Below are 57,671 nucleotides of genomic sequence, written 5' to 3' on the forward strand. Positions count from 1 at the left end.
AGTCCACGCTGAACGGGAAGGGGAAGTGATGGCGGCCACCAGCGACCGGTACTTCCGCCGGGTCGGCGCCGTGCGGCCCAGCCACCTGATGTTCACCAGCGGGGTCGGGGCGCTCGTCGACCTGCCCAACTTCGCGGTGCTGGTGCGCGGCCTGGACGACTGGGACACCGGACCGATGGCCGGGTACGTCCCACTGACCGAGCCGCGGCTGCTCAAGGCCGTGCAGGGCACCCTGGGCGACACGGTCAAGCAGCTGCGGCCGGCCCCGTGGATGCCGGGGATCGACTCCAACCCGGCCGGCCCGGCGTCCAAGGTCGGAGTGCCCGTCATGCCGTTCCCGAGCTGGATGCGTTGCACCGTCTGCGACCAGCTCGCACCCCTCGACTCGCAGATCTTCGGCTTCGAGAACGACAAGGCGCGCAAACCCCATGACGCCCACTTCTTCCACGCCGACTGCCCCCGCAAGCGCAGCGGCAGAAAGCCCCTCGCCGTGCCCGCCCGGTTCGTGCTGGCCTGCAACGACGGGCATCTCGACGACTTCCCGTACGTGAACTTCGTGCACAAGGGGACCGGCTGCCCCAAGGCCAGCCATCCGACCCTCAAGATGGACGACCGCGGCGGGAACCTGGGCGCCAACGTCGCACTCATGTGCGTCAGCTGCGGGGAGAAGCGCAACATCCGTGACGCGCTGGGCCGCCGCGGCGAGGAGAACCTGCCGCGCTGCCGGGGACGGCACCCGCACCTGGGGACGTTCGAGGAGGGCTGCGAGCGCGACCCCAAGGTGCTGGTGATCGGTGCGTCCAACCAGTGGTTCCCCGAGACGCTGTCGGCGCTGTACGTGCCGCCCACCGACGCCGGTGAGCTGGCCGACAAGGTCGTGCAGTACTGGGACCAGGGCGTCGGCTCGATGCCCGGCAGGGAGTACCTCCGCTACAGCCGCGAGAACGTCCCGGCGTTCCGCGAGTTCACCAAGTGGAGCGACGAGGAGATCTGGGCCGCCATCGAGCAGCGCCGCAAGATCCTGGAGGAGGGGCGGCCCGAGGAGAAGCGCAGAACCGACCTGCGCACCGCCGAATGGGAGATCTTCACCTCGCCCAAGGAGCCCGAGCCGAGCGACGACTTCGCGCTGCGCCGCGACCCGGACGGCGTGCCCGCCGAACTGAAAGAGATCTTCTCCGACGTCGTCCAGGTGGAGCGGCTGCGCGAGGTCCGCGCCCTCATCGGCTTCACCCGTCTCGACGCGCCCGACCCCGACGAGCCGGACCTGGTGAAGCGGGCGCCGCTGGCGAAGGACAGGCCCACCTGGGTGCCGGCGAGCGAGGTCCGCGGCGAAGGCATCTTCCTGCGCGTGCCCGAGCGGCTGCTGCAGGAATGGGAGGAACGCGTCGAGGAGTCCGACGCGCTCGACAAGCACCGGGAGGCGTACAAGCGGTTCCGGGAGAACCGGCAGTCCGACCGGCTGCCCGCCCCGACCGACCCGATGCGGGGATGGCCCGGGGCGCGGTACATCGCCCTGCACACGCTGTCGCACCTGCTGATCCGCACCATCGCGCTGGAATGCGGGTACAGCTCGGCCAGCCTGTCGGAGCTGATCTACTCGGGCACCGAGGACGACCCGAACCGCAGCGGCATCCTCATCTACACCGCCGTGCCCGACGCCGAAGGGACGCTGGGCGGCCTGGTGTCGCTGGCCGAACCGGACGCGCTGGTGCGGCTCACCCGGCGGGCCCTCGCCGACGCCCGCCGCTGCTCGTCCGACCCGCTGTGCGCCGACCGGCTGCCGGAGGCGCCCGAGGACTTCCTGCACGGCGCGGCGTGCCACGTGTGCCTGTTCGTGTCCGAGACCACCTGCGAACGCGGCAACCGGTTCCTGGACCGGCGGTTCGTCGTGCCGATCGACGACCCGTCGCTCGCCCTGTTCCCCGCGGTGCCCTGACGCCATGCCGGTCGAGGAGTTCGAGGCGGCGGTGGCCTCGGCCGTGATGCGGCTGGGGCCCGCGCAACTGCGCGTGCTGGCCGACCGGATCGCCGAGGGCGCACCCCGCGGGCTCGTGGTGGCGGCGCTGCCCGCCTTCCCCGACGAGGCCGCGGCCATCCACGACGCGGCACGCCGCGCCGACGGCCTCACCGCCCACGCGGCCGCGTCCTACCTGCGCGGGGCCGCCGCGGCCCTGGCCCACCGGGACGCCGCCGTGCACGTGGAGACGGTGTGGAGCGGGCCGGGCAGCCACGCGGTGCCGGTGCGCGCGACCGCCCGCGTGCTCGTCGAACTGGTGGCGGAGGCCGCGAGCGAACTGGTGCTCATGACCTACTCGGCCAGGCCGTACGAGCCGTTGCTGGAAGCCCTCGGCGCCGCGATCGCGCGCGGCGTGGCCGTGACCGTGGTCGTGGAGACCCTGCAAGGCGCCGGGAGCGCCCTGGCGGGCGCAGAACCGGCGGCGGCGTTCGCGCGGCTGCCCGGCGTGCAGCTGTGGCACTGGCCGGTGGCGCGGCGCCCCGACACCGGCGCCAGGATGCACGCCAAGCTGGCCGTCGCCGACCGGCGCGTGCTGCTGGTGTCCAGCGCGAACCTGACCTTGTCGGGCGCGGAGAACAACATCGAGGCGGGAGTGCTCGTCCGCGGCGGGACGCCGCCCCGGCGCGCCGCCGAGCACGTCGCCGAACTCAAGACCCGCGGGATCCTGACGCGGCTGCCGGTCGGCCACGGAGGAGGGGCATGAGCGACGACGCCACCGTGAAGGCCGCCGACATCGCCCGCCTCACCGGCGTCGGCCGGGCGGCGGTGAGCAACTGGCGCCGCCGCTACGACGACTTCCCGCAGCCCGTGGGAGGCACCGCCGAAAGCCCGCTGTTCTCCCTGCGGGAGGTCGAGCAATGGCTGACCGCGCACGGCAAGGTCAAGGCGGTCGCCGCGGAGGACCTGGTGTGGCAGCGGCTGCGCAACTCGCTCGGCGACCTGCGGCTCGGCGACGTCCTCGGCTACACCGGCGCGTTCCTGCTGTTCCTGCGGCGCTGCCCGCAAAAGTGGCGGCGGCTCGACGCGCTGCCGGACGAGGAGATGGCGCGGCGGCTGCCCGGGGCGGTCGCCGAGGAGCTGGGCGATCTGCCCGGCGGCCGGCCGCCGCCCAGGCTGGGCGCGCGGAACGCGCCGCTGGTGCGGGAGGTCGCCCGGCTCGCCCGGCACCACGGCGAGACGCAGACCTTCGAACTGCTGTACGAGCGGTACGCCGCCCAGATGCGGCGCGCCCCGTCCGCCTCCCCGGAGGCCGCCGCGGTGATGGCGGCACTGGCGGACGTCGCGGGCGGCGACACCGTCCTCGACCCCGCCTGCGGAACCGGCACGCTGCTGCTGCAGGCCGCCGCCTGCGGCGCGGCCCGCACCGTCGGGCAGGAACGCGACGATGCCGGGGCGCGCATCGCCGCGCTGCGGCTGCTGCTGCGCGGCCACCCGGCCGAGGTGGCCGCCGGTGACGCGCTGCGCGCCGACGCCCATGCCGGGCTGTGCGCCGACGCGGTGCTGTGCGTCCCGCCGTACGGCGACCGGCACTGGGGGCGCGACGACCTCGTCGGCGACCCGCGCTGGGAGTACGGGCTGCCCGCCAGGAGCGAACCGGAACTGGCCTGGGTGCAGCACGCGCTGGCGCGGCTGCGGCCCGGCGGCCGGGCCCTCGTGCTGATGCCGTCCGCCGCCGCGGCGCGGCCCTCGGGCCGCCGGGTCCGCGGCCAACTGCTGCGCGCCGGTGCGCTGCGGGCGGTCATCGCGCTGCCCGCCGGGGCGGCACCGCAGTCGCCGCTGGCGCCGCACCTGTGGGTGCTGCGCAGACCCGACCCGGCCGACGCGCCGCCCGGCCATGCCCTCATGCTCGACCTGTCCGGGGTGGGCGACTGGCGGGAGGTGACCGCGCAGGCGTGCCGCCGGTGGCGCGAGTTCACCGGCCGACCCGGCCTGCGGGCCGGCGAACCCGCCGGTGAGCACGGCCGCGCGGTCTCCCTGGTGGAACTGCTCGACGAGGAGATCGACCTCACCCCCGCGCGGTGGGCACGGCGGCAGGCGGCGGTCACCGAGACCGCCTTCGCGGGGCTGCGCGACCGGCTCGACAAGGCGGTCGCCGCGCTGGCCGGGACCGTCCCCGAGCCGGGACTGCTGCGCCCCGCCTCCGGGAGGCGGCAGGCCGCCGCCCGCGCCGCGACGCCGCTGCCGGCCGGCGTCGTCACCCTGGCCGAACTGGTGAAAGCCGGGGCCGCCACGATCCAGCACGCCGCGATCAGCATGCGGACCGAGCGGGGAAGCGTGCCGGTGCTCACCGTGCGGGACGTCCTGGCGGGCCGCGCCGCCACCGGCCGCACACCGCCCGGCGCCGGGCTCCTCCGCCTGCGGGCGGGTGACATCGTGCTGCCGACCACGACGCGCTACCACGCCGTCCGGGTGATCGGGCAGGGCGAGGACGGCACGGTGCTCGGCCCCAACCTGCATCTCGTCCGCGTCGACCCGGCGCATTTCGACCCCCACTACCTGGCGGGGTTCCTGCGGATCGCCGGGCGGGACAACGCCCCGCGCCTCTCGACGGGGTCCTCGCGCCTGGACGTGCGCCGGGTGAAGATCCCGCGCCTGCCGCTGGACGAGCAGCGCTCCTACGCCGAGGTGTTCCGCCGCCTCGACGCGCTGGAGCAGGCGATGCGGGAGGCGGGCGAACTCGTCGAACAGGTCGTCCGCGCGGGGCTGGAAGGACTTGCCGGGGGAAGCCTGCGCCCGAGAGCATGACATGTACTTTTCAAACATTCGCGGCAGGGGTCAGGACGGCTAAACGGAGGCGCCGTGGCGGGGGAGACGGTCATCGCCGACCGCTACCGGCTCGACAGGGCACCCCTCGGGGTCGGGGGCATGGGGACCGTGTGGGGGGCTCTGGACCAGACCTTGGCACGGCGGGTGGCGGTCAAACTCGTCAAGTCCCCCGACGAGGAGCTCACCCGCCGCTTCCTGCGGGAATGCAGGATCACCGCGGAGATGCACCATCCGGGCGTCCCCGCCGTCTACGACATCGGCACCCACGACGGCTCCCCGTACCTGGTGATGGAGTTCGTCGACGGGCGCACCGTGGCCGACCTGATCGCCGAGGAGGAGGGGCTGCCCGTCGGCTGGGCGGCGGCGGTCGCCGCGCAGGCCTGCGCGGTGCTGGCCCTGGCGCACCGGCGGCGCCGCGTGCACCGCGACCTCAAACCGAGCAACCTGATGATCCGCCCCGACGGCTCGGTCAAGGTGCTCGACTTCGGCCTGGCCGGTGCGCTGGAACCCGCGGACCTGACGCGCATCACCTCCACCGGGCAGCAGCTCGGCACCCCCGCCTACATGGCGCCCGAGCAGTTCAAGGGCGAACCGGTCAGCCCGCAGACCGACCTGTACGCGCTCGGCTGCGTGCTGTTCGAGATGCTCGCCGGACGGCCGCCGTACACCGGCTCCCAGTGGCAGATCATGCAGGGGCACACGGGCCGCCGGCCGCCCCGGCTGCACTCCCCGCGCGGGGACGTCCCCGCGGAACTGCGGGACCTGGTCTACGCGCTGCTGGCCAAAAAGCCGCAGGACCGCCCCTCCGGGGCGGGCGAGGTCTACACCCGGCTCGTGCCGTTCCTGCGCGACCTCGGCCCGCTGGCCGACGCCGTCCGGCCCGCGCAGGGCGACCCGCTCCGGCTGTACGCGTCGATCGTCGCGCGGGTCGGCGTCGCGGCGGCCGTTCCCGACACCACCGCCGTCGAAGTCCCGCAGGCGGAGGGGAACGGTGCGCCGGAGCCGTCGAACCAGGGCGCCGGCGGCGAGGCGTCGCCGCGCAAGATCGAACTGCGGTACGCGCGCGACGAGGCCCGCACCCTCGCCCGGCACGACCGCTTCACCGAGGCCACGCAGACGCTGTGGACGGCCGTGGAGGCGGCGGCCGCCGCCGACGGCCCCGACGACCCCGAAGTGCTGAGCGGACGGCTGCAACTCGCCGAACTCCTGTTCGAAGGGGCGGACTACGCCGCGGCGGCATCGGAGTTCCGCGCGGTCTGCGCCGCCCTCTCCGGACGCCACGGCCCCGACCGGGAACTGGCGTTCATGTGCCGGTCGCAGGAGGCCGCCTGCCAGGCGGCGCTCGGCGCCGTCGACGAGGCCATCGACCTGCTCACCGCGCTGATCGCCGACGAAGAGCGGGTGCTCGGGCCCGACGACGACCGGACGCTCGCCGCGCGGCTGCAACTCGGCCGGCTGCTCGCCGACACCGGCGACGACCGGGCCTTCGGCGTCCTGTCCGACCTGCGCGGCGACCTGCTGCGCTGGCGAGGCGCGGACCACCCCGACGTCCGCACCGTCGAAGAACTGCTGGCCGGGCCGCACCCCCACGACCCGTGATCCCACGCCCCGTGATACGCCCCGCCCCCCGCGACCCGTACCCCGACGACCCACGATGAGGAGCACCTGAATGGCGAAGCTGGGCATCGACAAGGACTTTCTCGTCGACTTCGCCCGCTTGGAACCCCCCGTCCGGAAACGGATCGTCGAGGTGTTCGGGAAGTTCGAACAGACCACCCATGCCGGACTGCACCTGGAGAAGGTCAAGAACGCCCGCGACCCCCGACTGCGCACCATCCGCATCGACCAGTACTGGCGGGGCGTGGTGCTCGCCCCCGAACGCGGCGACAGCCACCTGCTGCTGAAGGTCCTGCCGCACGATGACGCCTACGACTGGGCGCAGCGCCGCCTGGTGTCGGTGAACTCCGCCACCGGAGGCATCGAGATCAGAGACGTCGCCGCCATCGACGCCACCCTTCCCGAACTGTCCAAAATGGCCGAGCGCAGGAGCGAGCGGCTTTTGGACAAGGTCTCCGACGCCGACCTGCGCAGGCTCGGCGTGGACGACCAGACCCTCGCCTTCGCGCGCGCCCTCACCGACCTGGTGCAGCTGGAGGCCGCCCGGGCGTTCCTGCCGCAGCACCAGTACGACGTGCTGATCGGCCTGGCCCTCGGCTACACCCCCGAACAGGTGTGGGAGGAGCTGGGCGGCGGCGCCGAGGAACCGCAGACCTACGACCCCGACGACATCGACGCCGCGGTGGCGCGCACACCCGAACGGGTCGTCCTCGTCGAAGGGCCCGACGAGCTCATGGAGGTCTTCCAGCGGCCGTTCGCGCTGTGGCGGGTCTACCTGCACCCGACCCAGCGCAAGGTCGCCTACGGTTCGTTCAGCGGCCCCGCTCGCGTCACCGGCGGACCCGGCACGGGCAAGACCGTGGTGGCGCTGCACCGCGCCCGGCACCTGGCGAGCCGCCTGGGCGAGGCCGACAAGCCCGTGCTGCTGACCACCTACACCACGACCCTCGCCGAATCCCTCCGCGACGGGCTCCGGCTCCTGGTGACCGACGACGACGTGTTGGGCCGCATCGACGTCCGCCACGTGGACACCCTCGCCTACCGCATCGTGGCGCAGCGGCACGGCCGCCCGACGATCCTGCGCGATCCCGAGCAGAAGCAGATCTGGCGGCGCATCATCCGCGACCTGGAGCTCCCGTTCAGCGACAGCTTCCTCGCCCAGGAGTGGCGGCAGGTCGTCCTCGCCCAGGACATCACCACCGCGGACGGATACCTGCGCGCCAAGCGCGCCGGCCGGGGCCGCCGGCTCGGCCCGCAGCAGAAGGCGCTGGTCTGGCAGGCGGTCACCGCGTTCACCGACGAACTCGCCGCCCGCAACGTGTGGACGTACGAGACGGTCTGCGTCGAGGCAACCCGGCTGCTCCAGGAGAGCGGCGACAGGCCGTACCGGCACATCATCGTCGACGAGGCGCAGGACCTGCACCCGGTCAGATGGCGGCTGCTGCGCGCCGCCGTGCCGGAGGGGCCCGACGACATCTTCATCGCCGGAGACACCCACCAGCGGATCTACGACAACCGGGTGACGCTCAAGGGCGTCGGCATCAACGTGGCGGGGCGCTCCGCGCGGCTGACCGTCAACTACCGGACGACGGCGGAGATCCTGGCGTGGAGCCTCGGCATGCTCGCCGGCGAGCGCATCGACGACATGGACGAGGGCTTGGAGAGCCTGGCCGGATGCCGCTCGGACGTCCACGGGCAGCGTCCGGAACTGCGCGGCGCGGCCACCAAACCGCTGGAGCTCAAAGCGCTCGTCGCCAAGGTGCGCGGCTGGCTCGACGCGGGCATCGAACCGGGCGACATCGGGATCGCGGCACGCAACAACATGCTGGTGAACTCGGCCGTGCGGGCCCTGCGCGACGCCGGCGTCCCCGCGTGCAACCTGGACGAGGGCAAGGCCGGCGACGGCGAGGTGCAGCTGGCGACCATGCACCGGATGAAGGGGCTGGAATTCCGCTGCGTCGCCGTCATCGGCGTGGGCGAGCACCAGGTGCCCTCCGGCGCCGTCACCCGCATCGACGAGGACGAGGTGACGCACTACCACGACCTGCAACGGGAGAAGTGCCTGCTGTTCGTCGCCTGCACCCGGGCCCGGGAGGAGCTCTACGTCTCCTGGCACGGCATCGCCAGCCCGTTCCTGACGGCGCTGAGATAGAGCCGCCGGCACCGGCTGCTCCATGCCCGGGGGCATGGAGCAGCCGCGGTCTTCAGGCCGACTCGGCGGTGAAACCGAACTGGTCGAGCCAGCGGCGGGCGGTGGCCAGCTCCTGCTCGGTGAACAGCGCGGCGAACTGCGGACGCAGCACGGCCGCCTCCACGGTCAAATCCAGACGGCCCCGCTCCCACAGCTTGGCGAACCCGTCGGAGATGTGCGGGGCGGCAAGCAGCCGTTTGGCGGCGCCCACACCGCCGTAATCGGCCACCATGCGCAGCAGGCCCGTCGGGTTGTAGCCGGCCTCGGACCGGGCCCGTTCGCAGTCGCGCAGGATCGCGCGCTGGAAATCGGCCGCCAGCTGCTCGTCGTCGTTTGCGATGCGAGTCGCGGAAGGCTCGGCGTCCGCGGGTTCCGCCACGTCCTCCCGGATCCCGGCGGCCACCTCGTTGCGGCGGCGGGCGAACCCGCGCAGGGCGTCCACCGAGGTGAAGACCTCGTACCCGAGTTCCTCCAGCCGGGGGATGTCGGACTCCTCGGGGTCGAGCTCCAGCACGACGGGCTTGCCCTGGCCCGCCTGCAGGCCGTCCGGCCACAGGGCCTCGGCGACCGCCAGCTGCGCACCGGTCTCCGGGTCGGCGATCTCCGCGTCGAGGCGGGGCTCGCCGTACCCGAGGGCGGACAGCTCCCGCACCAGGGAGGCGATCTGCGCGGTGCGGGCGTCGTCAGGCTCGGCCGCGGTGACGGTGACGCGTTCGAGCTTGGGGGCGGCCACGGCCGCCGTGCCGGAACGCAGCTCGGTCAGCAGGGAGTTGGCCGCGCCGGCCAGCAGTTCCCGCCGGGCGGCCAGAAAGTCCAGGTAGCGGTCCAGCCGCCACAGCTGCGGATCCTCGGGGATCCACTGCGAGGCCAGCGCCCCAGGATGGCTGTCCATCACCTCGGCGCAGTAGTCCTCGGGCGGCCGATCGCCGATCTTCAGGTTGGTGTCCTGGGTCAGAAAGCAGAAGTTGGCGACCGCGTTGACCTCGCTGCGCTGGTAGCCCGCCTTGTACAGCAGCGACTTGGGGAAGATGTGGTGGACCTGCAGGCTGGACAGATGGCCGAGCATGTGACTGTGCAGGGGCAGGCCCGTTCCGAGGTCGCATGCGCCGCGCACCCGGGTCAGCATGTACAGCAGCGGATAAAAGCGCGAGCCCCGGCCGAACCCTTCGAAGTTGTGGCCGTCGATGGTCAGGTTTCCGCCGCGCCACCGCTCCAGCGCCGAGATCAGCCCGTCGATGCCCGACTTCCGCAGCACCCCGTAGTCCTGGGTCAGCACGGTCTCGGTCGAGCCCGTATAACGCCCCCAGAGGTGGGAATGGACGTACCAGAACAGGACCTTGTCCCTTTCGGCGGCGTTGGCGAACCGCCCGCCGTTGTGGTGCAGGAACAGGACGACCACGGGGAACGCGTAACGCCCCATGAGCACGCGGTCGTGGTCGAGACCGAGCCGGCCCGCCACGATGTCGAGGAAATTGCCGATGTACCGGGCCGCCGCATCCAGCGCGTCGCGGAAGTCGGCCGCCGAGACGTCGTCGAGCGCGTGGAACGGGGCGCGCCCGGTGGCCACCGCGTTGACGCTGCGCAGCAGCCAGTCGAGGTTGAAGTCGTACCCGGCGGACCTCCACTTCTCCAGGTGGCCGCGCATGGAGGCGCGGGCGTCCGGCCACTGGGCGCAGAGCTTGGCGAGGGCCAGGTCGCCTTTGGAGAGCTTGGTGCCTCCTGAGTTGACGCGGTTGAAGATGTCCACGACCACGTCGACGGTCTTGTCCCTACCGATGATCTTTTCCTCGTGGAAATCGCGCTCCAGCAGTCCGCGCAGCCGGCTCAGCCGCTCCATGTAGGGAACGATGTCCTGCTGCGTCACCGGATCGGCGTTGAGCGCGGCGATCATCGGTTGGAGGCCCTCGACGAACAGCTGGGAGACGTCGATCCAGCGCGGATCGTCCCTCATCTTGGTGGGCGCGTAGAATTCGAACGTCTCGTCGGCAACGTTGAACCGCAGGTTCTTGAACGCCGTTTCGTCGCCCTCGAAGAAGGCGGGCGGCCTGCCGCGGATCACCCCGTACAGGGAGGTGATCCGCTGCTGGCCGTCGAGCAGCAGGAGTTTGGTGCCCGAGGCCGCCGAGTCCCCGCGTACCGCGGCCGCATCGGTCTCGGTCTCCCAGACCAGCAGCGAGCCGACCGGATAACCGAGGTAGAGCGACCGCATGAGGCCCCGGACCTGATCGCGGTTCCAGACGTAGCCGCGCTGGAACTCCGGAAGCAGAACGGTGCCGGAGTCGATCTGATCGAGGATGGTGGACAGTTTCGTCATTTCGGTCCCGCGAGGTCAGTGAATGGATGAGGGGAAACGGCGGGGGAGATCGAGGATACCGCCGGTGGCGGTGTGTGCGAGGGGTCGTCGCGGGCGATCTGCGACAGTCTGAGGTTGTGGACGTGAATGGGGGAGTTGTGTCGGTCTGTAGGTAGGTGTCCGGGGCGGCGGTAGGGTGGTCGCCTGGCGGGCGCGCCGGCATTCGGACCGTTTCCAGGGGAAGCCGCGGACGGGCGGGAAGTTCGCGGACGGGAGCGCCGCGCCGGGCGTCGTCGAGAAGGCGGGCTTCCCCGGCGCGCACCGCGCGTCCGCGGCGCTGCTCCGGTAGCGGGTTGCAGACGAGTGCGAACGTAATATCCTGATTCTTTGGTAATTTAATCATTCTTGTGGGCGCGGCCCGGGCCGTCGCGACGTGGAAGGTGGGAATGGAGTCGGAACGGCAGCGCCTGCTGCACGGCCCGGCGGTGCCGGAGGCGGAGGCGTGAACCACGTGCCCGAACCGCAGCCCACCCGCCTCGGCGTCTTCTACGACGGCGGATGGTTCCACCACCTCGGCCAGTACTTCGGCCGCCACTCCCGCTGGAAGGCCCGCCCCTCCTTCGCGGGCATCCACGACCTGATGCGCTGGTACGTGAGCCGCGTGGCCGACCAGGACGTCCACGACATCGTCGTCACCGAGAAGCACTACGTCAGAGGACGCGGATCCGACCCCTCGACCACCTTCGACGCGGTACTGGAACGCGAGGGCATCCACCGCCACGACGTGCGCTACAACCGCCACGGCGAGAAGGGCGCCGACGTCCTGCTGGCCCTGGAGGCGTTCCACCGGGCCATCGAAGGCGCCTACGACATCGCCGTCCTCATCACCGGGGACGCCGACTTCGTCCCGCTGGTGGAGCGGCTCCAGCGGCTCGGCGTGCGCGTCATCGTCCCCGACATCGTGGCCACGTACCTGGACGAGGACGGCAGCAAGCGGGAGGTCGGATGCGCACGCGCCCTCGCCCAGACCGTCGACCACGCCCCCGCCTGGGAGAAGCTCTTCGAGGAGGCGCTGCAACCCGGCTACGAGCTGACGTACCCGTTCCTCTGGCTCGACGCGCAGTTCGAAGCGGGCGAGATCGGGCCGGACGGCTACCGGCACGGCAGCATCAGCAGGTGGGACGAAGGATCGCCCTACGGGTTCATCACCGACACCGTCGGCCGGTCCTGGTTCGTCTCCCGGGACCAGCTCGTCGGCCAGCGCGAATCGCTGCCGCTCCACCAGCCCGTCGCCTTCCTCGGCGACCCGGTCACCCCCGAAGGAAAGTCCCACCCCCCGGCGCTGGGCGTCCGCCCCGTCCCGCACACCATGTTCGCGACACCGCCCATGGACGACCTCATCGAATTCCTGCGCGCTCGCATGAGCGAGGACGAACTCGTCGCCAAGCAGTGCGCGGCGGACGGACCGTGGACGACCGGCGCCGAGTCCGACCGGCCGCCGCTGGACGACAAGGTCGCCGCGTACCTGTCGCGTCTGTCCCCGGCCCGCGCCCTGGCCGACATCGAGGCCAAGCGGGAGATCCTGCGGCTGCACGAGGGCGGCGACGACGGCCGGTGCCCCACCTGCCCCGAAGAGTCTCCCTGTACGACGCTCAGGCTGCTCGCCGAGGTGTACCTCGACCATCCCGATTACCGGACGGAGTGGCGGCCGTGACGTACGCCCCGCTGGGGCGGCGCCGCCTCCCCTCGGCTCACCGTCTGGCCGAGGCGCTGCCCTGACGCAAAGCGCTGCGCGCCCTCGGCGTTCGGGGCGGGCCTCGCTCGACTTCGTCGAGTTCGACAACCGCGAGGCGATTGCATGTCGCGGCCGCGTCGTCGATCTCTAGGGGATATCGCCGACGCTGTGTGTCGCAACTCCATTGCTTCTCGACAGGAGTGCTCACTCTGGGGCAAATGGGACTTTCACCGGTCTGTCGTGATCTTGACGGTTTGTTACTGATCGCGTTATGACTGGTGGTACATCCTCACGGGGGTAGTCGGGTCGGCGCCGCGACGAGGGGCGGACGGTGGGAATCGAGCACGGCACTCATGGCTCCGACGGCCCGGACCAGCCGCAGCGCGAGTTGCCGGACGGGCAACCGGACTCCGCGAAACCCGCAGATAAAGCAGGGGCGCTGCCACCCGACAAACCCGGATTCCCGGGGCAGCGGTCGCGCTACGAGAGCCTGGCTGCGGCGGCCCAGGACAGCGAGTCGGCGCAGACGCTGGACAAGCCGTCCGTCCAAGACCGACAAGAGAAAACAGCCGGGCCGGAGGCCGGTGAGACCGGCCGGGCTCTCGACGAGTCGGAGCCGGTGAAGTCGGCCGAGGGAATCGTTGGGATCACGCGGGCGATGTCCCGCGAGGCCGCGCGGGCACCGGAGGCGAGCGGTCAGAAGGCCAGTGATTCCGCTGAGCGTCCCGACGCGGAGACCGAGGCGGGCGATGTAGTTCTCGACCGGAGGCAAGCACCGGCTGACCCTTCCGAGCAGACCGTTGACGCCGTCGCTGAGAGCGGCGAGTCTGAGGACGCCGACCGGAGTGCGGCGTGGCGTGCACACGTCGAAACGATGAAGAAGAAGTGGGCCGAGCTTGAGTCTGAGCTGTCGTCCGACCGGCCGTCGGGAGCCGATGGCGACGACGGCTCGCGCGGCGAAAGTGTGGATCGTTCTGAGGACGAGCCGGGTTCCTGGCGCGGAGAAGGCGGTCAATACCTCAGCTATGAGGAGAATATGGCGGTTAGTCGCGTCTTCGATCGTGTGCGCGATGTGGAGCCCGGTGTCACCGATGCGCTGAAGAGACATGAGGCGGAGGTGAAGGACGCCGAGCTGATCGGGCTTGAGTACCGTCTCAAGGGTCAGGAGAGGTTCAAGCAGAAGGTCGCCGAAAAGCTTGAGGGCGAGTCGCGCGAGGACCCGGAACGTGCGGCCGGGGCGATCCACGACGCATTGCGGTACACGTATCAGATACCCGCCGATTCATATACTCGAGGCTATCGGGAGATAGTCGGTCGGCTGGGGCGGGACGGCTTCGAGATGGAGTACAGTAAAAACTCCTGGGGTAAGTCGGAGTATAAGGGGATCAACACTCGCTGGAGAACGCCAGGCGGGCAGCCCTTCGAGATCCAGTTCCATACGCCGGAGAGCTTCGAGGCCAAGCAGCTCACCCATGGTGCCTACGAACAGCTGCGGAATCCGCCGATCAGTGAGCAGACCAGAGTGAAGATGAAGGCGTTCCAGCGAGAGGTATCGGCAGGAATTCCCATTCCCGAGGGCGTTGCCGACATACCGGACTATCGCAAAGTGGAGGAACAAAAAGATGGCTGAAGAGCAGGTGACATACTACGCGATCACCGGTCGCGGGAAGACGGTTGATGACCCCCACGGTATCGTCCGGCGGCGCCGCTCCGAAGGCTTCGTTCACGACGAAGTTCTCAACCGAGATCTTCAATGGCGCCCTACCGGCATCATTGCCGAATGGGAGTACGATAGCTTCGACGACGAGTTGGAAGAGGTCGGCGAAGAGAAGGCGAAGCAGATCATCGAGGCCATTCGGGCGAGGCGCAGCAACTGAGGCATCGCAACTGGCCGGGGCGAATCGCTCGTTACGCGATTGCGGGCGGGTGTAAGGCTGTCGTGATTTTTCCGCCGGCAGGCTCAAGAGGGCTCCCACGCCGCCGACGAGGATTTCGACGAGGCCGATCGGGGCTGCCCTGGAGTCGAAGGTGGCTTGTGAGGCTGGTCATGTACTGCCGATGGCGGCTGCGCCGTACCGGCCCGCCGCCGTGTCCGCCTGGCGTGCTCGGAGATGGGCGGCAGCCGGTTCCGCAGGTGTCGGTCAGCTCCAGGTGCGGGATTCATTGCGGGCTTCTTTGCCGCGGAAGGCGGTCTCCAGGTCGATGCCGCACCGGTTCGCTATGGAGGCGAGCAGGATGAGCGCGTCGGCGGCCTCCTCGGCCGCGTGGGCCACACCGGCGGCGGGGTCCTGCGGGTATCCCAGGAGCCGGCGGACGGCGCGGAAGAGTTCGCCCACCTCCTCGCCCAACTTGAGGCACTGGGTCGTCAGGTCCAGCCCGTCGAAGCCGCGTTCGGCCTCCATCTCGGCGACATACCTCTGGATCTCAGGCAGCGACGCGCCGCGGGCCAATGGTCGCATCGGGGCACCTCCCGGGTCTGAGAAGACCGGTGAGACTGCGACGCTAGCAGCCGACCGCGAGATCATCGTCGCATTGAGTGACGATGGTGGCCCTGTCCGTACATGAGGGTGACCTGTGGCAATGTGCGTTCATCCTCAAATGAGGCTTTCGGCGCCACTCCGGCCGTCGCCGGGACTCGGTGCGCGGCGTCCGCAGCGTCGTCACGCGGGTGCCTCGCGCCGTGATCTGTAAGCGCGGACTTCGGGCCTCGCGCACGGGTGCCCAACCCGCGCGCGCCGTGCCCTGCGTTGCGCGGGTTGGGGATGTCACCTGTGCGAGGAGTGCCACGTCGTCCGGCTGTCCGGCACGGGCGGCGGTTGCGGGGGTGGCGGGGCGGTCAGCGTAGTGGTGTGTGGTTCTTCCAGATCGTCCAGTAGCTGTCGCCGCTTTCGGGGACGTCCAGGCCGCCGACCGCCCAGGCGAGGCGGGAACGTGGGACGGCGGTCACGTCGGAGACATACGCGTCCAGGCCCTCCGGCTGCTCCAGCCGGGGCACGGTCCACCGGCCGTCGCGGTAGTGCAGCAGTCCGGCGCCCTGGCCGTCCCACCGCACCGGCTTCACCCAGATGCCGCCGCGGCCGTCCGGCTTCACATCCCGCAGTCCGTGCACGCCGGGATCGGAGGGCGGAGCGATCCTCCGCCAGGTGCTGCCGTCGAAGTGCAGCGCGAACGGCGCCTCGGTGAGGTCGTCCCCGCTCCGGCGTATCTCCTCTCCGACGATCCACACGTCGCGCGAGGACACGGCGTGGATGTCGGTGAACATCACCCAGTGGTCGTCCTCGCGGGGCAGGCCGGGGACGCTCACCTCGTTCCAGGTGCGGCCGTCCCACCGCGCCAGCAGGTCGCCCTGCCAGTGCACGGGGCTGCCCCCGATGGCCCAGACGTCGTCGGACGCCACGCCGCTGGCCTCCTGCAGGTGGCCGACCGGCGTCTCGACCTGGGACCAGTTCTCGCCGTCGAAGTGCCAGGTGCCGATGCTGTTCGGGCCGATGAGGGCGTCGCCGAACAGCCACACGTCGCGGGGGCCGAGGGTTTCCACGTCGGCGATGGTGCTGCGGGCGGGCCAGCGGCCGGCGACGCGCCATGTGCGCCCGTCCCAGCGGAGTGCGAACGCCTCTCCGGACGCCGGTTCGCTTCCGCCGACCGCCCAGACGTTGCGGGGGCCGGACGCGTCGGCGGCCGAGATGCCCCTGCTCAGCCCGGCTGGGAGCGTCACTGCCGTCCAGGACCGGCCGTTCCAGCGGCGGGCGACGGGCTCGGGCCCGCTTTCGGACGACATGCTCCCGAACGCCCAGGCGTCGCGCGGCCCGGTCGCCACCACCTCGGACAGCCACATTCCGGAGGGCTCCTCGCTGCGTTCGGCGATGCGCCAGCCGGACGGACCGGTTCCGGCGTCGGCGGGGGCCGCCATCGGGACGGCCGCGAGGGCCGCGATGGCACCGAGCGCGGAAAGACGCCTGGTGAATGTGCCTGACTGCATGTTCGTCTCCGTTGTTCTAGGGGTGCGGCCGCACGGGTCTCGGAAGGCAAAAGCTGGCCTATGCGCGGCGTGCGTCATCGCGCTTCGGCTGTTCGGATGTCTATTCCTGGATGCCGGATATCGCAGTGAGCGTGTGGACGCCGGTTTCCGCTATTTCCTGGGCCGGGGCGGACGCGGTTGCCGGAGGTGAGGGGTGGATTCCTCGTGGCGCCAGACCGCCCAGTTCCACGTGCCGAAGTCGCCCGCGGGCGTGCTGCCGACCGCCCATATGATGCGGGAATTCGGCACGTTGGCGATATCGAGCACGAAGCCGTCCGGCCCGATCGGCACCTCCGCGATGGTCTCGGTCCACTGACCGTCGCGGTAGTGCAGGAGCTCGGGCCTGTCGCTGCCGTTGGGCACGAGCCATATGCCGCCCTGGCCGTCGGGCGTCAGAGCGTACGCATAGGTCAGGCGCATCCAGGGGAGGAAACCGCCGATCCGCTGCCAGGTGCTGCCGTCGTAGTGCAGCAGCAGGAACTCGTCTATGTTCCTGTCCCCGTCCCGGCGGACCTCGCGGCCGTAGAGCCACACGTCCCGCTCGGACACCGCGTGGACTCCATCGAAGACCGTGTAGTGGTCGGTCTCGCGCGGGAGGTCGGGCACGTCGACGTCGACCTCGGTCCAGGTGCGGCCGTCCCAGCGTGCCAGCAGGTCTTTGCCGGCGCTGCCGGGTCGGTGCCCGACGGCCAGGATGTAATCGGCTCTCAGGGCGTGGGCGTGCTCCAGACCCCCGACCGGCGTCGGCACCTCGGTCCACCGCCGTCCGTCGTAGTGCCAGGCCTGGTTGCCCAGGAGGTTGGTGTACGAGCCGAACGCCCAGACGTCGCGGGGGCCGATCACCTCGGCGTCATCCAGCAGGACGTTGCCGGGCCAGCGGTGGGCGACGGTCCAGTTCCGGCCGTTCCAGCGGAGCGCGTAGACGGGGTCGACCCCCCGGTAACCGCCGCTGAACGCCCAGACGTTGCGGGGGCCGGACGCGTCCGCGAACGCGATGTCCTGGCCGGCCCCGGTCGGCAGCGCGACCCGCGTCCAGGACCGGCCGTTCCACCGGACGGCCAGGGGCTCGTCCCCGTTGTCCGACGAGATCCTGCCGAACGCCCAGGCGTTGCGCGGCCCGATCGCGACCACGTCCTGCAGCCGGTTGTGGGCGGTCTCGTCACCGACCGCCACGAGCGGCCAATAGTCCGGGGCGGGATCGGCACCGGCGGGAGCGGTGCCCGCGACGGCGGCGAGCGCCGCGATGCCGGTCAATGCGGAAAGACGCCTGGTGAGTTTGCCGAACGACATGTTCGTCCCCGTTGTTCTCGACAGTGCCCGAGACAAAGGCGGGGTACGCGGCCGCTCGGGTCCCCTTCAAGAAGCCGCCATTACTGCGACGCGCGATATTGGCCGCCGGTTGACCCGGCGCCGCCGCCACTTGATGATCACTCGGAATCCGCGGTGAAACGAACCGTTGCCGCGTGCGCCCCGATCCCTTGAGAAACAATCGTGCCCGGCGGGCCGGGGAATTCGGAAGACGGGTCTTTCGCCGTGATATCGCACGGGAAGCGGGCCGGAACGGTCCGGTGGCTTCCGCTACGGTGGGCTCGTGAGTAACGAGTCGTACCTGCTCATCCTCGGCGAGCAGCGGGCCATCGCCTGGGTGCTCGGCGAGCAGCGGATGGCCTTCCCGCAGACGGCGCGCGCGGAGGTGTCCCGGCTGGCCGTGGGGGACGAGCTGTTCGTCTACGCCACCCGGGGCGCGTTCGGCAACCCCACCCGCGACCGCGGCCGCGTCATCGGCCGCGCCACGGTCGCGTCCACCGTCGTCGAGTTGGACGAGCCCGTGGAGATCGCCGGGAGGAGGTTCCCGCGCGGCTGCGACATCGAGGTCGAGTCGCTGACCCCCTTCCGCAGCGGGGTCGAGCTGAAGCCGCTGGTGGAACGGCTCAAGGCGTTTCCCAACCCGCGGGCGTGGAGCATCTACCTGCGCCGGGCCCTGCTGCACCTGCCCGCGTCGGACGCCGACCTGCTGCGCGACCTGCTCCGGCCGCTCGCCGGGCCCCGCCGGGACCACCTCCAGCCCTACCTCGACCGCGCCCAGGCCGTCGCCACCGGCTGACGCCGGCGGCGACGGCGTGCTCAGGTGGCCTGCCAGGGGGCGGTGGGGGCGGTGGCGTGCCCGCGCACGTCCAGGGTCTGGCGGAAGCCGCGCTGCTTCGCCTGGACGCCGTGGACGAGCATGACCTGGGCCGCCCGCGTCTCGTCGGCGATGTCGAGAAGGCCGTGGCGGTCGGCGTGGGCGGACAGGCGGATCTGATCCACGCGGGCGCGCAGCGGCACCGAGCGGGTGCCGTGCCGGGCGGGCAGCTCGTGGACGGGCGCGCCGCCCCGGGCGTCTTCGAAGAGGCGGCGGCCGCCGGACTCCTCGTCCTGGTAGCCGGACAGCAGGACGGCGCTGTCGGCCTCGGGGAGGATCCGGGCGGCCCATTCGACGGCGGGGCCCGCGGTGAGCATGCCGGACGTGGCGATGACCACGCCCTCGGTGAAGCTGTCGTAGGCCGGGGGACGCGGCGCCGGGACGACGTTCCCACCGAAGATCGTCCGGTCGGAGGCCGACTCGAACGTCCTGGTCAGGTCCTTGGCCATGCCGTCGACCAGGACCGGGACGTGCGGCAGCCGGGTGCGCATCAGCAGCGCCAGCTCCTGGGCGCGGCCCAGGGCGAACGCGGGGATCAGCACGCGGCCGCCCGCGGCGTGCACGTCGGCGACCGTTCGGACCAGGTCGCCGACGCGGGTCTCGCGGTCGTCGTGCTTCTCGGCGCAGCAGGTGGACTCCAGCACCAGCAGGTCGGCGCCGCGGGCGCTGTCCGGGAGGCGGTAGCCGTCGACGCTCTCCTGCCGGAAGCCGGAGATGTCGCCGGAGACGACCACGCGGCGGTCCCCGGCGCGGACCACCACCCCGGCGGCGCCGAGGATGTGCCCGGCGGGGAACAGCTCGACGGTCAGGTCGCCGATGCGGCGGGGCACGCCGACGGGCAGCTCCTCCAGGCGGGTGACCGCGGCGTCCACGGCGGTGCGGTCGTAGAGCGGCTCCCAGGAACCGCCGTAGGAGTTGCGGATGTCGGCGCGCTGCTGCATGACCTTCAGGGAGTCCTGCCACATGACGGGCATCAGGCGACACGACTCGGGCGTCGCGACGACCCGCAGGCGCGGCAGCCGGGCGGCCAGGGCGGGCACGTAGCCGCAGTGGTCGGCGTGGGCGTGCGTGACCACCACCGCCTCCGGGCGGGCCTGGAGCGCCGCGGCGATGTCGCGGGGCGGCTCGGGCGTGTCGCCGGGGCGCATGCCCGCGTCCACCAGCAGCCGGGTGCCGCCGGACTCGACCAGCAGGCAGGAGCCGCCGATGTGGTCGTCGCCGCCGAGGGGGGTGACGCGCAGGTCGCGCGAGCGGGCGGACGCGGCGGCGCGGGGCGGGGCGACCAGGTCGTGCAGGCTCGCGCGCAGGGCGGCGTCGGCGTCCCGCGGCAGCGCCGTCAGCAGCGCGGCGGCCAGGGAGCGGGGGTCCTTCAGGCGCCTGTGCTGGGCGGCCAGCCGCGCCTGCAGGTCGGTGATCTCCTGCTCGGCGTCGGCGGCGGCCCGGCGGGCGGCGTCCCGGTCGGCGCGCAGGCGGTCGATGTCGCTCCTGGCGTACTCCAGTCTCTGGCGGAGTGTTCTGAGCTTGCCCTTCAGCTTCTGGTTGCTCTCGGTGCACTGGCGGACGCGGCGTTCCAGGGTCGTCGTGCCCGCCTCGGCGAGCCGGGCCGCCGCGGCGGCGACGTCGGCGGAAGGGTGCAGCACCAGCCGGCCCGGGTGGTCGCCGGGCAGCAGCGCACGGGCCTGCGCGCGCAGCGCCGACGACCGCGCGATCAGGCCGAGCAGCCAGGCGCGGCGGTTGCGGACCAGGTCGGCGGGGGTGCGGTCGGGGCCCTGATAGGTGTCGCGGGCCAGCACGACGGTCGCGGCGGCCGTCAGCGCGGCGTCCAACGGAGTGCCGCTCATGCCTGCCCGCCGCGGGTCGCACCGGCCAGGACCGGTTCGCACACCAGTTCGTGGGCGTCGCCGGGGGCGGGGATCAGGGCGCCGAGGATGCGCAGCACCTCGATCACGTCGGCGATGGACCGCAAGTGGTGGCGCCGCAGCGCCTCGGGGCCCAGCGGGTGGTCGGTCTCCTCGCCCGGGGCGAGCAGCTCCGCCAGGTCGGCGGGCGCGCCGGGCTCGTCGATCTCGACCAGCGCCTGCCAGGCGGCCCACACCGGCGGCAGGGCGTCCACGCCGGACGCGGACACCAGCGCCTGCGGGGTGTCGCGCAACAGGCGGTGGCACCGGTCCAGGGCCGCGTCGGGGTCGGCGACGATGCCCTCGCCCAGCACCTCCCCGATCAGCATCGGCCAGCCGCCCGTGACGGACAGCAGGAGCTGCTGGCTGTGCGGGGACTGGAAGGCGTGTGCCTCCTCGCGCATCCACTGCCGGATCGACGCCGCGTCGAAGCGGCGCAGCTCCATCAGCTCGGCGTTCCCGCCCGGGGCGAGCGGAGACGACTCGTCGCCCGTGCGGGCCGCCAGCCACAGCGGCGCCAGCGCGGGCGGGGCGGTGCAGACGACGCCGAGCGTGCCCTCGCGGGAGGAGTGGTGCCGGGTGACGGTCTCGCACGCCTCGCGGATCCGCGCGGCGGCCTGCCCGGCGGTGCAGTCGCGCAGGTCCATCACGACCAGGGTGTGGCCGGGGTGCGCGCGGGCCTCGGCGACCAGGGCGCCGAAGCCGCCGCCGCCCTGGAGCACGTGCACCTTGACGTGCGGGTGGTGGTCCTCCTCGGCGCGCAGCGCGTCGGGCACCCGCTCCAGCCGCAGCGCCTGCGACCCGGCGAGGACGTGGACGAGGTTGGCCTTGCGCAGCAGCCGCGACACCTGGCCGCTGGTGAGCGGGGAGCGCTCCGAGCGTTCCGGTCCGGCGGCGTAGGCCGACCGGTAGGAGTGGACGTCGAAGGAGTCCGGCAGCTCGAACTCCTCCGCCCGGTCCAGGGCCTCCTGCACCTGCTCCTCGCCGCCCAGCAGGTCCAGGATGTAGGGGGTGCGCAGCCGGTACCCGCCGTCCTCGGCCAACAGGATGCCCAGCTCGACGCTCTCGTCCAGCAGCCCCTGGAACTCGTCGCGGGTGCACTGGGCGAACCCCTGGGGCCACCACTGGCGGCACTCGCCGAACAGGTCCCCGGCGGGGATGGTGGCGTCGGCGGCCTCCGTCAGGGCGCGGAACGCCACGACGTAGGCGATGACCTTGTAGCGCTGGTCGAGGTTGATGGTCCAGTCGAAGCGCTCGCGGAACCCGTCGGCCAGGCGGGCGTCCTTGCGGACGGCGTCCACGTCGTCGCGGGTCACCGTGTACGGCAGCGGGTGCTTGTCGGTGGTGCGCCGCTGGAGGTGCTTGAGCAGCGCGTCGGCGAACAGCTGGATCAGCGCGGGCGCGTTGTTGGCCTCGGCGATGACGCGGGCCGCCAGCGTCTCGGGCAGCCGGAACCCCAGCGTGGCCAAAGGTTTGGTGAGCAGGTCGAACGCGTCCTGCGGCTGCAGCGGGCCGATGGAGATCGGCTCGCCGAAGTGCGCCAGCGGCTGGTTGGGCAGGCTCTTGAACCGCGCGGTCTGGTGCAGCCCGGCGAACACCACCTTGACCCGCCGGTCGGTCTCGCTCATCAGGTCGCGCAGCGCGTTGACGTTGACGAAGCGGGCGCTGTCGGCGTCCCGGTTGAGGAACTCGTCGGCCTCGTCCAGCAGGATCAGCAGCTGCCGCCGCGGGTCGGCGGCCAGCCAGGCGCGGATCGCCTCCCGGATCTCCTCGGCGTCGCCGCCGGTGTCGGGCGACAGCACGCCCACGTCGGCCAGCGGGCGGCGCAGCCGCGCCCACACCGCGTCGGCGGGGTCGGTGCGGCCCACCGCCGAGATGCTCTTGAAGATCACCGCGCGGTTGGGGTCGCGGTCCACCTGGCGGCGGGCGGCGTGCAGCAGCGCCGACTTGCCCAGCTGCCGCCCGCCGTAGACGAACGAGCCGCCCTTGCGGTCGATCACCTGCCGCAGCTGCTCCTGCCGCCCGTAGAACATCTCCTCGGGCACGTTGCCGGTGGGGATGAACGGGTTGAGGGACGTGAACGGGGCCAGCACCTCGACCGTGTCGGTCCAGTCGCACTCGGGCAGGCAGGCCAGGTAGCCGACGGCCGCGTCGTCCAGCACGGCCACCGGGTGCGGGCGGCGGCGCGCGGCCCGCACCAGCCGCTGCCGGTCGGCCGCCGACAGCGTGCCGAAGTACCACACCAGCACGGTCTGGTCGGCGGGTTCGCCCTTGAACCACTCGACGATCTCCTGCGGGCGCGGCCGCCCCCACACCAGCAGCAGCCGCAGCGTGTCGCCCGACGGGCTCATGCCCGTGCCGAACTGCGGCAGCAGCGCCGGGCCCCGCCAGTGCACCCCGGTCAGCTCGAACCAGGTGCGGGCGCGTTCGGCCGCGCCGGGACGGGCCGCGGCCTCCAGGCCGATCAGCCGCAGCACCGGCTCGATCGCCGTGACCAGGTTGCCGGGCGCCTTGGGCCCCTGGCCGATCCTGTGCCAGCTGCGCAGGCCCTCCCGGCTCACCGCGGACCGGCGCAGCGCGGCCAGGTCGAGGCCGGCGCCCGACAGCAGGCGGCGCAGCCGGCCGTTGCCGAGCCGCCCGCCGCGCTCCATCGCGTCGCCGAGCAGGGTGAGCGCGGCGCTGACCTGCTCGCCCCGCCCCGGGCCCAGCTCCTCGAACGCGTCGGGGAAGGCGGGGAAGAACCGCGCCAGGTGGCCGCGCTCGCGGGACGGCTCGGGCAGCTCGCGGCCCTGCCGGGCCTGCACCAACGACTCGCGGGCGGTGGTCAGGTCGCCCCGGTCCAGATACTCGCGGATCCGGTCGGCCGCGGCGGCGACCGCGGGCTCGTCCAGATGCGCCTGCAGGTCGGCGCGTACGTCGGCGACCTGGCGGGCGGCGATCTCGTCGGCCTCCGCGGCGACGGACTCGGCGACGGCGCGCAGCCGGTCGAAGTCGTCGCGGCCGCGGTCGTTCAGCGGCCGCAGCCGGGTCTGCAGGCGGGTCGCGGCGCCCTCGTCGAGCTGCCCGTCGCGGCGCATCTGCGCCAGCTTGTCGACGATCTTGTCGCGCAGGTCGCCGATCTCCTTGCGGGCCTGCTCCCGCAGGGTGCGGCGGCGCTGCTCCAGGTCGGCGGCCAGGTCGGCGTCGAGGTCGCGCAGCGCCCGGACGATCGCCTCGGTGCCGACGTGGTCGTCGCGCTGGGCGCGCGCCTCGAACGCCGCCGTCCAGTCGGGGTCGCCGTCCCCGCACAGGGGCAGCAGGTCGGGCAGCGCGGGGACGCCGCGCGGCCGGAACGACTCGGGGTGCAGCGCGACACCGGGGGCCAGCAGCAGGTCCTGCCCCAGCACCTGGTCGGGGGTGCGGGGCTCGTCGCCGAGCGGGTCGCCTTTCAGCAGCCGCAGCGTGTCCTCCAGCAGCAGCCCGGCGGTGCGGGCGGCGGCGCCCAGCACCGGGTCGGCGGCGCCCCGCTCCAGTTCGGCCAGCTCCGCCGCGCAGGCCTCGCGCACCTCGCCCGCCTCGTCGCGCAGCTGGGCGAGCCGCTGCCGCATCCCCGTGTGCTCCGGCTTGGCGTCGCGGATGGCCAGCACCTCGTCCGCCGCGCGGCTCCACTCGTGGACGATGTCGAGGGCCTCGTCGATCAGCTCGGCGAGGCGGCGGCGGGCGGCGGCCTCGATGCGCCGCTTGGACCGGCCGCCGCGCAGCTCCGCCGTGGTGTCGTCGATCAGCCGCTCGACCGCGCCGGCCGCGCGCAGCCGCTCCACCTCGGCGCCGGCCCGCCCGGCGCGGTCCTCGGCGTCGGCGGCGGCCAGGGCCAGCAGCCGGCCGACCTCCCCGTCGTCCTGCAGCAGGTGCTTCCACACCTCGGTGGCGAGCTGATACTTGATCTTCTTGCGCGGGCCCTCCGCCAGCAGCTGGCGGGCCTGCGCCGACCGCAGCCGCCGCTGCTCCTCGGCCCGCTGCGTGTCGCGCAGCTCGTTGGACACGCCCGGCACCAGGTAGTCGCCGCGGTTGGCGGCGCGCAGGAAGCTGTCGCCGAGCGCGGCCAGCCCCGGATGCGCGGCCACGACGCCGGCGTGCCGGCGCAGCAGCTCCGCGGACTCGGGGCTCGGCCGGACGATGCCCGCCCGGATCGCCGACGCCCACGCCAGCAGGCGTCCGGCGGGGTCGTCGTCGAGCGCTGCGGCGTCCAGCCCGCGGACCATCTCCACGTACGCCGACGCAAGGCGCCCGCCCGAGGCGTTCGTCTCCCGCGCCAGCGCGACCGCCCAGCGGGCCTTCGCCTGCGCCTCCGGCGCGCCGCAGGCCAGGCGCACCCAGCCCGCCAGTGCGGTGCGGCCCGCCCGGAGCGCGGCGGCCTCGGCTTCCGGCGCCGGTTGCCAGTCGGGGGGTGCGGTTGCGGGTGCGGTTGCGGGTGCGGTTGCGGGGGCGGTTGCGGCGGCGGGGGCGGGCTGCTCGGGTGCTGCGGGGGCGTCTTCCGCGGTCGTGCCGGTTTCTTCTGCGGGCGGTTCGGGGGCTGGTGGCCGCGGCTCGTCTTGCGTGTCGGACGGGGGTGCGGCGGCGGCCGGTTCGTCGTCTGCCGCCTGCTGCTCGCTGTCGGCGATCAGCAGCGCGTCCAGGTCGTCAAGCTCTCTGGAGGGCGGTACGGGCTCGTCCGGCGGTGGTTCGCCGGCTGCTTCCTCGGGGGCGTCGTCTGCTGCGGTTTCGTCGGCGAGGGACAGCTGCCCGAGAGCGGCGTAGGTGACGGCCTTGCTCCAGCCGCCGGGCAACTGCTCGTGCGCCTGCCCGGACAGGGCGCCCACCTCGTCGACGTCGGCGCCGCCGGCGGCGGCGTCGATCAGCCGGGCCAGCACGGCCAGCCCGGACGGCTCCCCGCGCGCGGCGGCCGCGCGGATCTCGGCCAGCAGCTCCTCGACCGCCGGCGGGCCCGTGACGGTGGTGAGCCGTGCGATGAGGGCGTCGTCCTGTGCCGCGGCGCGTTCCTCCAGCACGGTCCGCAGGTCGTGCAGGGTGGGTTCGGGCGGCACGTCGCCGTCGCCCGCCAGCGCCGCGTGGGCGCGGTCGAAGGCGAGGGCGGCTTCGGTGAGCCGCCGCAGATCGTCGTCGCCGGGACGGCGCTGCGCCGCCACGGCGTCCCGCACCGCGTCGGCCGCCGAAGCGGCCTCGGCGAAGGCCGACTCGGCGTCCTCCAGCAGCCGCCGGGCTTCGTCGTCGTCGGAGGATGGCCGCGGCTGCGGTGGCGGCGTCTCCATCGGGGCCTCCATCGGTTCGGGGGTGTGCGGGTGGGGCTCGGCGAGGTCCGGGGCTACGGCATCGGGAAGGCGCGGACGCTCCGGAAGGCGGGGCTCGCGGGCGCGCAGGGCCGCCCAGGTGCCGCGCACCCAGGCGGCCGCCTCCTCGTCCAGATCGTCGGCCATGTCGAGCAACTGCGCCAGCGCCACGGGGGCCAGCTCGGCGTCGTGCGCGACGACCTCGGCCAGGGCCCACACGGTGAGGGACCGCGGCACGGCCGCCTGGACGAGCAGGTTGAAGGCGAGGAGCCCGGCCCGGTGCAGCACCTCCTCGTCGCCGCCGAGCAGGCCGATGCAGTCGTCCGCCGTCAGGCCGTCGCAGTTGTGGTATCCGAGCGTCAGGGGATAGGTGAGCCGCGACCGCAGCTCGGGGCTGTGCCGCCCGCCGCGCAGCCGGGCCAGCACCGTGCCGGCCGCCCGTCCGCTGATCTTCCGCAGGTCCGGCAGGCCGACGACGTCGAGGATCGCGCGGCGCAGCTCGGCGGGGTAGTGCACGATGGCCCTGCGCACGTCCTCCGCCTCGACCCGCTGCAGCGCCCGCCGGGCGGCCTGCTCCCCGTCCCGTCCGGCGGACTCCAGCCGCCCGAGCGGGTAGTCGTGTGATCTCGTTCCGTGATCGGCATGGGAAGCGATCAGTGACACCTCTTTTCGGGGGATGCGGGTGCCGCGACGTCGCCGGCCGAAGTCGGAGCTCCTGGCCTCTGACATTTACCGCGATGACCGACATGCTCGCCCCCGCCTCGCAACGGCGACCGGCATCGGCCACACTCGCCGACCTACTTGACGCCCTCCGTCCGATCTGAAGCGATCAAGCGCGGGACGCCGCGGTGAGCTCGGCGATGTCGCGAGCATAAACGGTCATCCAGTGCGGATGCAGCCGATAGAAAACCACCTCGTCCCAGTCGAACGCGTCGTTGCCGTAGAAGTCCTGGAAGTACTCCCGCACGTACGGCCAGTCCGCGGCCGGCTCGCGGCCCGGGGAGCTGAGGATCTCCACGGTGCCGTGCGCGAACACGCCCAGGTCCTCGCCGCGCATGTGCGCGGCGCTGGCGGCGGGGCGGGCGGCCAGATGGCGGGCCTTGGCGGCGCCGGGCGCCGTGCCGAAGTGCCACTTGCCGTGCAGGAAGTGCCCGTCGGCGCCGCTGATCCGCGGCTCGCCCTTCGCCGTCACGGTGGACAGGGCGAGGGGGCACATGCCGGTGAGGACCCCGGTGAGCTGCTCGGCGGTCAGCGTGGTGCCGGGGTGGATGATCGAGCGCAGGTGCGCGGAGGAGCGGGCGAGGGAGGCGTCCAGCAGGGCCTGCAGTTCCTTGAGTTCTTCCGGCGTTTCACGCACTGTAGGTCGCTCCTATCCGTCGATCCGTTCGTGGGGTCCCGGTCCGCGTTGCGTCGGCGGCGGCCGGTGCGTCCATGCTGGACCGGAAACCTGACATCTTCTGTCAGCCTTTCGTCCCGTCTTTCGGCGGTGTCGGCTTCGGTGGCCGATCGTGACGCCCCCTCGGTTCGCCGCCCCGGGCGCAGGGCGGGGCGCGCTGCGGATGACGGGGGAGGCGCTGCGATGTGATCAGCGTTGTTCCGGCGGGCGAAAGAGGCGCGTGATACCGAATCTGATTCAAGATTCGTTCGCGGCCGCAAATGGAAAGCGCTTCCTGGCAGTTTTTCCCCGGTGAGCGGCCGATCGCCGGATGGGGGCGGGCGATGGCGCGGAACGGTCGTGGAACTGCGTGAGCCGCGGGGCGCGTCCGTCACGGGACGGGGGGGCGGCCTCCCCCTCCCCGCTCCAGCGCGGGCGAGGGGGCGGGTGGGAGCCCCGTCGGTGGGGAAGAGATGGTTCGAGGGTGTTCGCCCAGGTTGCGGTCGGTTGCCGGTTCGTGGCATCTGGCGATGATCGAGCTGTTCGTACCGCTTCATCCGTACAGGATGGGGGCGGCGTTCGCCGGGTGGACGGAGGCGGCCGGATGGGACCGGACCGGGCGGTGCCGAGGAGGCGGGACGTGGCGATCGTCACCGGCGCAGCGGTTGCGACTTGCCGATCGCCATGGAAAAGTCCATCATCGGCCGTTCATGTGACGATTCGTGCGGCATTGGCGGCCTGTTTGCGGGGAATGTGTAGGTTGGGTAGATCACCAGCGTGCTGACAGCGGGGGGACGTCCCGCCGGGCAGCCGACATACACGTCGATTCAGGAGGTACTCGTGGCCCGCACCCTGGCGAGGGGCACTCGCGTGACCGGTGCCGAGCGCACCAAGCTCGCGGCCGAGCTCGCCCCTCGATACGCGTCCGGCGAAAGCATCCGCGACCTGGCCGCCGAGACCGGCCGGTCGTACGGGTTCATCTACAACATCCTCAAGGAGGCCGGCGTACCGCTGCGCGGACGCGGCGGCAACACCCGGCGCAGGAAGGGCTGACCCCCGGCGCCCGCTCCGCTGCGGGGCAGGGCGCCGGGCGCGGCCGCAGGTCCCGGCGCACCGGCGGTGCCGGGAGTCGAGCACGTCCGCGCGCGGCCGCGGAGAGGCCGCCCGGCGCGGTGTCAGCGGCGGTCGGCGATCTCGCGGTGCGAGGCCAGCCCCGCCAGGTCGGCGGCGGCGCGTCCGGCCACCCAGCCCTCGTAGTTGGAGACCGCGCGGGCGCGGCTTCTGATGAGGTCGGGGAACAGCCCGTCGACGGCCCGGTCGACGGCGCGGTCCCGTGCGGCCAGAACGGGCAGCGGCGCGTCCGCAGAGGCCGTCCCGCCCCCGGCGGCGTCGCGCCCCGCGGCGGCCCGGTTCGCGTCGCGGGCGGCGCGGTCGGCGGCGTCGCGCAGCCGTTCGCCGATGCGGGCGGCATAGGCGTTGAGGAAGGCGTGCCGGAACGAGCGCGTACGGGATCGTCCCCCCGCGTCCCGCCGCGCTCCGGCACGCACCATCGCCGCGGTCGCCTGCACCAGCAGGGAGGTGAACATCATCTCCACTGCGGCCAGGTCGGCCGGGAACCCCAGCACGGTGGAGAAGCCCAGTTCGCGGTGCCAGACGGCGCGGCACCCGTTGGCCTCGGCCACCACCGTCAGCAGCGCCGTCTTCGGCGACTCGTACGGGGCGTCCACGGCCAGGCGCCGCCCGGCGGGGCCGGCGGCCGCCGCGGCGCCGCCGGCGCGGGCCCCCAGCAGCGCGCGGTCGATGCTGTGGCGGGCCATCAGCTCCTGCGCCCGCGCGCTGAGCGCCTCGGCCTCCTCGGAGAACTCGGTGGACTCCGCCTTGGCCGGCAGCGCCCGGACCTTGGCCGACATCCGCTCGTCGACCGGTCCGGCGGCGGCCGCCGCCGGCTCGCCGGGCAGCGGGGCGATCTTGGGCAGCCGCGGCAGGGTGCCCAGCAGGTGCAGCACCTCCAGCGCGCAGGCGAGGACTTCGGCGCGGTCGACGCCCTCGCGGCGGCACCAGCCGCGCGGCAGGTCGTGGTCGTGCGTCCACCAGACCCGCGCGTCCAACGCGGCCAGCTGGGCGAGCCACTGTGGGTCCGTCGCGGCCGCGGGGTGGGCCCGCGACTCGGCCGCGATCACGTCCACCACCAGGCGCCGGTGCCGGTCGCCGAACGTGCGGCCGGTGTAACGCGCCACGTCGGCGGGCTGCCGGCCGCGGTGCCAGGCGGCGGCGACCGCCTCCTGCAGGCGCGCCGGCAGCAGCCGGTCGACGGGGCGTGCGCGGCGTCCGGCCGGCTCGGCGACGCACGCGCGGAACGCGGGCGGATCCGGGCGCGACAAGGCGCGCAGCGCCCGCGTCATCAGCGCGTCGACCATCTGTCATCCCCCGTGGCGAACACGGCCGTGGCGCAGGGGCCCGGCCGCGGACGGCTCAGCCGCCGGGCTCCTCGCCGTGCAGTTCCTCCACCACGACGCTCTGGTAGGCGCGGGAGGTGTCCGGCACGTACGTCAGACGGGCCAGTGCCCGGCCGTCCCGGTCCCTGATCTCGAACTGGTAGCCCTCGTCGCTGCGCTCGCCGACCTGGGCCAGCGCCTGGTCGTGGCGCAGCCTGCACATGGTGTCGACTTTCTCGAGCGCGACCTTGAGGCTGCCCGCGTCGCTGATGAGCCGGGCGGGCTCACTCGTCTCCCAGATCTCGAACATGGTCGCGTTCCTGTCGGGGGTAGGGGGGTTGTGAGTGCGGGGACTTCAACCGGTCTGCGGGATAGCTTGCGCTGAAACGCTGGAAGTTTCAATCAGGGCAGGTCTCGGATTGATCACTATTCGGGGTGGCGCGCGTTCGCAGAGTTATGCCGCCGGGGGCCGCCGGACCGGGGGGCAGGCCCGGTGAACTCGGTGAACGGCGTTCTGGACGGGCCATTGTGCCGCCGGGACGGGGAGATGGTCCGATTTGGCGCGAGTTCTTTGGCTGTTTTGCGAGGACCTGCCCGCTGACCAGGGCGGACGCGGCGGCGGGCCGTCCCCGCGCGGCCCGCGATATGAGAACCGCCACGTTCGGCGCGCAGATCACGGCTTCGCGGCAAGGGAGCGGCACCGGCATTCCGCATTGTTATGCCTCCGCGGTAAACCTGCGCGCCCTCCTGCGCGTCGCCGCAATAACAGTCGGGCATTTCGGACGGCCGTGCACGCCGATCACGGGAAAGTGACGGCGGCGCCGGAAGGCGGACGCCGCCTCACGCGGTGACCTCGGTGATGACCTCGCGGACCCGGCGGCGCAGCCAGGCGTGCGCGGCGTCGGCGTCGTAGCGGGCGTGCCAGCCCAGGGACAGCCGCAGCGGCGGCAGCTCCAGCGGCATGGGCAGGGGCACCAGGCCGAGCCTTTCCACCAGCCGGCGGTGCAGGCGCCGGGCGGCGAAACCGAGCAGATCGGTGTGCCGGACGACCAGCAGCGACGCGGTGACGGTCGGCACCGAGCCGATGACCTGCCTGCTGCGGCCCGTCTCCGCCAGCATCTGGTCGATGGGGCCGGCCAGGCGGCCGCGCCGGGTGGACAGCAGGTGCGGCGCCGAGATCCACGCGTCCAGCGTCATCTCCTGCGATATGAGCGGATGACCGGGGCGCACGACCGTGACGAAGTCGTCCAACAGCAGCGGCTCCACGCGCGTCTCCGAGGTCGGCGTGCTGATGACGCCGATCTCCAGGTCCACGGTGTCGCGCCGCAGCGAGTGGGTGTCGCGCGGCCCCTCCCCGAGGAACCGCAGCGTCACCCCCGGGGCCTCGCGGGCGACGCGCTCCAGCAGCGGCCCCGCGACGATGGCGGTGACCCCCTCCTCGGCCTGAAGCGTGAACGAGGCTGTGAGCGTCGAGGGGTCCAGGTCCTCGGCGGGGGAGAAGACGGCCCGGGCGCGCTGGACGAGGTCGTGCACCTCCGCCCGCAGGGCCTGCGCGCGCGGGGTGGGCGTCATGCCGCGTCCCGACCGCACCAGCACGGGGTCGCCCAGCGCCCGGCGGATGCGGCCGAGCGTCCGGCTCATCGCGGGCTCGGACAGGTGCAGGCGCGCGGCGGCCCCGGACACGCTGCCCTCCTCCAGCAGGGCGTCCAGCGCGACCAGCAGGTTCATGTCCAACTTGGATTGCATGGCGTGCATTCCTCGGGTGCAAAAGATGCATTTGAAAGCAAAACACCCCCACCTTACGTTGGAGACCGCCAGACGCGGGATGCGCATCACCGGCCGGCTCTCTTCGATCAACTCCCGATTCCGAGGAAGTTCTCATGACGATCGACGCCGCCCGAAGGACGTCACACTCGGTGTCGTCCGCAAGACAGAGGGTCATGGCGCCGCTGATGTCGGCGTGCGTGGTCCTCGTCGTGGCCATGGTCGCCGCGGTCAACCTGGCCATCCCCAAGCTCGCCGCGAGCGATCTCGCCCCGTCCGCCACCCAGGTGGTGTGGATCGTGGACACCTACGTCCTGGTGTTCGGCTGCCTGCTCATCCCCGCCGGGGCCGTCGGCGACCGGCTGGGCCGCAAAGGCGTGCTGCTGGCCGGGCTCGGAGTGTTCGCCGCCGGATGCCTGCTGGCGGCGGCCGCGCCGAGCGTGCCGGTGCTGCTGGCCGGCCGGCTCGTCACCGGCGTGGGCGCCGCCCTGACCATGCCCGCCACCCTGTCGCTGCTGCTCCAGGTCACCGCGCCGCAGGACACACCCCGCGCCATCGCCGCCTGGACGGCCGCCACCGGCATCGCGGGCGCCGTCGGCAACCTCGCCGGAGGGGCGGTCCTGCAGTGGCTGCCGTGGCGGGGCCTGTTCCTGTGCGCCCTGCCCGTGGCGGGGATCCTGGCGGCCCTGGTGGCCAGGTTCGCGCCGCGCGGGCAGCGCCACCCGGCCGCCCTCGACCTGGCGGGCGCGGCGCTGCTCACCGCCGCCCTGTTCGCGCTGCTGTTCGGCATCATCGAGGGCCCCGAGCACGGGTGGTCCTCCGCGTCCGTGCTGGGCGCGTTCGGATGCGCGGCGGTGCTGCTGGCCGTGTTCGCCGTCTACGCGGCGCGCGCCTCGCACCCCCTGCTGGACCCGCGCCTGTTCGCGATCCCGCGGCTGCGCAGCGGCGCGCTGGGCGTCTCGGCGGCCTTCTTCGGCCTGTTCGCGCTGTTCTTCGTCAACGCCCAGTACCTGCAGTACGCCAAGGGGTACTCGCCGCTGAAGACCGGCGTGGCCATCGCGCCCGTGGTGGTCGGCATGCTCGTGGTCAGCAAGCGCAGCGTGGGCCTGGCCCAGCGGTTCGGCGCCCGCCCCGTGGTGGGAGCGGGGCTGCTGGTGCTGGGCGGGGGGCTCGGGCTGCTGTCGCTGCTGGACGCCGACACCCCCTACCTGCTCTACGCGGTCTTCCTGCTGGTCCTGTCGGTCGGCATGGGGCTGTGCGTGCCGCTGCTGTCGGTCGGGATCATGGGCGCCCTGCCGCCCGACCGGGCGGGGCTGGGCGCGGGGCTCAACAGCGCCGCCCGCGAGATCGGCAGCGCGCTCGGCGTCGCCGTCATGGGCACCGTCCTGACCGGCCGGCTCGACGGCGGCGGGACGGGGGCGGGCGCCCTGGCGGGCGGCGACCCGGCCGCGCGCGCCCGCGCGGTGGAGACGTTCACCGACGCGATGGCGGCGGGCTTCGGGGTGGTCGCGGTCGTCGTGGCCGTCGTCGGACTCCTCGCCGCCGCGGGCTTCCGCGACCGCAACTGACGATATATCGTGATCTCTCGGTCGATTGAGATATAACGCGTTTGGAGGTGGCTTGTGAGCGCCGAACCGGCTCCCGCCGGCGCCGCGTCCCCGGCCGGGGGCGGGCGCCTGCGCGACAGGATGCTCGACCTGGTGTTCGTGCGCGGCCGCGTCGAGGACGTGCGGCCGGCGGCCCGCCGCATGCGGCACGTGCGGATCACCGGCGTGCCGGGGCTCGCCTGGACGCCCGGGCAGCACGTGCGGGTGAACGTCTGCGACCTGTTCGCGGCCCGCACCTGGATGCGGGGCCTGCGCGACGCCCTGCGCACCTACTCGGTCTGGGACTACGACCCCGACTCCGGGGCGCTGGAGCTGCGCGTGATGGACCACGACGGCGACGGGCCGGGCGCCCGGTGGGCGCGGACGCTGCGTCCCGGCCAGGAGGTCGCCTTCACCAAGCCCGAAGGCGGGTTCACGCTGCGCGAGGACGCGCCGTACCACCTGTTCGCGGGGGAGGAGACGGCCTCGGTGCCGTTCGGGGCGATGCTGCGTGCGCTGCCCGCGGACGCCGGCGTGTACGGCGTCGTCGAGGTGGCGGGGCCCGAGGACGAGCTCGCGCTGCCCCGGCGGGCGGACCTGACGTGGCGCCACCGCGGGGACGCCTCGGCCGCCTCCTCGGCGTCGCTGGTCGAGGCGGTGCGGTCGCTCAAGCTGCCGGACGGCCCGCCCGGCGTCGCCTACGTGGCCGGGGAGGCGCGGACCGTCCAGCTCGTCCGCGCGCACCTGGTCCGCGAACGGGGATGGCCGCGCCGGGCGGTGCGGGTCAAGCCGTTCTGGACGCCCGGCAAACGCGGCATGGACTGATCGGCCGGTCACGGTCAGGCGCGGCGCGGCGCCGGTTCCGCCGCGCCGCGCGCAAGTGTCGGCGAATCTTGCGCGCGCGGCCGCGGCCCCGGGGCCGCGGTTCGCGCCGATCGCAGATCGCCGCCGGCGGCTCGGCCCGGTCCCGGGAAGGCGGCCGCGGGTCTTGTGCGAGGTCGGCGCGGTGCGGCGGTGCGGCCGCCGGGGCGCGCGGCGAGGCGGGCCCGGCCGGGTGCCGTGCGGGCATGGACGGCTCACGGGCGCCGCGTCACCATGGCGGCGTAGCGCTGGCCGGTGCAGCCGGTGGGGCGCACGGGAAAGCGGCGACAAATGAGGCGTGCGCCACATTCCCGGCTCTCCGTCGCTGGGCCCCCGCTTCCGCCGCAGGTCAGGACGTGCGGACCGGTGCGGCGGCGGGCGGGGCGGCGCCGGTGCACGACGATCTTTTTCCGATCTGCACGTGCATCGGCTCTTGCACCTGCACGCTATTGCTAGCAGGATGGCCCCCGGACCCCCGCACGTGAACTCCCCGGAGATCGCGATGACCGCACACTTGAGCGACAGCGACCGACAGGCGCTGCGCCTCGCCCAGGACCTGCGCGAGCAGATGAGGCTGGCCCTGCCGCAGCAGAGCGCCGCGCCCTCGGTGTCGCCGTTCGTCGACCCCTCGGGACGCCCCAGCGTCCTGATGCGGATGGACGACGAGACGGCGCGCGCCCTGATGGCGGTGCTCAGCGACCGGCTCGCGGCCCAGGCGCAGCCACAGCAGCAGCCGATGCCGCAGCAGCAGTTCGCGGCCGAGCCCCGCCGCGCGGACGGCTCCCACGCGGCCCCGCCGCCGCCGACGGCCGCGCCGCCGCAGCAGCCGGAGATGTCCGCGCTGCCCCACGCGCCGGCGTTCACCCCGGCGCCGGCCGTCCCCGCACCGGGCGGCCCGCTGTTCCCCACGGCCTTCCCCGCGCGCTGAGCCGCCGCCGGCTCGCCGAGCGCGCACCGACGCGGTCTCCGCCGACGCCCGGGGCAGCAGCCCCGGGCGCGTTGGTATCCACCGCCTTCCGGGCGGCGACCACGGCGAGCCGGTCGACGGCGGGTCACTCGTAGGGGTTGGCGGGCTTGTTGATGCGCCTGACGGACGTGCCCTGCAGCACGTGCACGCCGCTCTCGGCGGCCTGCGGGGGGAGCGGCTGCCAGGTGCCCTCCACCTGGACCCACGCGTCGGCGGGCGGCCGGGGCAGCCCCTTGACGATCACGGGGAAGGGCACGGCGTCGCCCGCGCAGCACGCCATCCGCAGCCGGGTGACCTGCCAGCCGCCGTCGCCGCGGGGCGTGACGAACCCGGTCAGGCGCACCGGCACGCCCTCGAACGAGGACCGGTCGCCGTTCTGCGCCTGCCACGCCCGGCCGATGAACTCGCCCAGCGTCATGGAGATCGGCCCGCGGTCGCGGGGCAGCGGCCCGTAGCCCTCGTCGGCCGGGCTCGGCGGCGGGGCGGCCGGGCGGTCCGCGCCGCGCGCGGCGGTGAACGACCCCAGCGCGGGCGGCGCGATCACGAAGATCGCCAGCACGGGCAGGCACAGCAGCCACGCCACCCGGGGGCCGCGCGCGTGGTCGTGCCCGTGGTGCCCATCGTGCCCGTGGTGCCCATCGTGTCCGTGGTGTGCCCCGTGGTGTGCGTGCCCATGGTGTCCCGCGTGCCCGTGGTGCCGCGGATCGGGGTCGTCCGTCCACTCCCGGCGCAGCCCCGCCGCGCCCAGCGCCAGCAGCACCAGCGCCGCCGGGACGAGCATGTACCGGAAGCCCGGCCGGACGTAGTTGAGGTAGTCGTCGGTCGCCAGCGTGATCCACAGCACGGCCCCGCCGAGCGTGATCAACAGCAGGTTCTGCGCGGCCCGCGTCACAGCAGCACCCCTCCCACCAGAACGCTCACGGCGACGGCGAGCGCGAACGTCAGCGGGACGAACCGCACCGCGAACCGCCGTCCGAAGAACCCCGCCTGCAGCGCCACCAGCTTCAGATCGACCATCGGGCCCACGACCAGGAACGCCAGCCGGGCCGTGGGGGAGAACTGCGCCAGGCTCGCCGCCACGAACGCGTCGGCCTCCGAGCAGATCGACATCAGCACCGCCAGCAGCGCCAGCACCAGCACCGACAGCGGACCGGCGCCGGCGAGGCCGTCCACCCAGCCCGCCGGGACCGCCACGTTGATCGTCGCCGCGGCGGCGCCGCCCACCACCAGAAAGCCGCCCGCGTGCATGATGTCGTGCCGCATCGCCTGGCGGAACGCCTCCCAGCGGCCGGCGTCGGCGGCCTCGGGACGCGGCGGGACGCGCAGCCACTCGCCCCGGCCGACCAGCAGCCAGATCCACCCGGCCAGCACCGCCACCAGCAGCGACGCGGCGAACCGCCCCACCACCATCTGCGGGCTGCCCGGGAACGCCACGGCCGTGGCCACCAGCACCACCGGATTGATCGCGGGCGCGGCCAGCAGGAACGTCAGCGCCGCCGCCGGGGCCACCCCGCGCGCCATCAGCCCGCCCGCGACCGGCACCGACGCGCACTCGCAGCCGGGCAGCACCGCCCCCATCGCCCCCGCCACCGGCACGGCCGCGCCCGGCCGCGACGGCAGCACCCGCCGCCAGAACGCCGCCGGGACGAACGCCGTGATCGCCGCCGACAGCATCACCCCGAACACCAGGAACGGCAGCGCCTGCACGCAGATCGCCACGAAGATCGTCGTCCAGGCGTGCAGCGCGCGGCCGTCCACCGCCGGGGCCACCCACAGGCGCCCGGCGACCAGCACCGCGGCCAGCGCGGCGAAGCACCAGGCGGCGCGGGTGCCGGGCGACATGGGGCGGCCGGGCGCCCAGTCCGGGGGAGGAAGCAGATCGTCGTCATCGTCGGCCGTCCGCAGGCCGGCGGAGTCGGTCATGGAGGTCATCGTCCCACAGGCAACGCTTGTGCACCGCCCGTCACATAAACCTCATCAAACGCGCTGCGCGGTGAGCCGGGCAAGGCAGGTACCGAATTGATCTTTTCGAGATCTGGCCGAGATCGGCGGTCGGGCCGGGCGGCGGAATCGCCCGTGCCGTAGGGGATCCGTGCACTTCCGATTCGCTCGCCGAAAAGATCGTTAAACCGACGATCTACCGTCAGAAGGGTAAAATCGGGTCCGTTTTTGCATCCTGTGCGTAAATCGTCCTATACTCAGGTCATGTCCTGGTCAACCTGCCATTGACCGGGCCAATCGCATAGCCGTCGCCTCCCGCCCGCCAGGCGGGACCCCCTCAGCCGGTTCGCGGCCGGCCATGCAACGGCCGCATTCAACGGGGGCACTGGAGCTCCGACCGGCAGGCATCTCACCCGTTTCATTCCGTACGCGCACGCTCGCGGCCACCGGGGGTCGCTCTCAGGTGCGCGTCCGCGGTCGGCCCTGTCCAACGGGCGATCCGCTTCACACGGGTTCTCTCTTTCCCGACGGCCTATCCGAGCCGTGTCTCGGAGCCGTTCCCTGCGCCGGCAACGCGCCGCAGCGGCGTGCCCGCAGGAGACGGCTGCTCCCTGTCCGCCGAACGAAGGATTCCTATGCAGCAGCGTGCGCTCAATGTCGTCATGACCGCCGTGACCGGTTCCTGCCTGGCCGGCATGCTGGTGGCCGGAGTGGCCGCCGCGAGTGACGACGCCGCCGCGCCGAAGAACATGCCGTCCCAGCAGCCGCTGGCGGCGGCCCAGGAGAACAACGTTCTGAGCCTGGGGCAGAACCAGGCCGCCCAGGAGCAGTCCGCCCAAGCAAGCCTGGCCCGGCCTGCCAAGAAGCCCAAGAAGAAGTCCCTGCTGACCGGGTACACCACCGCGTCCTACTTCTGGGACGACGGCTCGGGCATCAACGGTGACACCGGTGCCCCCGCCAGCGGCAGGCCCATGCAGAAGGGCCTGTTCGCCAGCCCCAGCTGGCCGCTGATGACAAAAGTGCGCGTGACCTACAACGGCCGCAGCCGCGTCGGCTTCATCGGCGACCGCGGTCCGGGCGCGCCGTCCCACAACGGCGTGATGCTGGACCTGGACACCTACACGTTCCGCTACCTGCTGGACGGCGGGAAGCCCGCCAGCAAGTACAACGCGGGCACCGGCGAGGGCCACCTGCGCGGTGTCAAGTACGAGGTGCTGGAGTGGGGCAACGGTCCCGGCACCAGGGGCGAGCCCCGGCCCCTGTAAGGCGGGCGACCCCCTAGAGGACCCTTCGGGGCACGCCCACAAGGCACGCCCCGGGGAACCGTGAAGGGCGCCGGCCCTCGGACGCCCCTCGCGGAGTCGGCAGAACGCCCCGGCGGTCAACGACCGCCGGGGCGTTTCGCGCACCCCCAACCATGTCAGCGGCCCTCCGGTGTCAACGGCGCTCCCCGCCGCCGGCGCCCCCCTGATGTCAGCCGACGGGCCGGGGCAGCGGCCCGCGGTGTCAGCGGCCCGTCGGCGCCACCATGGCCGGTGCACCGGGCCGTCCCGACGGCCGCGCCGGATCGGAAGGCGCGCCGTCCACCGGTGCCCATGGGACTCATGGTGGCTTTTGGACGCATGGTCGCGCCGGCAGGAATCCGACGTCGCGGCCGCCGGGCGCGAGCGTCCGGCGGGGCCGGTGGCGACGGCGCGATGCCTGGCTCAGGTGTCCAGAGAAAGGGCGTTCTGTCGCCCATGCGGTCCCGCCGGACGCTTTCATGCTGACATCCGAACTCCGTTTCCGGAAGGTGCATGTAACCCTGTGGAGCGGTCCGTTTTCGGGAAAATTTAAGGTGACCCTTCGGCCACCCCCCTGAGCGCCTGCGGCCGCCCGCGGTTCAGGCGGCGGCGATGAACGCACGGGCGCGACGGAAGAGGCTCAGGGTGATGAGTGCGGCCGCCGCCCTCGGCACGGACCAGGCGGCGCTCGGGCTGCGCCTGGAACGCGCGGGCTTCGGCTACCTGCTGCGCCAGGACATCCCCGACCGCTTCCGCGCCCAGGCCCGCCGCGGCTCCGGGAAGCGGCGCGGCTGAGGCGCGCCGGCGCGCGAGGCCCGCGGCGGCGGGCGGCCAGGCGGGCCTATCCGCTCTCCGACTGCGAGGCGGCCTCGCTGGCGGACAGGTCGGCCTTGGTCAGCGGGTGCGCCGGAGGGGCGAAGGGGAACACCGAGGTGGCCTTCAGCCCGTCCACCAACAGCAGCTCGCCGGGCTCCAGCAGCCGCCAGCCCGGGTCGTCGTCCATCCGCTCGCTGGCGATCACGTACGCGGGCGCGGCGTGCCGGCCGTCGCCGTTGGGGCCGGACACGTTGAGGCTGCCGGGCTCGTGCGGGGACTGCAGGTGCCGGAAGCCGCCGAACCGGGGCGTGAGCACCCACAGCTCGTTCTGCGCGGGATAGCGCAGCGCCCACAGCTTGCACGCCTCGGCCAGCAGCAGGTTGAGGGAGTACACCGGCAGTTCGGCGGCGATGCGGCGGATCGCCGCGACCAGCCCGGCGGTGGTGTCGCCGCGCCTGCGGATCTCGGCGGTGACGTAGGCGAACACCCGCTCGGAGTCGGTGTCCCCCTCCAGCAGGGCCTTGTCCACGTCGGTCAGCCAGGTGTCCAGCACGTCCATGCCCTTGACCACGCCGTTGTGTGCGAACAGCCGGTCGTTCATGTCGAAGGGGTGGGCGTTGTGCACCGACACGGGGGCGCCGGAGGCGTACCGGACGTGCGAGACGAAGGTGTGCGACACCACGTTGCGGGCGTGCGAGGCGAAGTCGGCGTTCTGGTACGCGGCGATCGGGGCCCGGTCGCGCACCGGCTCGTCGCCGAGGGAGAACCAGCCGAGGCCGGTGCCGTCGGGCATCCGGCGGCTCTGCGCCTTGAGGCTCTGCGGGGCGTCCAGCAGCCAGAACGTAGCCCGGACGCGGGGGCCGCCGGTGGTCATCCCGAACAGTCGGCACATGCTTTCACCCAGCCGGTGGTCACTCGGCCGCGTCGGGGTCGCGCACCGCCCCCGCAGTGCCGGGGTGCCCGCGCCGGACGAAGAACCAGCCGACGAGCAGCGCCGCGGCGATCGCCGGCACGGCCATTACGGTCATGTGCCCGGCCCCGTCCCGGTCGAACCACATCAGCACCACCACCGCCGCCAGGAACGCCAGGGTCAGCGGTTGGGTGACCGGCGAGCCGGGCAGCCGGTAGCCGGGCCGCCGCACCCGGCCCTGCCGGGCCCGCCGCACGAACAGCAGGTGCGACAGCATGATCATCGCCCAGGTGCCCAGGATGCCGATGGCCGCCAGGTTCAGCACGATCTCGAAGGCCCGCGCCGGCACCCAGTAGTTGAGCGCCACGCCGAGCACGCAGATCGCCGAGGTCAGCAGGATGCCGCCGTAGGGGACCTGGGAACGGCTCATCGCCATGGTGAAGCGCGGCGCCGACCCGGCCGCGCCCAGCGAGCGCAGGATCCGCCCCGTGGAGTACAGACCGGAGTTCAGGCTCGACAGCGCCGCGGTCACCACGATCAGATTCATCACGTCGCCCGCCGCGGGCACGCCCAGCTTCGCCAGCACGGTGACGAACGGGCTCTCGTCGGCCGAGTAGGCGTCCCACGGCAGCAGCATGGCCAGCAGCACCACCGAGCCGACGTAGAACAGCAGAATCCGCCAGATGATGGAGTTGATGGCCTTGGGCATGACCCGTTCGGGGTTCTCGGTCTCGCCCGCGGCCACGCCGACCAGCTCGGTGGAGGCGTAGGCGAACACCACGCCCTGGATGACGACCAGCATGGGCAGCACGCCGTGCGGGAACACCCCGCCGTGCTGGAGGATCAGCCCCGGGCCCGAGTCGTGGCCGCCCACGTGGTGCCCGGTCACCAGCAGGCCGATGCCGATCAGCATGAACGCCACCAGCGCGCCGACCTTGACGATGGAGAACCAGAACTCCAGCTCACCGAAGATCCGCACCGAGATCAGGTTGACGGTGAGCACGACGGCCAGGGCGATCAGCGCGAGCGTCCACTGCGGGATCGCGGTGAAGGCGTCCCAGTAGTGGATGTACAGGGCGATGGCGGTGATGTCGACGATGCCGGTGGTCGACCAGTTGAGGAAGTGCATCCACCCGGCGACGTAGGCGCCCTTCTCTCCCATGAACTCCCGCGAGTAGGACACGAACGACCCCGACGACGGCCGGTACAGCACGAGCTCGCCGAGCGCCCGCACCACCATGAACGCGAAGAACCCGCAGACGGCGTAGGCGATGGCCAGGGACGGGCCGGCGCTGGCCAGCCGTCCGCCGGCGCCGAGGAACAGGCCGGTGCCGATGGCCCCGCCGATCGCGATCATGTTGACGTGCCGCGTCCGCAGGGACTTGCGGTAGCCCAGGTCGCCGGCGTCCACCGGGGCGCCGCTGCGGGGGTGTGCCGCAGCGGTGTCCGACGGGGTGGTGTCCGACGGGGTGGTGTCCGGCAGAGAGGTGGCGGACGGGATCGCCGTCCGCCGGTCGTTGTCGCTCACGCGTCGTTACCGCCTTCCCACGGGTCGTCTGCGCGACAGACCCGGTGCAGTTTCGGATAAGAGACCCAAACATGTCAAAACGGGTAGCCGAAATGCCGGGAAGGTACGGAAGATCAGTTTTCGGCATGGATCGTCGACCGCGGGGGCGCCGATGCCCTACGGTCTGGTCATGGCGACGCCCCTGGTGCTGCTCGACGTGGACGGTGTGCTGAACCCCCTGGAGCGGCCCTCCCGCGACTACCGCGGACACCGCTGCTCGCCCCACGGCGTCACCTACCGGCTCTGGCTCAGCTCGCGTCACGGCCCCATGCTGCGGGACCTCGCCCGCGCCACGGGCGCCGAACTGGCATGGGCGAGCTACTGGTGCGATGCGGCCAACGACTGGATCTCCCCCCGGGTGGGGCTGCCGGACCTGCCCTTCGTGCCGATACCGCCGTTCCCCGGCGCCGGCGACGGCGTCACGCTCGGCTCGTGGAAGGCCCGGCACGTCGCGCGGTGGGCGGAGGGCCGGCCCTTCGTGTGGTTCGAGGACGAGCCGGACGCCGCCGACTCCGTCGCGGCGGAGCCCGGGGTGGGGGAGCACCTGCTCGTCGCCGTCGACCCGAGGCGGGGGCTCTGCGAGGAGCACATCGACCGGGCCCGCGACTGGCTGCGCGCCCTGTCCCGCTGACACCGCCCCGTCCCCGGCGCCACCGGCCCCGGACAGGGCGCGAGGCCCCGGCCGGGAGCGCACACGGTGCGGCCGGGGCCTCGCCCGGGGAGGGTCAGCAGGTGTCGAGCAGCCGCGTCAGGGCCGTCTTCTCGGCGCTGTCGACGGAGAGGTCGTAGCGGTACTTCACGTCGATCCACGAGCGGGCGTACATGCAGTGGAACGAGGCGAGCGGCGGCGTCCACTCGGCCGGGTCCTTGTCGCCCTTGGCCTGGTTGACGTTGTCGGTGACCGCCCACAGCTGCGAGCTGGTCAGGTCGTTGGCGAACTGCTGGCGGAGGCTGGTCGTCCAGTTGCTCGCCCCCGACCGCCAGGCCTCGGCCAGCGGCACCATGTGGTCGATGTCGATGTCGGACGGGTTGCTCCACGTGGCCCCGTCGTAGGGGCTGACCCAGGTGCCCGAGGTGGGGTAGCAGTCCGAGCCGGTCTGGACGTCGGTGCCGTCCCGCTTGAGCACCTCCTCGCGGGTGTTGCAGGTGCCGGAGACGGTGATCCAGTGGGGGAACTTGTCGCGGCTGTAGCCGCTGGACGACCCCTCGGCGGCGACGCGCAGCGCCGCCAGGTGCGACGCCGAGGTGCTCTTGTCGGGCGGGAGCGGCGGCGCGGCGAGGGCGGGCGGGGCCGGAACGGCGACGAACGCGGCGGCCCCGGCCAGGGCGACGGCGGCGGCGGTGACAGCGGGTCTTCTGCGACGCATGGGGTTCCTCCTGGCATCAGTGACTGGAGTCACCCCTAGTGTTAATTAAGGCGATAAAACAGGGATTGTCTGATTGGTAACGAGCCGGACGGTGATCCGGTGACAGTCCGCCATTGACATCAAGCGGAGGAAATGTTCGCTCCGCACCCCCGGGCGGATGTCCAGGTGTGGTCGGATATGTCGCCGTGCGCGGTTCAGGTACGGCACTGCGGGCATTCGTCCGGCTGCCATGCGTCCGGGTGCCATTCGTCCAAGACGCCGCGCCCGCCGCGTCCCTAACCTCCGTGTCGCCTACCCGACCTGGGTGAAGACAAGGTCACCGGAGGACAAAGGAGATGACCATGACGCGATCGCCGCTGCTTGACACGGCGTTCGGATTCATGCCCGCGCAGATCGTCTACACGGCCGTCGAACTGGGCCTGGCCGACGCGCTCGCCGACGGCCCCCGCACCGCCGGGGAGCTCGCCGAGCGCACCGGCACGCACGCCCCGTCGCTGCTGCGGCTGCTGCGCGCGCTCACCGTGCTCGGCGCCGTGCGGCAGCAGGAACCGGACCTGTTCGCCCTGACGGACGAGGGCCGGCGGCTGCGCCGCGACGTACCCGACTCCATTCGAGGCATGGTCGGCCTGTTCTGCGCCCCCGAGGTGTGGCGGTGCTGGGGGCAGCTGCCCGAGGCCGTGCGCACCGGCGAGTACGTCTGGGAGCAGGTGACCGGCGAGACCACCTTCGAGTACTTCGCGCGCAACCCCGAACTGTCGGCGACGTTCAACGCGGCCATGGCCGAGGCCACCCGCAACGTCGCCCCCGCCCTCGTCAAGGCCCACGACTTCGGCCGCTACCGCACGATCGCCGACCTCGGCGGCGGCAACGGCACGCTCCTGGCCGCGATCCTCAGCGCCGTGCCCGGCCCCAAAGGCGTGCTGTTCGACCTGCCCGCGGCGCTGGAGCACGCCGGGCGCACCCTGGAGGAGGCGGGCGTCGCCGACCGCTGCGAGGTCGTCGCGGGCGACTTCTTCCAGGCCGTCCCCGAAGGCGCCGACGCCTACGTCATCAAGAGCGTGATCCACGACTGGGACGACGAGAAGGCCGCCGCCCTCCTGCGCACCTGCCGCGCCGCGATGACGCCCGCGGCGCGCGTGCTGATCGTGGAGCCGGTCCTGCCGCCCCTGGTCACGCCCGAGCTGCACGCGGCGCTCATGAGCGACGTGAACATGCTCCTCACCACCGGCGGCCGGGAGCGCACCGAGGCCGAGTTCCGCGACCTGCTCGCCTCGGCCGGGCTGGCGACGGTGTCGGTGTCCGGCCCGCTGGGGCACGCCGGCTACCGGATCATCGAGGCGGCCCCGGCCGACCCGGCCCCGCGGCCGTGACGGTCAGGTGCGGGTCCAGTCGGGCTGGATGAGTCCCGCGACCCGCACCTGCCGCCCCAGCAGCACCACCTCGCGGAACTGCCAGAGCATCGCCCCGGTCGGCGCGTGCACGATCCACTCGGGCCCCAGGCGCATCTGCAGCAGATGCCCGCCGTCCAACTGGGGGACCCAGCGCGGCGTGTCTTCGGCGGCCAGCCTCCGCAGCGTCACCAGGTGGACCGAGTGCACCTCGCGAGGGTCGGGATGCAGCGGGCCCGGGGAGTCCAGGGCCACGACGACGGGCGTGATGGCGAACCCGGACGCCGCCGGGAAGTCGTCCAACCGGCCCAGCACGTCCCCGGGCCCGGCCTGCAGACCGACCTCCTCGCGCAGCTCCCGCAACGCCGCCTCCACCGGGGTCTCGCCCTCGTCCACGCCTCCCCCCGGCAGCCCCCACTGGCCCGCGTTGCGCCCCCGGTAGGCGCGCCTGATCAGCACCACCGACGGGGCGCCGTCGTGCTGCAGCACGCACACCACCACCCCGGCGCGCCGCATCCCGGGGGAGTCGGCGACCGTGGTGTGGGAGAAGCCCCGCAGCCGCAGCGCGGCGCTCTCCCGGAAGGCCGCCAGGTCGCCGAGTGCATCGCTCATGTCCCGATCGTGCCAGGCGGCCCGCACTCGGCGACAGCGCGGCCGCGGGCGGTGCGCGGCGTCGCCGAGTCGGCGCCGCGCCGCGGCCCCACTAGGCTTGGAGGCATGTCTTCCGCCTCTTCGATCCGCGTCCGCTTCGCACCGTCGCCCACCGGCATGTTCCACGTGGGCGGGGCCCGCTCCGCACTGTTCAACTGGGTGATGGCCAAACAGTCGGGCGGAACGCTGGTGCTGCGGATCGAGGACACCGACGCCTCCCGCAACAAGCCCGAATGGACCGAGGGCATCATCCGCGCCCTGGCCTGGCTGGGCATCGACGGCGAGGAGTACGAGGGCCCCTACTTCCAGTCCGCCAACGCCGACAAGCACCGCGAGGCCGCCGCCCGGCTGCGCGAGCAGGGCCGCGCCTACTACTGCGACTGCACCCGCGAGGACGTCGTGGCCCGCACCGGCGACCAGCACCGCGGCTACGACGGGCACTGCCGCGACCGCGGGCTGGAGCCCGGGCCGGGGCGGGCGCTGCGCTTCCGCACCCCCGACGAGGGCCAGACCGCCGTCGTCGACCTGCTGCGCGGCAAGCCCGAGTTCGACAACGCCAAACTGGAGGACTTCGTCATCGCCCGCGCCGACGGGTCGGTGACGTTCCTGCTGGCCAACGCCGTCGACGACATCAGCCAGGGCATCACCCACGTGGTGCGCGGCGAGGAGCACCTGCCCAACGCCCCCAAGCAGCAGCTGCTGTGGGAGGCGCTGGGCGCCGAGCCGCCGGTGTGGGCGCACGTCCCGGTGATCGTCAACGAGAAGCGGCAGAAGCTGTCCAAGCGGCGCGACAAGGTCGCCCTGGAGGACTACCGCGCCGAGGGCTACCTGGCCGAGGCGATGCGCAACTACCTGATGCTGCTGGGCTGGGCGCCGTCCGGCGACCGCGAGATCGTCCCCTGGGAGGAGATCGTCGCGGAGTTCCGGATCGAGGACGTCAACACCTCCCCGGCGTTCTTCGACGTCAAGAAGCTGCGGGCGTTCAACGGCGAGTACATCCGCGCGCTGCCGGCCGACCGGTTCGCCGCCGAGTGCCGCCCGTACCTGGAGGACGCCCCGTTCGAGGCCGACCCGGAGGTGTTCGCCAAACTCGCGCCGCTGGCCCAGACCCGGGTGGCGGTCCTGTCGGAGATCGTGCCCATGGTCGACTTCGCGTTCCTGGACGAACCGGTGTTCGACGCGGCGTCCTGGAACAAGGCGATGAAGGGCCCGGCCGCCGACATCCTCGCCGCCGCCGAGGAGGCCTACCGCGACGCGCCCTGGGAGACCGACGAGCTCAAGAGCCGCCTGGAGCAGGTCGGCGCCGCGCACGGCCTCAAGCTCGGCAAGGCGCAGGCGCCCGTCCGCGTCGCCGTCACCGGCCGCACCGTGGGCCTGCCGCTGTTCGAGTCCCTGGAGGCCCTCGGCCGCGAGCGCACCCTCGCCCGCATCGCCGCCGCCCGCGCCCGGCTGGCCGCCGCATCCGGCGAGTAGCCCCGCGCCCCGGCGCCGGGGTCAGCGGAAGGTGATCGAACCCGGGAAGTGGCCGGACGCGCAGACGAAGTCGAGCCGTCCGGCCCCGGGCGTGCCCAGGTCGACCCGCGTGTCGCCGCTGACGGGGAGCACGATGTCCACGTCGCGGGAGGGGATGGTGAACGCGCGGGTGTGACCGCGCGTGCCGGAGGTGCGCAGGACGAGCACGGTGGGCACCCCGGCGCGGGCCGTCACCAGGGCGGGGCGGTAGCCGCGGTCGAGCGCCCAGATGGTGACGGTCTGGCGGCCGGAGGCGTCCACGTGCACCGCGGACGCGGCGGCCGCGGCCGTGCCGCCGCCCCCGCCCGCGGGCATCCACCCGCCCAGGCGCAGCCCGGACAGCAGCGTCCAGCCCGCGGCGGCCAGCAGCACCACCGCCACCAGCGGGGTCAGGCGGCCGCGCAGCCGGCCGAGCGTGACGCCCACCAGGCCGAACACCGGCGCGCCGCCGGCCGCGAAGCCGGCCATCACGGCGGCGCCGCCGACGGGGGAGCGGGACGCGACCGCCATCAGCTCGGCCGACAGGGTCAGGCCGCACGGCAGCAGCACGGTGGCCGCACCTAACAGCACCGTCCGCCGCCCTGCGCCCCGCAGCCGTGCGGCGGTGCCCGGGGAGCGGGGGGTGTGGCAGGGCGGCCCGTCCGCGTCGGCGGCGGTGGAGGTGTGGCAGGTGCTGCGGTGGAGGAGGCGCCGCGCCGGGCGGACTCCGAGCAGGTCGAGGGCGAACAGCAGCAGCACCGCCGCCGCCAGGGCCAGCAGCGCGCCGCGCACGCGGGGGCCGGGCTGGACGGCGCCGCCGACCACGCCCAGGGCGGCCCCCACACAGGTGTGGGCGACGAGCCGGGCGGTCAGGAACGCGGCAACGGGCCCGGACGGCCGTTCGGCGTCGCGAACCGCCCCCGCCAGCAGGCCGAGCTGCACGGCCGCACAGGTGGTGAGCCCCGCCAGCAGGCCGGTGGCGGCGCCGGCGGCGAAGAGCGCGGGAGCATCCATGGTCATCTCCTCCCGCAGCCGTACCGTCCCCGGCAGCGGCCGTCACCAAGCCTGGCCCGGAGGGCACCTGTCGGTGGCGGGAAGGACAGACAACACGCGCCGCCGCGAAGCCCGCGCACGGGGGCGGCCAGGAGAGGGGGCTAGGGGGCGGCCTCCCCGGGGCCGTCGAGGACGGAGCGGAGATCGGCGAAACGCCGTTCGAGCTCGGCGAAGTCGGCCCGCGCGTTCTGCGGCAGCCGCTTGCCCACGACCTCCAGCTGGTCCTGGACGGCCACGACCCGCTCGGCGACGCGCTCGGGACGGGCCCGCAGCAGGTCGGCCTGCTCGCGCAGCTTCGCGGCCTGCTCGCGCAGCAGCGCCGTCTGCTCCCGCAGCTGCTTGTTCTTGTTGTGCAGCTCCACGAACACCGACACCTTGGCGCGCAGCACCCACGGGTCGAACGGCTTGGAGATGAAGTCCACCGCCCCGGCGGCGTAGCCGCGGAATGCGTAGTCCGGGTCGCTGTCGACCGCGGTGAGAAAGATGATCGGCACGTCGCGGGTCTTCTTGCGGCGCTTGATGTCGCGGGCGGTCTCGAAGCCGTCCATGCCGGGCATCACCACGTCCAGCAGGATCACCGCGTACTCGTCGGTCAGCAGCGCCTTGAGCGCCTCCTCGCCGGAGCGGGCCCGCACCAGGTCCTGGTCGAGGGAGCTGAGAATGGCCTCCAGCGCGATCAGGTTCTCCTCGCGGTCGTCCACGAGCAGGATCTTCGCCTTGTCGTCCACGCGTGGCCCCTCTCCTCCGATTCGAACCCCCGGCCGCCGGGGCGCGCCGCCCCGGTCACGCAGCCGGCCGCCGGCGGTGCCCCACCGCGCCGCCCCGATCATCCCACGGGGCCGGCGCCCCCTCGGCGGACATGTTCTCGCGCCGGTCAGCGCACCACCGACGGCCGCAGCCAGCGCCGCATCACCTCCAGCAGCCGGTCGACGTCCACCGGCTTGGGCACGTAGTCCGAGGCGCCCGCGGCCAGGCTCTTCTCCCGGTCGCCCTTCATCACCTTCGCGGTGATCACGATGATCGGCAGCTCGGCGAACTGCGGCATCTCGCGGATCGCGGCGGTGGTGGCGTAGCCGTCCAGGCCGGGCATCATCACGTCCATCAGCACCATCGCCACATCCGGGTTGCGGTGCAGCAGGTCGATGCCGGCCTGCCCGTCCTCGGCGTACAGCACCTCCATGCCGTAGCCCTCCAGGACGCTGGTCAGCGCGAACACGTTGCGCACATCGTCGTCGACGATCAGCACCTTGCGGCCCGACAGCGCGGTGTCCAGGTAGTCGGCGGGCGGCTCGGCCAGCATCCCCTCCAGCGGGTCCTCGCCGACCTGCCCGCCGGCGTGCTCGCGGGCGTGCTCGCGGGCGGGGGCGTCGTCGCCGCGGCCCGCCGGCACGGCCTCCAGCGGCGCGGCCGCGTCGGCAGCCCGGGCGGAGCGGTCGGACGGGGCCGCCGCGTCCCCGTCCTCGGCGGCGGGCCGCCGCCGGTCGTCCGACTCGGGGCATCGGGCGGGCAGGTAGAGGGTGAACACGCTGCCGCGGCCCAGCTCGCTCTCCACATGGATCTCCCCGCCGAGCAGCCGGGCGATGTTGCGGCTGATCGACAGGCCCAGCCCGGTGCCGCCGTAGCGGCGGCTGGTGGTGCCGTCGGCCTGCTGGAACGCCTCGAAGATCGCCTGCAGCTTGTCCTGGCTCACCCCGATCCCGGTGTCGATCACGCGGAACGCCAGCACGTCGGGGACGTTCCACAGCGCCGGGACGGTGACGTCCATGTCGCCGGCCCGTTCCACGCGCAGCCGCACCTCGCCCTCGGCGGTGAACTTCACCGCGTTGGACAGCAGGTTGCGCAGCACCTGCTGCAGCCGCTGCTCGTCGGTGTACAGCGTCGCCGGGACGTCCGGGGCGACCTCCACGTCGAACCGCAGGCCCTTGTCCTGCGACAGCGGCCGGAACGCCGCCTCGACGTAGTCGACCAGCGCGGACACGCCGATCTCCTGCGGGTGCACCCCCATCTTCCCGGCCTCCACCTTGGCCAGGTCCAGGATGTCGTTGATCAGTTCCAGCAGGTCGGTGCCGGAGTCGTGGATGGTGCGGGCGAACTCGACCTGCTTTTCGGTCAGGTTCCCCTCGGCGTTCTCGGTCAGCAGCTTGGCCAGCACGAGCAGGCTGTTGAGCGGGGTGCGCAGCTCGTGCGACATGTTCGCCAAAAACTCCGACTTGTACCGCGAGGAGATCGCCAGCTGCTCGGCGCGCTCCTCCAGGGTCCGCCGGGCCTGCTCGATCTGGTAGTTCTGGATCTCGATCGCGCGGTTCTGCTGGGCCAGCAGCGCCGCCTTCTCCTCCAGCTCGGTGTTGGAGTGGCGCAGCTCGCCCTGCTGGCGCTGCAGCTCGTCGGAGCGTTCCTGCAGCTCCTGCGCCAGCCGCTGGGACTCGGCCAGCAGCGCCTCGGTGCGGGCGTTGGCGCGGATGGCGTTCAGCGTCACCCCGATCGTCTCGATCAGCTGGTCGAAGAACGCCAGGTGCACGTCGGTGAACCGGTTGAACGAGGCCAGCTCGATCGCGCCGAGCACGGTGTCCTCGAACACGATCGGCAGCACGATGATGTTGACCGGGGCCGCCTCGCCCAGCCCCGTGCCGATCTTGATGTAGCCGGGCGGCGCGTCGGTGAGCAGCACCCGGCGGCGCTCCCGCGCGGCCTGCCCGACCAGGCCCTCGCCGATGGCGAACCGCACCGTGCCGATCCGGTCGCGGGGGATCCCGTACCCGGCGGTCAGCACCAGCTCGGCCCCGTCGGCGTCCGCGCCGTCCGGCCGGTCCTCGGGGTCCTCGGCCAGGTAGAACGCGCCGTACTGGGCGCTGGCGGTCGGGGTCAGCTCGCTCATGATCAGCTCGGCGACCTGCATGAGGTCGCGGTGGCCCTGCATGAGCCCGCCGATGCGCGCCAGGTTGGTCTTCAGCCAGTCCTGCTCCTGGTTGGCGCGGGTGGTCTCGCGCAGCGTGGCGACCATCAGGTTGACGTTGTCCTTCAGCTCGGCCACCTCGCCGCGCGCCTCCACGGTGATGGAGCGGGTCAGGTCGCCGCGCGCCACCGCCCTGGCCACCTCGCCGATCGCCCGCACCTGCGTGGTCAGGTTGCTGGCCAGCTCGTTGACGCTCTCGGTGAGCCGCTTCCAGGTGCCCGACACGCCCTCCACCTCGGCCTGTCCGCCCAGGCGGCCCTCGGTGCCGACCTCCCGGGCCACCCGGGTCACCTCGGAGGCGAACGACGACAGCGTGTCCACCATCGTGTTCAGCGTGGTCTTCAGCTCCAGCAGCTCGCCCTGGGCGTCGACGTCGATGCGGCGGGTCAGGTCGCCGTGCGCCACGGCCGTGGCGACCTGCGCGATGTTGCGGACCTGGGTGGTCAGGTTGGACGCCATCCCGTTGACGTTGTCGGTCAGGTCCTTCCACATGCCGCCGGCGCCCGGCACGATCGCCTGTCCGCCCAGGCGGCCCTCCGTGCCGACCTCGCGGGCGACCCGGGTGACCTCGTCGGCGAACGCCGACAGGATGTCGACCATCGTGTTGATGGTCTCCTTCAGCTGCAGGATCTCGCCCTGCGCGTCCACGGTGATCTTGCGGGTGAGGTCGCCCTGCGCGACGGCGGTGGTCACCTGCGCGATGTTGCGGACCTGGGTGGTCAGGTTGCCGGCCATCGAGTTGACGCTGTCGGTGAGGTCCTTCCACACGCCGCTCACGCCCGGGACGCGGGCCTGGCCGCCGAGCCGGCCCTCCGTGCCGACCTCGCGGGCGACGCGGGTGACCTCGTCGGCGAACGCCGACAGCGTGTCCACCATCGTGTTGACGGTGTCCTTGACCTCCAGGATCTCGCCCTGCGCGTCGACCGTGATCTTCTTGGTCAGGTCGCCCTGCGCGACGGCCGTCGTCACCTGGGCGATGTTGCGGACCTGGTACGTCAGGTTGGACGCCATGCCGTTGACGTTCGCCGTCAGGTCCTTCCACACGCCGCTCACGCCGGGGACGCGGGCCTGGCCGCCCAGGCGCCCCTCGGTGCCGACCTCGCGGGCGACGCGGGTGACCTCGTCGGCGAACGCCGACAGCGTGTCCACCATCTGGTTGACCGTCAGCTTGAGCTGCAGGATCTCGCCCTGGGCGTCGACGGTGATCTTCTTGCCCAGATCGCCCTCGGCCACCGCCGTGGTGACCTGCGCGATGTTGCGCACCTGCGAGGTCAGGTTGTTGGCCATGGCGTTGACGTTGTCGGTGAGGTCCTTCCAGACCCCGCTGACGCCCCGCACGTTGGCCTGGCCGCCCAGCTGCCCCTCGGTGCCGACCTCGCGCGCCACCCGGGTCACCTCGGAGGCGAACGCCGACAGCTGGTCGACCATGGTGTTCACGGTGAGCTTCAGCTCCTGCAGCTCACCGGTGGCCTCCACGGTGACCTTGCGGGTCAGGTCGCCGCCAGCGACCGCCGTGGTCACCTCGGCGATGTCGCGGACCTGCGCGGTCAGCCGGTCGGCCATCAGGTTCACCGCCGTGGTGACGTCCCGCCAGCGGCCGGTCATGCCGCGCGCCGACGCCTTGCCGCCGAGCCGCCCCTCGGTGCCGACCTCCCGGGCGAACTGGGTGACCTCCCAGGTGAACCTGTCCAGCAGCTCCACCATCGAGTTGGCCGACCGGGCCATGCGCAGCAGCTCCCCGCGCATCGGCCGCCCGCCGACCCGCAGCTCCACCCGCTGGTTCAGGTCGCCCGCCGCCACCGCCTCCACCACCTTGTGGATGCCGGTGGCCAGGTCGGTGAGCTTGTCGATGATCGCGTTGGCGTCCTCCACCGCGCTGCCCCAGGTGCCCTTGAGCGCCCCGGGCCGCAGCCGCCCCCGCAGCTGCCCCTCGCGGCCGATCTCACGCCGCACCCGCGCCAGGCCGGAGGCGAGGTGCTCGCCGTTCTCGCGGATCTCCTCCAGGATCGCCGCGGCCTGCGCCACGGCGCCCTCGCCCGGCACGTCCAGCTCCTTGCGGAGCTTGCCGTCCCGCACCGCCGCCAGCGCTTTCAGCAACGGCGCCAGGTCGGCGTCGCTGTAGCGCGGGGTGGTGTCGTGAGACCCGTTGCGATGGCTCAGCGAACGGGAAGCGGTTCGGGGCATGCTGTTTCATCCTCCTGGCCCGCCCGGGAACGACGGACACCTGCTGGCGTGGCCGCACCTGTACTTTACGTTCCGCAGCGCCGGCATCGCCGCCCAGAACGCGCGGCCGGCCGGACGGGGACCGGAGCCGGTGGCCGGCCGGGACGCGGGTAACACGATGCAGCGGAGGCTGCCTCGTAGTCTTCGTGTTACGGTCTGTCGTGTTGTGGCGGCCTGGCCGCTTCCGTCCGCCGGGCCGGGAAACGTCCCGGATGTCCCCCCGCTCCCCGGCGGCCCGGATGCCGCGGCCGGGCCCCGCCGCCGGGCACCGGTCGGCGGCCGCGTCCGCCCGTCCAAAGCCCGCCGGTGGCGGGTCTTGCCTGGCCGGACGGCGAACCCGTCTGTCACGATAGCCGGGCCCCGTAAAAGCTCGAAGTGAGGAACGACTCTTGGATCGGCAGACGGCGGCGGCGCACACGGCGCGACCGGCCCCGGCGCAGACCGCGTCGGCCACCTTCCCCTGCGCCGCCACGTCCGTGGCGGAGGCCCGGCGCTTCGTCCGCCGGGTGCTGACCGGCTGGCACATGGACCAGGCCGTCGACGACGCCGTGCTCGCCACCAGCGAACTGGCCACCAACGCCGTCGCCTACGCGGGCACCTCGTTCGAGGTGTCCTGCCATCTCACCGACGGCGATATCAGGATCGAGGTCCGCGACCACCACCCCACCCGCATCATCGAGATGCCCGGCATGGAGGCCTCCAGCGGCCGCGGCCTGCCGTCGATCGCGGCCCTGTCGGCGTCCTGGGGGGTCACCTACGACCGGCGCGGCAAGGGCGTGTGGTTCCGCCTGCCCCGCCCCGGCGCCGAACCCGGCCCCGAGGACGCCGCCGCGGCCGGGACGGCGGCCGCTGCGGCGCCGGCGGGAACGGCCGGCCCCGGCGAACCGTCCGGCGGCAGGGCCGCGCGCCCCCGCGGGCGGGGCGCCGCCCGGCCCGGCGCCGCACGCACCTCCGGGCGCCTCGGCGGCGACGTCGACCGCGACGAGAACGACCCCGCCGCCATGGCCGTGGCCGGCGCCCGGCTGCTGCGCTCCCCCTCGGCCAAGGAGACCCTGCAGGAGGCCGTCGGCACCGTCCGCGACGTGCTGGACGCCGACGGCGCCGCCGTCCTGCTCGCCGAACGCGATGGGCGGCTGGTGCTCGGCGCCGCCTCCGGCCTGCCCACCGAGGCCCCGGTGGAGGAGCTGTCGGTGGTCGGCCTGGGCCCCGGCGGCAGCAGCGCCGCCCCCTGGGTGGCCGCCGGCGACAGCGACCCGGTCGCCGCCGCCCTGCGCGCCCGCTCCCTGGCCGCCGCGCCGCTGCTCGCCCAGGGCCGCCTCACCGGCCTGGTCGTCGCCGTGGCGTCCGCCCCCGGCCGGTTCACCGACAGCGACGCCGCCCGCCTCGGCCGGCTCGCCGAGGAGATGTCGCTGTCGCTGGAGAAGGCCCGCATCGGCGAGCTGGAGCGCTCCTGGCGCGGCTGGCTCAGCTTCGTCGCCGAGGCCAGCGACCTGCTCGCCGGAACCCTCGACCAGGAGCGCACCATGGCGCTGGTCGCCCAGCTGGTCGTGCCGCGGCTGGCCACCTGGTGCGCCGTCTTCACCGACGCCGACGGCGGCCGCGACCGCCTCGCCTACGTCTGGCACGCCGACGAGACCCGCGCCGACGGGCTGCGCGAGCTGCTCGCCCACGCCGACCTCGCCCCGCCGGCGGACGGCCCCGGCCCTTGGCACGGCTTCGGCACCGCCCCGCCGCAGGCCCGCGCCGCCGCTGGGAGCACCGCCGACGACCAGGCCTACGCGTTCCCGCTGATCGCCCGCGGCCGGCACATCGGCACCATCGTGATCGGCCGCCCGCCCGGCGAGCGCTTCCCGCGCAGCGCCATCGAACTGGCCGAGGAGCTCAGCCGCCGCGCGGCCCTGGCCATCGACAACGCCCGCCTCTACTCGGCCCAGACCGCCATGAGCAGCGCCCTGCAGCGCAGCCTGCTGCCGCCCGGCGTCCCGGAGATCCCGGGCCTGGAGGTCGCCGTGGTGTACGAGCCGGCGGGCGAGGGCAGCGAGGTCGGCGGCGACTTCTACGACGTGTTCGCCTGCCCCGAGCCGTCCGCCGGGCCCGCCGCCCACCGCTGGCGCTTCGCCATCGGCGACGTGTGCGGGACCGGACCGCAGGCCGCCGCCGTCACCGGCCTGGCCCGGCACGCCCTGCGCATCCTGGCCGCCGAGGACATGTCCGTGCCCGACGTGCTGGCCCGGCTCAACCGGCTGATCCTCGGCGAGGGCGAACGCGGCCGCCTGCTGACCCTGCTGCACGGCGAGATCACCCCGCGGCCGCGCCGGGACGGCGTGGCGATCAGCCTGACCAGTGCCGGCCACCCGCCGCCGCTGATCCTGGACCCCGACGGCACCGTCCGCGAGGCCGCAACCCCCCAGCCGCTGCTCGGCGTGTTCGACGGCGTCGAGTTCCACACCGACACCATCGCCCTGCGGCGCGGGCAGGTGCTGCTGTGCGTGACCGACGGGGTCACCGAGCGGCGCTCCGGCGGCCGGCAGCTGGGCGACGGGCACGGGCTGGAACGGCTGCTGGCGGGCTGCACCGGCCTGAGCGCCGGCGCCGTCGCCGCCCGCATCCAGCGGGCCGTGCGCGACTTCGGGCCCGAGCCGTCCAACGACGACGTCGCGCTCATCGTCCTACGGGCGTCATGAGCCGCCGGCACGAGCCTTCGACACGAGCCGTCGACCCCCGGGGGCGCCGCAGCGGTGGCGTCGCCGGCGCTTGCAATCGGTAAGGTGGGATGACGTGGGGCTGGCCTTGCACACGACGCGACAGGACGGCCGCGCGACGATCGCCGCGCGCGGCTCCATCGACCTGCACTCCTCCGAGGAGCTGAGAGAACGGCTCACCGAGCTGGTCGACGCGGGGGAGCGGGAAGTCGTGGTCGACCTCACCGCCGTCGACTTCTGCGACTCCTCCGGCCTCAACGTGCTCGTCCGCGCCTACAAGCACGCCCGCGCCCAGAACGCCACCCTGACGGTGACCGGCGCCTACGGCCGCGTCGAGAACGTGCTGCGCACCACCGGGCTCGACCGGTTCCTCATGGCGGGCGCCGCCGGCGGCGAGGGCTCCGAAGGCCGGGTGTGATGCGCGGCGACGGCATGTGGACCCCCGGCATGTGGACCCACGGCACATGGACCCACGGCACATGGACCCACGGCCGCCGGTCGGCCCCGCGGACTTCCCGGCGGCCATGGCGATGACCGAGACGACGCTGCGCGCCGCCCCCCAGACCGAGGCCGTCGAGTACGCCCGCCGCCTCGCCATCCGCACCATGCGCACCTGGGCCCTCATGGAGCGCGAGGAACTGGTCACCGCCATCGTCGCCGAGCTGGTCGCCAACGCCGTCCGGCACGCCGGCACCGCGTTGGAGCTGCGCCTGCAGCGCGACGAGGACCGGGTCCGCGTGGAGGTCCGCGACCGCGCCGCGCAGATGCCCCGCCTGACCGTCCCCGGCCCGCTCGACGAGTCGCACCGCGGCCTGTTCATCGTCGACCGCTTCGCCACCGCCTGGGGCGCCGAGCCCGTGACCGGCGGCAAGGTCGTCTGGGCCGAGGTCGCCATCTGACCCCGGCCCGACCAAGGCTAACGGCCGGCCGGCGCGCCCCGGAGGGTCACTGCGCCACCCGGTACAGCTCGGCGACCATGAACGCCAGGTCGAGCGACTGGCTGCGGTTGAGCCGAGGGTCGCAGGCCGTCTCGTACCGCTGGTGCAGGTCGTCCTCGACGATCTCGTGGCCGCCGCCGACGCACTCGGTGACGTCGTCGCCGGTGAACTCGATGTGGATGCCGCCGGGGTGGGTGCCCAGCGCCCGGTGCACCTCGAAGAACCCGGTGACCTCGTCCAGCACGTCGTCGAACCGGCGGGTCTTGTGCCCGCTGGGCGCCTCGAAGGTGTTGCCGTGCATCGGGTCGCAGATCCAGGCGACCGGCGACCCGCTGCTGTGCACCTTCTCGATCAGCGGCGGCAGCACGTCGCGGATCTTCCCCGCGCCCATCCGGGTGATGAACGTCAGCCGCCCCGGCTCGCCCTCGGGGTTGAGCCGCTCCATCAGGGCCAGCGCCTCCTCGGCGGTGGCCGTCGGGCCCAGCTTCACCCCGATCGGGTTGCGGATGTGCCGCAGGAACTCCACGTGGGCGCCGTCGAGCTGCCGGGTCCGCTCGCCGATCCACACCATGTGCGCCGACACGTCGTAGGGCAGCCCGCTGCGGCTGTCGATGCGGGTCAGCGCCCGCTCGTACTCCAGCAGCAGCGCCTCGTGGCTGGAGTAGAACTCCACACCGTGGAACTCCTCCGGGTCGGCGCCGCAGGCCTTCATGAACGCCAGCGCCCGGTCGATCTCGCCGGCCAGCCGCTCGTACCGGCGCCCCGCCGGGCTGTTGGCCACGAAGTCCTGGTTCCAGGCGTGCACCTGCCGCAGGTCGGCGTACCCGCCCTTGGTGAACGCCCGGCACAGGTTCAGCGTGACGGCCGAGCAGTGGTAGGCCTGCAGCATCCGCCGGGGGTCGTTGCGCCGCGCCTGCGGGGTGAACTCGAAGCCGTTGACGGCGTCGCCCCGGTAGGCGGGCAGCTCGACCCCGTCGCGCACCTCGACCGGCTTGGACCGCGGCTTGGCGAACTGCCCGGCCATCCGTCCGATCTTCACCACCGGCACCCGGCCGGCATAGGTGAGCACGACGGCCATCTGCAGCAGGGTCTTGAGCTTGTTGCGGACGGCGTCGGCCGTGGACCCCGAGAAGGTCTCGGCGCAGTCGCCGCCCTGCAGGACGAACGCCTCGCCCCGCGCGACCGCCGCCAGGCTCTCCCTGAGCTGGTCGCACTCGCCGGCGAACACCAGCGGCGGCTGCTTGGCCAGCTCGTCGACCACCGTCCGCAGCTCGGCCTCGTCGTCCCACTCGGGCTGTTGCAGTGCCGGGAGGGCACGCCAGGCGTCCAGCTGCCCCGTGACGCTAGATGTACTCACGGGCATCAAGGCTATGGCAC

At 73.1% G+C, this 57,671-nt stretch carries 42 protein-coding genes (1 of these 42 running past the window's edge); 22 read left to right on the plus strand and 20 right to left on the minus strand.

Annotated elements, in window-relative coordinates; translation table 11 throughout:
* The 6 genes from drmA to QSK22_RS23440 all read left to right on the plus strand — a co-directional run.
* Positions 1 to 29: the 3' portion of a DISARM system helicase DrmA gene (gene drmA / locus QSK22_RS23415; protein ID WP_285496472.1), read on the plus strand. 3,811 nt of this gene lie to the left of the window's left edge; the window shows 29 of its 3,840 coding nt (coding positions 3,812–3,840); its start codon lies off the left edge, out of view; it ends in the stop codon at positions 27 to 29.
* A complete protein-coding gene (gene drmB / locus QSK22_RS23420; RefSeq protein ID WP_285496474.1) occupies positions 29 to 1,936 on the plus strand; it encodes an MrfA Zn-binding domain-containing protein in 1,908 nt (635 codons plus the stop codon). The genes drmA and drmB overlap by 1 nt, the downstream gene beginning before the upstream one ends.
* A gap of 4 nt (positions 1,937 to 1,940) precedes the next feature.
* On the plus strand, positions 1,941 to 2,720 hold the full coding sequence (drmC, locus tag QSK22_RS23425) for a DISARM system phospholipase D-like protein DrmC (protein ID WP_285496475.1): 780 nt from the start codon (positions 1,941 to 1,943) through the stop codon (positions 2,718 to 2,720).
* Positions 2,717 to 4,762, plus strand: coding sequence for an N-6 DNA methylase (locus tag QSK22_RS23430; protein WP_285496476.1), 2,046 nt, complete (start codon positions 2,717 to 2,719; stop codon positions 4,760 to 4,762). The genes drmC and QSK22_RS23430 overlap by 4 nt, the downstream gene beginning before the upstream one ends.
* 54 nt (positions 4,763 to 4,816) lie before the next feature.
* Positions 4,817 to 6,382, plus strand: a complete 1,566-nt coding sequence (locus QSK22_RS23435) for a serine/threonine-protein kinase (RefSeq protein ID WP_285496477.1) — start codon at positions 4,817 to 4,819, stop codon at positions 6,380 to 6,382.
* 70 nt (positions 6,383 to 6,452) lie between these two features.
* Positions 6,453 to 8,552: a UvrD-helicase domain-containing protein gene (locus QSK22_RS23440; RefSeq protein ID WP_285496478.1), complete on the plus strand. Its 2,100-nt coding sequence runs from the start codon at positions 6,453 to 6,455 to the stop codon at positions 8,550 to 8,552.
* A gap of 52 nt (positions 8,553 to 8,604) precedes the next feature.
* Here QSK22_RS23440 and QSK22_RS23445 read toward each other — a convergent pair whose 3' ends face one another.
* Positions 8,605 to 10,905: a GmrSD restriction endonuclease domain-containing protein gene (locus QSK22_RS23445; RefSeq protein WP_285496479.1), complete on the minus strand. Its 2,301-nt coding sequence runs from the start codon at positions 10,903 to 10,905 to the stop codon at positions 8,605 to 8,607.
* A gap of 481 nt (positions 10,906 to 11,386) precedes the next feature.
* On the opposite strand from QSK22_RS23445, the gene QSK22_RS23450 reads away from it, so the two are divergent.
* The 3 genes from QSK22_RS23450 to QSK22_RS23460 all read left to right on the plus strand — a co-directional run bounded on the left by QSK22_RS23450 (position 11,387) and on the right by QSK22_RS23460 (position 14,496).
* Positions 11,387 to 12,598, plus strand: coding sequence for a DUF6221 family protein (locus QSK22_RS23450; protein WP_285496480.1), 1,212 nt, complete (start codon positions 11,387 to 11,389; stop codon positions 12,596 to 12,598).
* Positions 12,599 to 12,950: 352 nt separating this feature from the next.
* Positions 12,951 to 14,249 (plus strand): hypothetical protein, encoded by a 1,299-nt coding sequence (locus QSK22_RS23455; RefSeq protein ID WP_285496481.1) that lies wholly within the window; start codon positions 12,951 to 12,953, stop codon positions 14,247 to 14,249.
* Positions 14,242 to 14,496, plus strand: a complete 255-nt coding sequence (locus QSK22_RS23460) for a hypothetical protein (protein ID WP_285496482.1) — start codon at positions 14,242 to 14,244, stop codon at positions 14,494 to 14,496. Before QSK22_RS23455 ends, QSK22_RS23460 begins: the two co-directional genes overlap by 8 nt.
* Before the next feature lie 264 nt (positions 14,497 to 14,760).
* Here QSK22_RS23460 and QSK22_RS23465 read toward each other — a convergent pair whose 3' ends face one another.
* The 3 genes from QSK22_RS23465 to QSK22_RS23475 form a co-directional block, all read right to left on the minus strand.
* Positions 14,761 to 15,078 carry a MazG nucleotide pyrophosphohydrolase domain-containing protein gene (locus tag QSK22_RS23465; RefSeq protein WP_285496483.1) on the minus strand — a complete coding sequence of 106 codons (318 nt, stop codon included), beginning with the start codon at positions 15,076 to 15,078 and terminating at the stop codon, positions 14,761 to 14,763.
* Between the two features lie 377 nt (positions 15,079 to 15,455).
* On the minus strand, positions 15,456 to 16,598 hold the full coding sequence (locus tag QSK22_RS23470) for a hypothetical protein (protein WP_285496484.1): 1,143 nt from the start codon (positions 16,596 to 16,598) through the stop codon (positions 15,456 to 15,458).
* Between the two features lie 150 nt (positions 16,599 to 16,748).
* Positions 16,749 to 17,927 carry a hypothetical protein gene (locus QSK22_RS23475; RefSeq protein WP_285496486.1) on the minus strand — a complete coding sequence of 393 codons (1,179 nt, stop codon included), beginning with the start codon at positions 17,925 to 17,927 and terminating at the stop codon, positions 16,749 to 16,751.
* 301 nt (positions 17,928 to 18,228) lie between these two features.
* Here QSK22_RS23475 and QSK22_RS23480 point away from each other — a divergent pair, with 301 nt between their 5' ends.
* Positions 18,229 to 18,741, plus strand: a complete 513-nt coding sequence (locus QSK22_RS23480; RefSeq protein WP_285496487.1) for an EVE domain-containing protein — start codon at positions 18,229 to 18,231, stop codon at positions 18,739 to 18,741.
* A 20-nt stretch (positions 18,742 to 18,761) separates the two neighbouring features.
* Here the strand turns inward: QSK22_RS23480 and QSK22_RS23485 are convergent, their stop codons facing one another.
* The 3 genes from QSK22_RS23485 to QSK22_RS23495 form a co-directional block, all read right to left on the minus strand.
* Entirely contained in the window at positions 18,762 to 20,660 is a 1,899-nt protein-coding gene (locus tag QSK22_RS23485) for an MBL fold metallo-hydrolase (protein ID WP_285496488.1), read from the minus strand.
* On the minus strand, positions 20,657 to 26,686 hold the full coding sequence (locus QSK22_RS23490; protein WP_285496490.1) for an nSTAND1 domain-containing NTPase: 6,030 nt from the start codon (positions 26,684 to 26,686) through the stop codon (positions 20,657 to 20,659). The genes QSK22_RS23485 and QSK22_RS23490 overlap by 4 nt, the downstream gene beginning before the upstream one ends.
* Before the next feature lie 166 nt (positions 26,687 to 26,852).
* Complete coding sequence (locus QSK22_RS23495) at positions 26,853 to 27,380, minus strand: pyridoxamine 5'-phosphate oxidase family protein (protein ID WP_285496491.1); 528 nt, start codon at positions 27,378 to 27,380, stop codon at positions 26,853 to 26,855.
* Between the two features lie 858 nt (positions 27,381 to 28,238).
* Between QSK22_RS23495 and QSK22_RS23500 the strand changes: the two genes are divergently transcribed.
* Complete coding sequence (locus tag QSK22_RS23500) at positions 28,239 to 28,451, plus strand: helix-turn-helix domain-containing protein (RefSeq protein WP_067911029.1); 213 nt, start codon at positions 28,239 to 28,241, stop codon at positions 28,449 to 28,451.
* A gap of 122 nt (positions 28,452 to 28,573) precedes the next feature.
* On the opposite strand, the gene QSK22_RS23505 is transcribed toward QSK22_RS23500, so the two are convergent.
* From QSK22_RS23505 to QSK22_RS23515, 3 genes are all read right to left on the minus strand, one after another.
* Positions 28,574 to 29,815, minus strand: coding sequence for a DUF2786 domain-containing protein (locus QSK22_RS23505; protein ID WP_285496493.1), 1,242 nt, complete (start codon positions 29,813 to 29,815; stop codon positions 28,574 to 28,576).
* 55 nt (positions 29,816 to 29,870) lie between these two features.
* Positions 29,871 to 30,143 (minus strand): hypothetical protein, encoded by a 273-nt coding sequence (locus QSK22_RS23510; protein ID WP_285496494.1) that lies wholly within the window; start codon positions 30,141 to 30,143, stop codon positions 29,871 to 29,873.
* 530 nt (positions 30,144 to 30,673) lie between these two features.
* On the minus strand, positions 30,674 to 31,579 hold the full coding sequence (locus QSK22_RS23515; protein WP_285496495.1) for a LysR family transcriptional regulator: 906 nt from the start codon (positions 31,577 to 31,579) through the stop codon (positions 30,674 to 30,676).
* Positions 31,580 to 31,773: 194 nt separating this feature from the next.
* Between QSK22_RS23515 and QSK22_RS23520 the strand changes: the two genes are divergently transcribed.
* The 3 genes from QSK22_RS23520 (at position 31,774) to QSK22_RS23530 (ending at position 34,972) form a co-directional block, all read left to right on the plus strand.
* Complete coding sequence (locus QSK22_RS23520) at positions 31,774 to 33,165, plus strand: MFS transporter (RefSeq protein ID WP_285496496.1); 1,392 nt, start codon at positions 31,774 to 31,776, stop codon at positions 33,163 to 33,165.
* Positions 33,166 to 33,219: 54 nt separating this feature from the next.
* On the plus strand, positions 33,220 to 34,008 hold the full coding sequence (locus QSK22_RS23525; RefSeq protein WP_285496497.1) for a siderophore-interacting protein: 789 nt from the start codon (positions 33,220 to 33,222) through the stop codon (positions 34,006 to 34,008).
* Positions 34,009 to 34,546: 538 nt separating this feature from the next.
* Positions 34,547 to 34,972, plus strand: a complete 426-nt coding sequence (locus QSK22_RS23530) for a hypothetical protein (protein ID WP_285496498.1) — start codon at positions 34,547 to 34,549, stop codon at positions 34,970 to 34,972.
* A gap of 124 nt (positions 34,973 to 35,096) precedes the next feature.
* Here the strand turns inward: QSK22_RS23530 and QSK22_RS23535 are convergent, their stop codons facing one another.
* Positions 35,097 to 35,903 (minus strand): TIGR03943 family putative permease subunit, encoded by an 807-nt coding sequence (locus tag QSK22_RS23535; protein ID WP_285496499.1) that lies wholly within the window; start codon positions 35,901 to 35,903, stop codon positions 35,097 to 35,099.
* Positions 35,900 to 36,943 (minus strand): permease, encoded by a 1,044-nt coding sequence (locus QSK22_RS23540; RefSeq protein WP_285496500.1) that lies wholly within the window; start codon positions 36,941 to 36,943, stop codon positions 35,900 to 35,902. The genes QSK22_RS23535 and QSK22_RS23540 overlap by 4 nt, the downstream gene beginning before the upstream one ends.
* A gap of 644 nt (positions 36,944 to 37,587) precedes the next feature.
* On the opposite strand from QSK22_RS23540, the gene QSK22_RS23545 reads away from it, so the two are divergent.
* Both QSK22_RS23545 and QSK22_RS23550 read left to right on the plus strand, forming a co-directional pair.
* Positions 37,588 to 38,217, plus strand: coding sequence for a hypothetical protein (locus QSK22_RS23545; RefSeq protein WP_285496501.1), 630 nt, complete (start codon positions 37,588 to 37,590; stop codon positions 38,215 to 38,217).
* 666 nt (positions 38,218 to 38,883) lie between these two features.
* Positions 38,884 to 39,030 carry a hypothetical protein gene (locus QSK22_RS23550; protein WP_285496502.1) on the plus strand — a complete coding sequence of 49 codons (147 nt, stop codon included), beginning with the start codon at positions 38,884 to 38,886 and terminating at the stop codon, positions 39,028 to 39,030.
* Between the two features lie 46 nt (positions 39,031 to 39,076).
* Here QSK22_RS23550 and QSK22_RS23555 read toward each other — a convergent pair whose 3' ends face one another.
* Both QSK22_RS23555 and QSK22_RS23560 read right to left on the minus strand, forming a co-directional pair.
* On the minus strand, positions 39,077 to 39,943 hold the full coding sequence (locus QSK22_RS23555) for a class II glutamine amidotransferase (protein WP_285496503.1): 867 nt from the start codon (positions 39,941 to 39,943) through the stop codon (positions 39,077 to 39,079).
* A 19-nt stretch (positions 39,944 to 39,962) separates the two neighbouring features.
* The gene (locus QSK22_RS23560; RefSeq protein ID WP_285496504.1) at positions 39,963 to 41,489 is read right to left on the minus strand and encodes an amino acid permease; all 1,527 of its coding nucleotides are present in this window, start codon (positions 41,487 to 41,489) and stop codon (positions 39,963 to 39,965) included.
* A 169-nt stretch (positions 41,490 to 41,658) separates the two neighbouring features.
* Here QSK22_RS23560 and QSK22_RS23565 point away from each other — a divergent pair, with 169 nt between their 5' ends.
* A complete protein-coding gene (locus tag QSK22_RS23565) occupies positions 41,659 to 42,159 on the plus strand; it encodes an HAD domain-containing protein (RefSeq protein ID WP_285496505.1) in 501 nt (166 codons plus the stop codon).
* A gap of 94 nt (positions 42,160 to 42,253) precedes the next feature.
* Here the strand turns inward: QSK22_RS23565 and QSK22_RS23570 are convergent, their stop codons facing one another.
* Positions 42,254 to 42,895: an HNH endonuclease family protein gene (locus QSK22_RS23570; protein ID WP_285496506.1), complete on the minus strand. Its 642-nt coding sequence runs from the start codon at positions 42,893 to 42,895 to the stop codon at positions 42,254 to 42,256.
* A gap of 341 nt (positions 42,896 to 43,236) precedes the next feature.
* Between QSK22_RS23570 and QSK22_RS23575 the strand changes: the two genes are divergently transcribed.
* Positions 43,237 to 44,265: a methyltransferase gene (locus tag QSK22_RS23575; RefSeq protein WP_285496507.1), complete on the plus strand. Its 1,029-nt coding sequence runs from the start codon at positions 43,237 to 43,239 to the stop codon at positions 44,263 to 44,265.
* 3 nt (positions 44,266 to 44,268) lie between these two features.
* On the opposite strand, the gene QSK22_RS23580 is transcribed toward QSK22_RS23575, so the two are convergent.
* Positions 44,269 to 44,895, minus strand: coding sequence for an NUDIX hydrolase (locus tag QSK22_RS23580; RefSeq protein WP_285496508.1), 627 nt, complete (start codon positions 44,893 to 44,895; stop codon positions 44,269 to 44,271).
* A 156-nt stretch (positions 44,896 to 45,051) separates the two neighbouring features.
* On the opposite strand from QSK22_RS23580, the gene gltX reads away from it, so the two are divergent.
* Positions 45,052 to 46,407: a glutamate--tRNA ligase gene (gltX, locus tag QSK22_RS23585; protein ID WP_502872358.1), complete on the plus strand. Its 1,356-nt coding sequence runs from the start codon at positions 45,052 to 45,054 to the stop codon at positions 46,405 to 46,407.
* A 21-nt stretch (positions 46,408 to 46,428) separates the two neighbouring features.
* On the opposite strand, the gene QSK22_RS23590 is transcribed toward gltX, so the two are convergent.
* The 3 genes from QSK22_RS23590 to QSK22_RS23600 all read right to left on the minus strand — a co-directional run bounded on the left by QSK22_RS23590 (position 46,429) and on the right by QSK22_RS23600 (position 52,615).
* Positions 46,429 to 47,439, minus strand: a complete 1,011-nt coding sequence (locus tag QSK22_RS23590; protein ID WP_285496510.1) for a sulfite exporter TauE/SafE family protein — start codon at positions 47,437 to 47,439, stop codon at positions 46,429 to 46,431.
* A 140-nt stretch (positions 47,440 to 47,579) separates the two neighbouring features.
* Positions 47,580 to 48,206, minus strand: coding sequence for a response regulator (locus QSK22_RS23595; RefSeq protein ID WP_285496511.1), 627 nt, complete (start codon positions 48,204 to 48,206; stop codon positions 47,580 to 47,582).
* Between the two features lie 146 nt (positions 48,207 to 48,352).
* Complete coding sequence (locus QSK22_RS23600) at positions 48,353 to 52,615, minus strand: hybrid sensor histidine kinase/response regulator (protein ID WP_285496512.1); 4,263 nt, start codon at positions 52,613 to 52,615, stop codon at positions 48,353 to 48,355.
* Between the two features lie 428 nt (positions 52,616 to 53,043).
* Here QSK22_RS23600 and QSK22_RS23605 point away from each other — a divergent pair, with 428 nt between their 5' ends.
* The 3 genes from QSK22_RS23605 (at position 53,044) to QSK22_RS23615 (ending at position 56,255) form a co-directional block, all read left to right on the plus strand.
* Entirely contained in the window at positions 53,044 to 55,338 is a 2,295-nt protein-coding gene (locus tag QSK22_RS23605; protein WP_285496513.1) for a SpoIIE family protein phosphatase, read from the plus strand.
* 94 nt (positions 55,339 to 55,432) lie between these two features.
* A complete protein-coding gene (locus QSK22_RS23610; protein ID WP_285496514.1) occupies positions 55,433 to 55,774 on the plus strand; it encodes an STAS domain-containing protein in 342 nt (113 codons plus the stop codon).
* A 61-nt stretch (positions 55,775 to 55,835) separates the two neighbouring features.
* Positions 55,836 to 56,255: an ATP-binding protein gene (locus QSK22_RS23615; RefSeq protein WP_285496515.1), complete on the plus strand. Its 420-nt coding sequence runs from the start codon at positions 55,836 to 55,838 to the stop codon at positions 56,253 to 56,255.
* A 46-nt stretch (positions 56,256 to 56,301) separates the two neighbouring features.
* Here the strand turns inward: QSK22_RS23615 and QSK22_RS23620 are convergent, their stop codons facing one another.
* On the minus strand, positions 56,302 to 57,657 hold the full coding sequence (locus QSK22_RS23620) for a class II 3-deoxy-7-phosphoheptulonate synthase (protein WP_502872357.1): 1,356 nt from the start codon (positions 57,655 to 57,657) through the stop codon (positions 56,302 to 56,304).
* Positions 57,658 to 57,671 lie beyond the last annotated feature (14 nt).

This window comes from Actinomadura sp. NBRC 104425, from assembly GCF_030269545.1.
Classification (GTDB): domain Bacteria; phylum Actinomycetota; class Actinomycetes; order Streptosporangiales; family Streptosporangiaceae; genus Spirillospora; species Spirillospora keratinilytica.

What these genes read in the sequence shown, in the direction of transcription:
- drmB (WP_285496474.1), top strand. Translation starts at nt 29, where the DNA reads ATGGCGGCCACCAGCGACCGGTACTTCCGCCGGGTCGGCGCCGTGCGG.
- drmC (WP_285496475.1), top strand. Translation starts at nt 1,941, where the DNA reads ATGCCGGTCGAGGAGTTCGAGGCGGCGGTGGCCTCGGCCGTGATGCGG.
- QSK22_RS23430 (WP_285496476.1), top strand. Translation starts at nt 2,717, where the DNA reads ATGAGCGACGACGCCACCGTGAAGGCCGCCGACATCGCCCGCCTCACC.
- QSK22_RS23440 (WP_285496478.1), top strand. Translation starts at nt 6,453, where the DNA reads ATGGCGAAGCTGGGCATCGACAAGGACTTTCTCGTCGACTTCGCCCGC.
- QSK22_RS23445 (WP_285496479.1), bottom strand. Translation starts at nt 10,905, where the DNA reads ATGACGAAACTGTCCACCATCCTCGATCAGATCGACTCCGGCACCGTT.
- QSK22_RS23460 (WP_285496482.1), top strand. Translation starts at nt 14,242, where the DNA reads ATGGCTGAAGAGCAGGTGACATACTACGCGATCACCGGTCGCGGGAAG.
- QSK22_RS23465 (WP_285496483.1), bottom strand. Translation starts at nt 15,078, where the DNA reads ATGCGACCATTGGCCCGCGGCGCGTCGCTGCCTGAGATCCAGAGGTAT.
- QSK22_RS23470 (WP_285496484.1), bottom strand. Translation starts at nt 16,598, where the DNA reads ATGCAGTCAGGCACATTCACCAGGCGTCTTTCCGCGCTCGGTGCCATC.
- QSK22_RS23475 (WP_285496486.1), bottom strand. Translation starts at nt 17,927, where the DNA reads ATGTCGTTCGGCAAACTCACCAGGCGTCTTTCCGCATTGACCGGCATC.
- QSK22_RS23485 (WP_285496488.1), bottom strand. Translation starts at nt 20,660, where the DNA reads ATGAGCGGCACTCCGTTGGACGCCGCGCTGACGGCCGCCGCGACCGTC.
- QSK22_RS23505 (WP_285496493.1), bottom strand. Translation starts at nt 29,815, where the DNA reads ATGGTCGACGCGCTGATGACGCGGGCGCTGCGCGCCTTGTCGCGCCCG.
- QSK22_RS23510 (WP_285496494.1), bottom strand. Translation starts at nt 30,143, where the DNA reads ATGTTCGAGATCTGGGAGACGAGTGAGCCCGCCCGGCTCATCAGCGAC.
- QSK22_RS23515 (WP_285496495.1), bottom strand. Translation starts at nt 31,579, where the DNA reads ATGCAATCCAAGTTGGACATGAACCTGCTGGTCGCGCTGGACGCCCTG.
- QSK22_RS23520 (WP_285496496.1), top strand. Translation starts at nt 31,774, where the DNA reads ATGGCGCCGCTGATGTCGGCGTGCGTGGTCCTCGTCGTGGCCATGGTC.
- QSK22_RS23530 (WP_285496498.1), top strand. Translation starts at nt 34,547, where the DNA reads ATGACCGCACACTTGAGCGACAGCGACCGACAGGCGCTGCGCCTCGCC.
- QSK22_RS23540 (WP_285496500.1), bottom strand. Translation starts at nt 36,943, where the DNA reads ATGACCTCCATGACCGACTCCGCCGGCCTGCGGACGGCCGACGATGAC.
- QSK22_RS23545 (WP_285496501.1), top strand. Translation starts at nt 37,588, where the DNA reads ATGCAGCAGCGTGCGCTCAATGTCGTCATGACCGCCGTGACCGGTTCC.
- QSK22_RS23550 (WP_285496502.1), top strand. Translation starts at nt 38,884, where the DNA reads ATGAGTGCGGCCGCCGCCCTCGGCACGGACCAGGCGGCGCTCGGGCTG.
- QSK22_RS23555 (WP_285496503.1), bottom strand. Translation starts at nt 39,943, where the DNA reads ATGTGCCGACTGTTCGGGATGACCACCGGCGGCCCCCGCGTCCGGGCT.
- QSK22_RS23565 (WP_285496505.1), top strand. Translation starts at nt 41,659, where the DNA reads ATGGCGACGCCCCTGGTGCTGCTCGACGTGGACGGTGTGCTGAACCCC.
- QSK22_RS23570 (WP_285496506.1), bottom strand. Translation starts at nt 42,895, where the DNA reads ATGCGTCGCAGAAGACCCGCTGTCACCGCCGCCGCCGTCGCCCTGGCC.
- QSK22_RS23575 (WP_285496507.1), top strand. Translation starts at nt 43,237, where the DNA reads ATGACGCGATCGCCGCTGCTTGACACGGCGTTCGGATTCATGCCCGCG.
- QSK22_RS23580 (WP_285496508.1), bottom strand. Translation starts at nt 44,895, where the DNA reads ATGAGCGATGCACTCGGCGACCTGGCGGCCTTCCGGGAGAGCGCCGCG.
- gltX (WP_502872358.1), top strand. Translation starts at nt 45,052, where the DNA reads ATGTTCCACGTGGGCGGGGCCCGCTCCGCACTGTTCAACTGGGTGATG.
- QSK22_RS23590 (WP_285496510.1), bottom strand. Translation starts at nt 47,439, where the DNA reads ATGGATGCTCCCGCGCTCTTCGCCGCCGGCGCCGCCACCGGCCTGCTG.
- QSK22_RS23600 (WP_285496512.1), bottom strand. Translation starts at nt 52,615, where the DNA reads ATGCCCCGAACCGCTTCCCGTTCGCTGAGCCATCGCAACGGGTCTCAC.
- QSK22_RS23615 (WP_285496515.1), top strand. Translation starts at nt 55,836, where the DNA reads ATGGACCCACGGCCGCCGGTCGGCCCCGCGGACTTCCCGGCGGCCATG.
- QSK22_RS23620 (WP_502872357.1), bottom strand. Translation starts at nt 57,657, where the DNA reads ATGCCCGTGAGTACATCTAGCGTCACGGGGCAGCTGGACGCCTGGCGT.